Annotated in this window: 58 protein-coding genes and 1 tRNA gene (1 of these 59 running past the window's edge); 29 read left to right on the forward strand and 30 right to left on the reverse strand. The window is 72.1% G+C overall.

Annotated features, from left to right (window positions below; all coding sequences use genetic code 11):
* Positions 1-104: 104 nt before the first annotated feature.
* Positions 105-482: a thioredoxin gene (gene trxA / locus ACPYO6_RS00230; RefSeq protein WP_425712869.1), complete on the reverse strand. Its 378-nt coding sequence runs from the start codon at positions 480-482 to the stop codon at positions 105-107.
* A 115-nt stretch (positions 483-597) separates the two neighbouring features.
* Here trxA and ACPYO6_RS00235 point away from each other — a divergent pair, with 115 nt between their 5' ends.
* The 8 genes from ACPYO6_RS00235 (at position 598) to ACPYO6_RS00270 (ending at position 6,321) form a co-directional block, all read left to right on the forward strand.
* On the forward strand, positions 598-1,902 hold the full coding sequence (locus ACPYO6_RS00235; protein WP_425712870.1) for a glutamate-5-semialdehyde dehydrogenase: 1,305 nt from the start codon (positions 598-600) through the stop codon (positions 1,900-1,902).
* A gap of 97 nt (positions 1,903-1,999) precedes the next feature.
* On the forward strand, positions 2,000-2,623 hold the full coding sequence (locus tag ACPYO6_RS00240) for a hypothetical protein (RefSeq protein ID WP_425712871.1): 624 nt from the start codon (positions 2,000-2,002) through the stop codon (positions 2,621-2,623).
* A complete protein-coding gene (locus tag ACPYO6_RS00245; RefSeq protein WP_425712872.1) occupies positions 2,623-3,339 on the forward strand; it encodes a PspA/IM30 family protein in 717 nt (238 codons plus the stop codon). Before ACPYO6_RS00240 ends, ACPYO6_RS00245 begins: the two co-directional genes overlap by 1 nt.
* 60 nt (positions 3,340-3,399) lie before the next feature.
* Entirely contained in the window at positions 3,400-3,555 is a 156-nt protein-coding gene (locus tag ACPYO6_RS00250) for a hypothetical protein (protein WP_425712873.1), read from the forward strand.
* A 1-nt stretch (position 3,556) separates the two neighbouring features.
* Positions 3,557-4,180, forward strand: coding sequence for a nicotinate-nucleotide adenylyltransferase (nadD, locus tag ACPYO6_RS00255; protein ID WP_425712874.1), 624 nt, complete (start codon positions 3,557-3,559; stop codon positions 4,178-4,180).
* A complete protein-coding gene (locus ACPYO6_RS00260) occupies positions 4,180-5,097 on the forward strand; it encodes a hypothetical protein (protein ID WP_425712875.1) in 918 nt (305 codons plus the stop codon). The genes nadD and ACPYO6_RS00260 overlap by 1 nt, the downstream gene beginning before the upstream one ends.
* 49 nt (positions 5,098-5,146) lie before the next feature.
* The gene (gene rsfS / locus ACPYO6_RS00265) at positions 5,147-5,584 is read left to right on the forward strand and encodes a ribosome silencing factor (protein ID WP_425712876.1); all 438 of its coding nucleotides are present in this window, start codon (positions 5,147-5,149) and stop codon (positions 5,582-5,584) included.
* Complete coding sequence (locus ACPYO6_RS00270) at positions 5,581-6,321, forward strand: histidine phosphatase family protein (protein ID WP_425712877.1); 741 nt, start codon at positions 5,581-5,583, stop codon at positions 6,319-6,321. The genes rsfS and ACPYO6_RS00270 overlap by 4 nt, the downstream gene beginning before the upstream one ends.
* A 57-nt stretch (positions 6,322-6,378) precedes the next feature.
* On the opposite strand, the gene ACPYO6_RS00275 is transcribed toward ACPYO6_RS00270, so the two are convergent.
* The gene (locus tag ACPYO6_RS00275) at positions 6,379-7,119 is read right to left on the reverse strand and encodes an SDR family NAD(P)-dependent oxidoreductase (protein ID WP_425712878.1); all 741 of its coding nucleotides are present in this window, start codon (positions 7,117-7,119) and stop codon (positions 6,379-6,381) included.
* Positions 7,120-7,323: 204 nt separating this feature from the next.
* On the opposite strand from ACPYO6_RS00275, the gene ACPYO6_RS00280 reads away from it, so the two are divergent.
* Both ACPYO6_RS00280 and ACPYO6_RS00285 read left to right on the forward strand, forming a co-directional pair.
* A tRNA-Ala gene (locus ACPYO6_RS00280) sits at positions 7,324-7,396 on the forward strand.
* Between the two features lie 217 nt (positions 7,397-7,613).
* Complete coding sequence (locus tag ACPYO6_RS00285) at positions 7,614-8,030, forward strand: RidA family protein (RefSeq protein WP_425712879.1); 417 nt, start codon at positions 7,614-7,616, stop codon at positions 8,028-8,030.
* 45 nt (positions 8,031-8,075) lie between these two features.
* Here the strand turns inward: ACPYO6_RS00285 and ACPYO6_RS00290 are convergent, their stop codons facing one another.
* From ACPYO6_RS00290 to ACPYO6_RS00300, 3 genes are all read right to left on the reverse strand, one after another.
* Positions 8,076-8,876 (reverse strand): alpha/beta fold hydrolase, encoded by an 801-nt coding sequence (locus ACPYO6_RS00290; protein ID WP_425712880.1) that lies wholly within the window; start codon positions 8,874-8,876, stop codon positions 8,076-8,078.
* The gene (locus ACPYO6_RS00295) at positions 8,873-9,334 is read right to left on the reverse strand and encodes a hypothetical protein (protein ID WP_425712881.1); all 462 of its coding nucleotides are present in this window, start codon (positions 9,332-9,334) and stop codon (positions 8,873-8,875) included. The genes ACPYO6_RS00290 and ACPYO6_RS00295 overlap by 4 nt, the downstream gene beginning before the upstream one ends.
* 98 nt (positions 9,335-9,432) lie before the next feature.
* Complete coding sequence (locus ACPYO6_RS00300; protein ID WP_425712882.1) at positions 9,433-9,981, reverse strand: HXXEE domain-containing protein; 549 nt, start codon at positions 9,979-9,981, stop codon at positions 9,433-9,435.
* 51 nt (positions 9,982-10,032) lie between these two features.
* On the opposite strand from ACPYO6_RS00300, the gene ACPYO6_RS00305 reads away from it, so the two are divergent.
* On the forward strand, positions 10,033-10,665 hold the full coding sequence (locus tag ACPYO6_RS00305; protein WP_425712883.1) for a TetR/AcrR family transcriptional regulator: 633 nt from the start codon (positions 10,033-10,035) through the stop codon (positions 10,663-10,665).
* Between the two features lie 128 nt (positions 10,666-10,793).
* Here the strand turns inward: ACPYO6_RS00305 and ACPYO6_RS00310 are convergent, their stop codons facing one another.
* From ACPYO6_RS00310 to ACPYO6_RS00320, 3 genes are all read right to left on the reverse strand, one after another.
* Positions 10,794-10,985, reverse strand: coding sequence for a hypothetical protein (locus tag ACPYO6_RS00310; RefSeq protein WP_425712884.1), 192 nt, complete (start codon positions 10,983-10,985; stop codon positions 10,794-10,796).
* A 110-nt stretch (positions 10,986-11,095) separates the two neighbouring features.
* Positions 11,096-11,473 carry a YchJ family protein gene (locus tag ACPYO6_RS00315; protein WP_425712885.1) on the reverse strand — a complete coding sequence of 126 codons (378 nt, stop codon included), beginning with the start codon at positions 11,471-11,473 and terminating at the stop codon, positions 11,096-11,098.
* A gap of 15 nt (positions 11,474-11,488) precedes the next feature.
* Positions 11,489-11,662: a hypothetical protein gene (locus ACPYO6_RS00320; RefSeq protein ID WP_425712886.1), complete on the reverse strand. Its 174-nt coding sequence runs from the start codon at positions 11,660-11,662 to the stop codon at positions 11,489-11,491.
* A 114-nt stretch (positions 11,663-11,776) separates the two neighbouring features.
* Here ACPYO6_RS00320 and ACPYO6_RS00325 point away from each other — a divergent pair, with 114 nt between their 5' ends.
* From ACPYO6_RS00325 to ACPYO6_RS00335, 3 genes are all read left to right on the forward strand, one after another.
* Complete coding sequence (locus ACPYO6_RS00325) at positions 11,777-12,616, forward strand: fructosamine kinase family protein (protein ID WP_425712887.1); 840 nt, start codon at positions 11,777-11,779, stop codon at positions 12,614-12,616.
* A gap of 86 nt (positions 12,617-12,702) precedes the next feature.
* Positions 12,703-12,963 (forward strand): hypothetical protein, encoded by a 261-nt coding sequence (locus ACPYO6_RS00330; RefSeq protein ID WP_425712888.1) that lies wholly within the window; start codon positions 12,703-12,705, stop codon positions 12,961-12,963.
* A gap of 169 nt (positions 12,964-13,132) precedes the next feature.
* Positions 13,133-14,587 (forward strand): FAD-dependent monooxygenase, encoded by a 1,455-nt coding sequence (locus tag ACPYO6_RS00335; RefSeq protein WP_425712889.1) that lies wholly within the window; start codon positions 13,133-13,135, stop codon positions 14,585-14,587.
* An 86-nt stretch (positions 14,588-14,673) separates the two neighbouring features.
* Here the strand turns inward: ACPYO6_RS00335 and ACPYO6_RS00340 are convergent, their stop codons facing one another.
* Positions 14,674-15,027 (reverse strand): hypothetical protein, encoded by a 354-nt coding sequence (locus tag ACPYO6_RS00340; RefSeq protein WP_425712890.1) that lies wholly within the window; start codon positions 15,025-15,027, stop codon positions 14,674-14,676.
* A 412-nt stretch (positions 15,028-15,439) separates the two neighbouring features.
* Positions 15,440-16,327, reverse strand: a complete 888-nt coding sequence (locus tag ACPYO6_RS00345; RefSeq protein ID WP_425712891.1) for an ATP-grasp domain-containing protein — start codon at positions 16,325-16,327, stop codon at positions 15,440-15,442.
* Between the two features lie 244 nt (positions 16,328-16,571).
* Here ACPYO6_RS00345 and ACPYO6_RS00350 point away from each other — a divergent pair, with 244 nt between their 5' ends.
* Together ACPYO6_RS00350 and ACPYO6_RS00355 are read left to right on the forward strand one after the other, a co-directional pair.
* Positions 16,572-17,042, forward strand: coding sequence for a hemerythrin domain-containing protein (locus tag ACPYO6_RS00350; protein WP_425712892.1), 471 nt, complete (start codon positions 16,572-16,574; stop codon positions 17,040-17,042).
* 209 nt (positions 17,043-17,251) lie between these two features.
* Positions 17,252-17,545: an antibiotic biosynthesis monooxygenase family protein gene (locus ACPYO6_RS00355; protein WP_425712893.1), complete on the forward strand. Its 294-nt coding sequence runs from the start codon at positions 17,252-17,254 to the stop codon at positions 17,543-17,545.
* A gap of 90 nt (positions 17,546-17,635) precedes the next feature.
* Here ACPYO6_RS00355 and ACPYO6_RS00360 read toward each other — a convergent pair whose 3' ends face one another.
* Positions 17,636-18,226 (reverse strand): hypothetical protein, encoded by a 591-nt coding sequence (locus ACPYO6_RS00360; protein ID WP_425712894.1) that lies wholly within the window; start codon positions 18,224-18,226, stop codon positions 17,636-17,638.
* 374 nt (positions 18,227-18,600) lie between these two features.
* On the opposite strand from ACPYO6_RS00360, the gene ACPYO6_RS00365 reads away from it, so the two are divergent.
* From ACPYO6_RS00365 to ACPYO6_RS00405, 9 genes are all read left to right on the forward strand, one after another.
* Positions 18,601-19,578, forward strand: a complete 978-nt coding sequence (locus ACPYO6_RS00365; RefSeq protein ID WP_425712895.1) for an ABC transporter substrate-binding protein — start codon at positions 18,601-18,603, stop codon at positions 19,576-19,578.
* Positions 19,575-20,411: an ABC transporter permease gene (locus ACPYO6_RS00370; RefSeq protein WP_425712896.1), complete on the forward strand. Its 837-nt coding sequence runs from the start codon at positions 19,575-19,577 to the stop codon at positions 20,409-20,411. Before ACPYO6_RS00365 ends, ACPYO6_RS00370 begins: the two co-directional genes overlap by 4 nt.
* A gap of 34 nt (positions 20,412-20,445) precedes the next feature.
* Positions 20,446-21,219, forward strand: coding sequence for an ABC transporter ATP-binding protein (locus ACPYO6_RS00375; protein WP_425712897.1), 774 nt, complete (start codon positions 20,446-20,448; stop codon positions 21,217-21,219).
* The gene (locus tag ACPYO6_RS00380; protein ID WP_425712898.1) at positions 21,216-22,022 is read left to right on the forward strand and encodes an ABC transporter permease; all 807 of its coding nucleotides are present in this window, start codon (positions 21,216-21,218) and stop codon (positions 22,020-22,022) included. Before ACPYO6_RS00375 ends, ACPYO6_RS00380 begins: the two co-directional genes overlap by 4 nt.
* Complete coding sequence (locus tag ACPYO6_RS00385; protein ID WP_425712899.1) at positions 22,010-23,587, forward strand: fumarylacetoacetate hydrolase family protein; 1,578 nt, start codon at positions 22,010-22,012, stop codon at positions 23,585-23,587. Before ACPYO6_RS00380 ends, ACPYO6_RS00385 begins: the two co-directional genes overlap by 13 nt.
* Positions 23,584-24,534 carry a 4-hydroxy-tetrahydrodipicolinate synthase gene (gene dapA, locus ACPYO6_RS00390; protein WP_425712900.1) on the forward strand — a complete coding sequence of 317 codons (951 nt, stop codon included), beginning with the start codon at positions 23,584-23,586 and terminating at the stop codon, positions 24,532-24,534. Before ACPYO6_RS00385 ends, dapA begins: the two co-directional genes overlap by 4 nt.
* Before the next feature lie 11 nt (positions 24,535-24,545).
* Entirely contained in the window at positions 24,546-26,069 is a 1,524-nt protein-coding gene (gene hpaE, locus ACPYO6_RS00395) for a 5-carboxymethyl-2-hydroxymuconate semialdehyde dehydrogenase (RefSeq protein WP_425712901.1), read from the forward strand.
* Between the two features lie 85 nt (positions 26,070-26,154).
* Positions 26,155-26,841, forward strand: a complete 687-nt coding sequence (locus ACPYO6_RS00400; protein ID WP_425712902.1) for a GntR family transcriptional regulator — start codon at positions 26,155-26,157, stop codon at positions 26,839-26,841.
* Positions 26,842-26,950: 109 nt separating this feature from the next.
* Positions 26,951-28,441, forward strand: a complete 1,491-nt coding sequence (locus ACPYO6_RS00405; RefSeq protein ID WP_425712903.1) for an NAD-dependent succinate-semialdehyde dehydrogenase — start codon at positions 26,951-26,953, stop codon at positions 28,439-28,441.
* 29 nt (positions 28,442-28,470) lie between these two features.
* On the opposite strand, the gene ACPYO6_RS00410 is transcribed toward ACPYO6_RS00405, so the two are convergent.
* The 10 genes from ACPYO6_RS00410 to ACPYO6_RS00455 form a co-directional block, all read right to left on the reverse strand.
* A complete protein-coding gene (locus tag ACPYO6_RS00410) occupies positions 28,471-29,055 on the reverse strand; it encodes a TIGR03086 family metal-binding protein (RefSeq protein WP_425712904.1) in 585 nt (194 codons plus the stop codon).
* Positions 29,056-29,164: 109 nt separating this feature from the next.
* On the reverse strand, positions 29,165-30,118 hold the full coding sequence (locus ACPYO6_RS00415; protein WP_425712905.1) for a LacI family DNA-binding transcriptional regulator: 954 nt from the start codon (positions 30,116-30,118) through the stop codon (positions 29,165-29,167).
* A gap of 55 nt (positions 30,119-30,173) precedes the next feature.
* Entirely contained in the window at positions 30,174-31,370 is a 1,197-nt protein-coding gene (locus tag ACPYO6_RS00420; RefSeq protein WP_425712906.1) for an N-acetylglucosamine-6-phosphate deacetylase, read from the reverse strand.
* Positions 31,360-32,097, reverse strand: coding sequence for a 6-phosphogluconolactonase (locus tag ACPYO6_RS00425; RefSeq protein WP_425712907.1), 738 nt, complete (start codon positions 32,095-32,097; stop codon positions 31,360-31,362). The genes ACPYO6_RS00420 and ACPYO6_RS00425 overlap by 11 nt, the downstream gene beginning before the upstream one ends.
* Before the next feature lie 19 nt (positions 32,098-32,116).
* The gene (locus ACPYO6_RS00430) at positions 32,117-32,863 is read right to left on the reverse strand and encodes a sugar isomerase domain-containing protein (protein ID WP_425712908.1); all 747 of its coding nucleotides are present in this window, start codon (positions 32,861-32,863) and stop codon (positions 32,117-32,119) included.
* Positions 32,864-32,933: 70 nt separating this feature from the next.
* Entirely contained in the window at positions 32,934-34,223 is a 1,290-nt protein-coding gene (locus ACPYO6_RS00435; protein ID WP_425712909.1) for a TRAP transporter large permease, read from the reverse strand.
* Positions 34,220-34,702, reverse strand: coding sequence for a TRAP transporter small permease (locus ACPYO6_RS00440; RefSeq protein ID WP_425712910.1), 483 nt, complete (start codon positions 34,700-34,702; stop codon positions 34,220-34,222). The genes ACPYO6_RS00435 and ACPYO6_RS00440 overlap by 4 nt, the downstream gene beginning before the upstream one ends.
* A gap of 134 nt (positions 34,703-34,836) precedes the next feature.
* The gene (locus ACPYO6_RS00445) at positions 34,837-35,748 is read right to left on the reverse strand and encodes a TRAP transporter substrate-binding protein (protein WP_425712911.1); all 912 of its coding nucleotides are present in this window, start codon (positions 35,746-35,748) and stop codon (positions 34,837-34,839) included.
* Positions 35,749-36,005: 257 nt separating this feature from the next.
* Entirely contained in the window at positions 36,006-36,419 is a 414-nt protein-coding gene (locus ACPYO6_RS00450) for a YccF domain-containing protein (protein WP_425712912.1), read from the reverse strand.
* A gap of 169 nt (positions 36,420-36,588) precedes the next feature.
* Positions 36,589-40,155: a hydantoinase B/oxoprolinase family protein gene (locus tag ACPYO6_RS00455; protein ID WP_425712913.1), complete on the reverse strand. Its 3,567-nt coding sequence runs from the start codon at positions 40,153-40,155 to the stop codon at positions 36,589-36,591.
* A gap of 126 nt (positions 40,156-40,281) precedes the next feature.
* On the opposite strand from ACPYO6_RS00455, the gene ACPYO6_RS00460 reads away from it, so the two are divergent.
* A complete protein-coding gene (locus ACPYO6_RS00460) occupies positions 40,282-40,986 on the forward strand; it encodes a hypothetical protein (protein ID WP_425712914.1) in 705 nt (234 codons plus the stop codon).
* Here ACPYO6_RS00460 and ACPYO6_RS00465 read toward each other — a convergent pair.
* The 3 genes from ACPYO6_RS00465 to ACPYO6_RS00475 form a co-directional block, all read right to left on the reverse strand.
* Positions 40,926-42,887, reverse strand: coding sequence for a heavy metal translocating P-type ATPase (locus ACPYO6_RS00465; RefSeq protein WP_425712915.1), 1,962 nt, complete (start codon positions 42,885-42,887; stop codon positions 40,926-40,928). The genes ACPYO6_RS00460 and ACPYO6_RS00465 overlap by 61 nt on opposite strands.
* A 35-nt stretch (positions 42,888-42,922) precedes the next feature.
* Entirely contained in the window at positions 42,923-43,162 is a 240-nt protein-coding gene (locus ACPYO6_RS00470) for a heavy-metal-associated domain-containing protein (RefSeq protein WP_425712916.1), read from the reverse strand.
* A gap of 193 nt (positions 43,163-43,355) precedes the next feature.
* Entirely contained in the window at positions 43,356-44,105 is a 750-nt protein-coding gene (locus ACPYO6_RS00475) for a Crp/Fnr family transcriptional regulator (RefSeq protein WP_425712917.1), read from the reverse strand.
* Positions 44,106-44,453: 348 nt separating this feature from the next.
* On the opposite strand from ACPYO6_RS00475, the gene ACPYO6_RS00480 reads away from it, so the two are divergent.
* On the forward strand, positions 44,454-45,026 hold the full coding sequence (locus ACPYO6_RS00480) for a hypothetical protein (protein WP_425712918.1): 573 nt from the start codon (positions 44,454-44,456) through the stop codon (positions 45,024-45,026).
* A gap of 271 nt (positions 45,027-45,297) precedes the next feature.
* Here ACPYO6_RS00480 and ACPYO6_RS00485 read toward each other — a convergent pair whose 3' ends face one another.
* The 5 genes from ACPYO6_RS00485 to ACPYO6_RS00505 all read right to left on the reverse strand — a co-directional run bounded on the left by ACPYO6_RS00485 (position 45,298) and on the right by ACPYO6_RS00505 (position 50,722).
* The gene (locus ACPYO6_RS00485; RefSeq protein ID WP_425712919.1) at positions 45,298-46,026 is read right to left on the reverse strand and encodes a DUF998 domain-containing protein; all 729 of its coding nucleotides are present in this window, start codon (positions 46,024-46,026) and stop codon (positions 45,298-45,300) included.
* Positions 46,027-46,173: 147 nt separating this feature from the next.
* Complete coding sequence (locus tag ACPYO6_RS00490) at positions 46,174-46,593, reverse strand: nucleotide pyrophosphohydrolase (RefSeq protein WP_425712920.1); 420 nt, start codon at positions 46,591-46,593, stop codon at positions 46,174-46,176.
* Between the two features lie 40 nt (positions 46,594-46,633).
* Complete coding sequence (locus ACPYO6_RS00495) at positions 46,634-47,593, reverse strand: TetR/AcrR family transcriptional regulator (protein WP_425712921.1); 960 nt, start codon at positions 47,591-47,593, stop codon at positions 46,634-46,636.
* Between the two features lie 50 nt (positions 47,594-47,643).
* Positions 47,644-48,360 (reverse strand): DeoD-type purine-nucleoside phosphorylase, encoded by a 717-nt coding sequence (locus ACPYO6_RS00500; protein WP_425712922.1) that lies wholly within the window; start codon positions 48,358-48,360, stop codon positions 47,644-47,646.
* Between the two features lie 160 nt (positions 48,361-48,520).
* On the reverse strand, positions 48,521-50,722 hold the full coding sequence (locus ACPYO6_RS00505) for an alkaline phosphatase (RefSeq protein WP_425712923.1): 2,202 nt from the start codon (positions 50,720-50,722) through the stop codon (positions 48,521-48,523).
* Between the two features lie 280 nt (positions 50,723-51,002).
* On the opposite strand from ACPYO6_RS00505, the gene ACPYO6_RS00510 reads away from it, so the two are divergent.
* Complete coding sequence (locus ACPYO6_RS00510; RefSeq protein ID WP_425712924.1) at positions 51,003-52,376, forward strand: phosphodiester glycosidase family protein; 1,374 nt, start codon at positions 51,003-51,005, stop codon at positions 52,374-52,376.
* A gap of 117 nt (positions 52,377-52,493) precedes the next feature.
* Here ACPYO6_RS00510 and ACPYO6_RS00515 read toward each other — a convergent pair whose 3' ends face one another.
* Complete coding sequence (locus ACPYO6_RS00515; protein ID WP_425712925.1) at positions 52,494-53,717, reverse strand: cobalamin-independent methionine synthase II family protein; 1,224 nt, start codon at positions 53,715-53,717, stop codon at positions 52,494-52,496.
* 198 nt (positions 53,718-53,915) lie between these two features.
* Between ACPYO6_RS00515 and ACPYO6_RS00520 the strand changes: the two genes are divergently transcribed.
* Positions 53,916-54,467 carry the 5' end (the start) of an AMP-binding protein gene (locus tag ACPYO6_RS00520; RefSeq protein ID WP_425712926.1) on the forward strand. The gene runs 1,176 nt beyond the window's last position, so 552 of the gene's 1,728 nt are visible here — the first part of the coding sequence; the start codon lies at positions 53,916-53,918; its stop codon lies beyond the right edge, outside the window.

A 54,467-nucleotide genomic window follows, 5' to 3' on the forward strand; every position in this document is an offset into this window, starting at 1 on the left:
TTTTTTTTTCCTTTCTTCCGTCTGCCTCTCTTTTTTCTCCCCTCCCTTTCCCCCCCCCCCCCCCCCCGCTCGTACGTCTGGCGCTGAGCTGTCGAGAGTGTGGATCAGGCGTTCTCGTGGCCCGCGTCGTGCTCGGCGATCTGCTTCTTGATCTCGTCCATGTCGAGCTCGCGGACGGCGGTGAGGATCTCCTCGAGGTTCTTGGCGGGGACGGCGCCCGGCTTGTTGTAGACGAGCACGCCGTCGCGGAAGGCCATGAGGGTGGGGATCGAGGTGATCTGGAGCTGGGCGGCGAGCTCCTGGTTCGCGTCGGTGTCGACCTTGGCGAAGGTGACGTCCGGGTTCGCCTCGGAGACCTTCTCGTAGACCGGGCCGAACTGCTTGCAGGGCCCGCACCAGTCGGCCCAGAAGTCGACGAGCGTGATGCCGTCGCCGGTGACCGTGCTCTGGAAGTCGTCCTGCGTGATCTGCGTGGTCGCCATATGGCGCTCCCTTCGTCCGTGGGCGTGCTCCGCGCGGGGCGGAGCACGTCTTCCACCTCGTCCAACCGAGGAGACCCCCGGGTCATTCCCCGGCGGTCGCGGGTAGTTTGCCCTCATGACCGCTACCCCCGACGCCGACATCCGCGCCGACGCCGACGTCCGCGAGGCCGTCCACGCCATCTGCGCCGAGGCCAAGGAGGCCGGGCGCGCGCTCGCGACCGCGACCCGCGCCACCAAGGACGCCGCCCTGGCCGCGATGGCCGACGCCCTCGTGGCCGGCTCCACCCGCATCGTCGCCGCCAACGCCGAGGACCTCGAGCGCGGCCGCACCACCGGCATGAGCCCGGGCCTCCTCGACCGCCTCGCCCTCGACGACGCGCGCATCGCCGCGATCGCCGACGCCCTGCGCGAGCTCGCCGCCCTGCCCGACCCGGTCGGCGAGGTCGTCCGCGGCTCCACGCTGCCCAACGGGCTGCGGCTGCGCCAGGTGCGGGTGCCGATGGGCGTCGTCGGCATGATCTACGAGGCGCGCCCCAACGTGACCGTCGACGCCGCGGGCCTCGCCGTGAAGTCCGGCAACGCCGTCGTCCTGCGCGGCGGCTCGGCCGCAGCGAGCTCGAACGAGGTAATCGTCGAGATCCTCGGCGAGGCACTGGCCTCCGTCGGCCTGCCCGCCGCGGCCGTCCGCTCGGTCGACGCCCACGGCCGCGCCGGCGCCGTCGAGCTCATGCGCGCCCGCGGCCTCGTCGACGTCCTCGTCCCACGCGGGGGAGCGGGCCTCATCCAGACGGTCGTCGCCGAGGCGTCGGTCCCCGTCATCGAGACCGGCGTCGGCAACGTCCACGTGTACGTCGACTCGAGCGCCGACCTCGCCCAGGCCGTCCCGATCATCCTCAACTCCAAGACCCAGCGCGTGGGAGTGTGCAATGCGGCGGAGTCCCTCCTCGTCCACCGCGACGTCGCCGACGAGCTGCTGCCCGCCCTCTACGCGGCCCTCGCCGAGAAGGACGTGACGATCCACGCCGACGACGACGCCTCCCGCGCGGCCGCCGCCTGCGGGATAGCGCACGTGCCCGCCACCGAGGAGGACTGGGGGACCGAGTACCTCTCGGCGGACCTCGCCGTGCGCGTCGTCGACTCCCTCGACGAGGCGCTCGACCACATCCGCCGCTGGTCCACCGGCCACACCGAGGTCATCCTCACGCGCGACACCACCTCGGCCCACCGGTTCACCACCGAGCTCGACGCGGCCGCGCTCATCGTCAACGCCTCCTCCCGTTTCACGGACGGTGGCGAGTTCGGGCTCGGCGCGGAGATCGGCATCTCCACGCAGAAGCTGCACGCTCGCGGGCCGATGGGCCTGGGCGAGCTGACGACGACCACGTGGATCGTCGAGGGCCAGGGTCAGATCCGGGAGTAGCTCGTCGTCGGCCCTGGGCGAATCCGACGGCCGGAGGCGCCGAGTTCCCCGTACCCTGGGGACACGCCCCACCCGCCCGCAACGTGCAGGAGCCGCCATGCCCGAGGTCGTCGAGGTCCTCCTGTGGATCACCGGCATCGGCGTGGCCACGACCGTGGTCGGCGTGGGCAGCGTCTGGTACGGCGTCCGCCGCCTCACGCGCAGCAAGGGCGTGCGCCGCCGTATCGAGCAGGGCGAGCTCAACGTCCGCGCACTCTCCTCGGACCCGACCGTGCGCGAGGTGGCCAAGCATCGGCTCGCCATGCGCCGCTCGACCGACGCGACCGAGCGCGCGCTGGCCGCCGCGAAGGAGGCCGGCCGGCCCGTCGGTGACCTCCCGCAGGTGGCGGCCGACCTCGACCGGGCCTACCGGGAGATCGACGACGACCTGCGCGTCGTCGAGAACGAGCCCGACGCCGCCATGCGGCACCGCCTGCTCACCGACCTGCTGCCGGACATCCGCACGCACGAGCGGCTCTCCGGCGACCTGCGACGCTCGCTCCTGCACTCGCGCTCGTCGTCGACCCCCGCGCTGCAGCGCGCGGCGGACGACCTCATGCTCGAGGCACAGGCGCTCGGCGCGCTCGGCGAGGGCGAGGACCGGGGGATCGAGCGCCGGTCCGACCGCGTGCGCGAGTCCGACCGCGTGCGCCGGTCGCGCCGCCGGGCCGAGGACGACTGATGGGCGTCGGCCGCCGGATCTTCGGCATCGGCCGTGCCGAGGGGAACGACCGTCGTCGTCGGCGTCGTGAGGCGAAGAACCCGCCGTCGGACCCGGCGACCGAGATCGCGGAGGCCGTCCGCCGCCAGCGGGCCGCCGTCGACGACGCCCGCCGGAGCGTCGGCGAGCTGACCGTCCAGCGGCGCCGCACCGAGCTCCTCCACGAGCGCGCCGCCCTCGAGGTCGAGGGGCACGAGCGTGCGGCGGCGATCGCCGTGGACCAGGGCGACGACGCCGCTGCGCGGGCCGCGCTCGGCCGCGCCCTCGAAGCGAGCCCCGCGCGGGACCGGCTGGCCGACCAGGTCGCCGAGCTGCGGCACAAGGAGGAGGACCTGCGCGCCGGCGTGGCCCGGCTCGAGGCCCGCGTCCAGGAGGTCGAGTCGCGTCGCCGCGCGCTCGTGGCCGACCGGGAGGCGGCCCGCGCGTCGGCCACCATCGCGCAGGCGATGCGTGCCGACGTGCCCGGGTCGACGGCGGAGGCCGTCCGCTCGGCCGAGCGCGAGGTCGCCGAGCTCGAGACACGTCAGGCCGCCTACGAGGAGCTGGCGTGGACCGACTCCGGCTCGCACCAGGTCCGCGACGAGTTCGCCCGCCTGAGCCGCGAGGCCGAGATCGAGTCCGAGCTGCGGCGGCTGCGCGGGGGAGAGCCGGGCCAGATCGGTGACGGCCGGCGCTGAGTCGCGCGGTGCCCCGCTCGTGCGACACTGGCCCCCGAACTCGACCGAAGGAGACCACCGATGGCCAGCTCGCTGGTGAACATGTCCGCCCACACCGCGGCGGAGCCGATGGCGACGGAGCTCAACGCCTACGTCGGCGGCGCGATCATGCTCGCGATCCTGCTCATGCTCCTGCTGCTCACCTGGGCGTTCCGATCCGTCAGGACGCGCCACTGACGTGAACGCCCGCTCCCACCGGGGACGCCGACGCCGCGTCGGCCTCATGGGCGGAACGTTCGACCCGATCCACCACGGCCACCTCGTCGCCGCATCGGAGGTCCAGCACCTCCTCGGCCTCGACGAGGTGCTCTTCGTGCCCACCGGCGTCCAGCCGTTCAAGAGGGACCGCAAGGTCACCGAGGCCGAGCACCGCTACCTCATGACCAACATCGCGACGGCGTCGAACCCGCGCTTCACGGTCTCGCGCGTGGACATCGACCGCGGCGGCGACACGTACACGATCGACACGCTGCGCGACATCCAGGCGCAGATGCCCGACGCCGAGCTGTTCTTCATCACCGGCGCCGACGCCCTGTCCCAGATCCTCGCCTGGAAGGACGCCGACGAGCTGTGGGACCTCGCCACGTTCGTCGGTGTCACCCGGCCCGGCCACGACCTCGTGGCCGAGGGCCTGCCCGAGGACCGGGTCAAGCTTCAGGAGGTTCCCGCCATGGCCATCAGCTCCACCGACTGCCGGCTGCGCGTGCAGGAGGGCAAGCCCGTCTGGTACCTCGTGCCGGACGGCGTGGTGCAGTACATCGCCAAGCACCGCCTGTACATCGACCCGGCGACGGTGGCGTGATGGGCGAGCAGCCGGTCACCCGACGGTCGCTTCGCGAGCAGGCGGCCCGTGACGCCGCCCGGATGGCCGACGACGCGCGCCGCGACGTCGCCGCCGAGCGCGGCGGCAGTCCGGAGGACCGCGCGCGGGCCGCGCTGGAGGGCACTCCGCCGCCCGCCCCCTCGGCGGGCGACGTGCGGCGGGCCGACGGCCCGCCCGCGGCAGGGGAGCCGATCGGCGCGGGCGAGCCAACCGACGCACGCAAGCCGTATGGCGCAGGGGAGCCGACCGTCGCAGGGGAGCCGACCGGCGTAGGCGACCCGTCAGTGGAGGACGCGGGCCTCGAGGACACGCGCGCGCACGAGGCCACCTGGGAGCCCGGGCAGGGCTCGGCGGCCGTGGCCGGTCCGGCCGCAGGGTCGCAGGTGAGCGAGGTCCGGCCGGCCGACAGCTCGAGCGCGACCGACCTGCCCGCGACGTCGGGACCCGAGGGCACCTCCGTGCGCCCCTTCGCCGCCGTGCCCGCCGCACCCCCGGGCCCGACCGACGACGACCGCGCGCCGTCCGGGCCGACGAGCGACGGCGCCGCACCCCCGCCGCCCGCACCCGAGGACGAGGAGGCCGCGACGGCGGTCCGTCCCGCGGCAGCCGGGGGCGGCACGCGTGACGCGGAGTCGGACGATCCCGCGCGGGACGCGGCGAACGACGACCAGCACGACGACGAAGGGACCCCGGTGGCCACGACGACCCAGCGCGGACGTGCGGCCGGCACCGGCCACCGCAACGCGAAGGCACCCTCGGGCCCGGCGGGCCGGAAGCCCGGCAAGCGCCCCACCCGGCCGGTCCGGTGGTGGCGCGGCCTGGCCATCGTCGTGCTGCTCGCGGCGATCTTCTTCGGAGTCGGCGCCGCGGTCGGGCTCTACCTCTTCGGCCGCTGATCGCCAGCCCGTAGGATCGGGGCCACCTGTTCCCGAACCGAGGAGTTCCGTGGCCGCCGACGAGCGATCCCGCCACCTGGCGAACGTGGCGGCGCGTGCCGCCGCAGCGAAGAAGGCGGAGGAGATCATCGCGCTCGACGTCTCCGAGCGCCTCGTCCTCACCGATGTCTTCCTCGTCGCGTCCGGCTCGAACGAGCGCCAGGTGCGCGCGATCGTCGACGCGATCGAGGAGGCCCTGGCCGCCGAGGGGGCGAAGCCGGTGCGGACCGAGGGCCTGACCGAGTCGCGCTGGGTGCTCGTCGACTACAACGACGTCATCGTGCACGTCCAGCACGCGGAGGACCGGCAGTTCTACGCGCTCGAGCGGCTGTGGGGCGACTGCCCGGTCGTCGCCGTCGACGTCGAGGACGTCGTCGTGGACGAGTCGGTGCCCGGCACCGAGGACGAGGCCCCGTACCGGGCGACCGGGCTGCAGGCCGACCTGTGACGGCACGCGCCCTCGTCCTCCTGCGGCACGGGCAGACCGACTACAACCACGCGATGCGGATGCAGGGCCAGATCGACATCCCGCTCAACGACACCGGCCGCGAGCAGGCCGAGCGGGCGTCGGAGGTCCTCGGCGGCACCGACCTCTCGCGGATCATCAGCTCCGACCTCTCCCGCGCGCACGAGACGGCGCGGATCCTCGGGAGCGTGGCCGAGCTCGAGGTCACCACCGACGAGCGGTTCCGCGAGCGCGGCTTCGGCCTGTGGGAGGGGCACACGCACGCCGAGCTCAAGGAGGGCTGGCCCGAGGAGTTCGCCGTGTGGCGTGCGGGCAAGGACCCGGACGGCATCGGGGTCGAGTCGCGGGCAGCGGCGGGGGAGCGGGTCGGCCGCGCGCTGCTCGACGTCGCCGAGGCGGCCGACGACGAGGAGATCGTCGCCGTCGTCGCGCACGGTGCCGCGATCACCCTCGGCATCGCCTACGTCCTCGGGATGGGTGCGCACTCGCACTGGCTCGGCGGGATGGGGAACTGCCACTGGTCGGTGCTCGGGCAGAACCCCGGGCGCGAGCCCGCGTGGCGGCTCAGCGTGCACAACATCGGGGTCGACCTCGTGCCCCGGCCCCACCGCACGATCCTCGACCGGGCCGCCGAGTCGACGGACCACGGCGACCAGCAGGTCACCGGCGCATCGGGGCGGCCCACGCAGGCCGACCAGACCGGGGTCCCCGAGCGCTGAACGACGACGGGCCCCGGCCGACGGGAGTCGACCGGGGCCCGACATCAGGGCCGGGCGTCAGCCGGCGGTGCGTGCCCCGTCGATGACCCAGAGCTGGCCCGACACGTGCGAGGCCTCCTCGCTCGCGAGGAACGCCGCGACGTTCGCCATCTCGGACGCCTCGCCGACCCGCCCCTGCGGGACCTGGGCCGCGAGCGTCGCGTTGAGCTCGTCACCCAGCCCGTCCAGCCACGGGGTGCGCGTGACGCCCGGGCCGATCGCGTTGACCCGGATGTTCTTGTCCGCGTACTCCAGCGCGGCGGTCTTCGTCATCATGACGATCGCGCCCTTGGACGTGATGTAGGCGGCGGCCGACGGGGTCGCGAGGACGCCGCCGATCGAGGCCGTGTTGACGATGGAGCCGCCGCCGCGCTCGAGCATGAGGCGCAGACCGACCTGCTGGACCCGGAAGAACTGCCGGACGTTGATGCGCAGGACGCGGTCGAAGTCCTCCATCGGGTACTCGTGCGAGAGCAGCGCGGGCCCGTTGACGCCGACGTTGTTGGCCAGGACGTCGATGCCGCCGTGCGTCTCGCGCAGGTAGCTCTCCAGCGCGTCGATCGCGGCGTCGTCGTCGACGTCGAGCTGGTAGGGGACCGCGAGGTCGCCGAGGCGCTCCGCGACCTCGTCCTGGCGCCCGCTGACGTCCGCCACGACGACCGAGGCGCCCTCCGCGACGAACTTCGTGGCGATCGCCTCGCCGATGCCGGAACCCGCGCCCGTGACGAGTGCCGTCCTGCCCTCGAGCCTGCCGTTCATGCCCTCTCTCCTCTCGTCGACCCCCTACGGGAACCGTATGACGCGGACGAGGCCGTCTCCTGGGCCGTCGGTCCCGGTCGGCGGGCGGAGTTCCGGCGGCCGGGCGGTGGCTGAGCGTGCTGGGAATCACGCGGGCGAGGGGCCGCTGAGATTGGCATGGTGAAGCGGAGGTGACGTAGAGTCGTCCTCGCCCTTCGGGGCAGCGGGGCTATGGCGCAGTTGGTAGCGCGCTTCCATGGCATGGAAGAGGTCCGGGGTTCGAATCCCCGTAGCTCCACCCCTGTGATGTCCCAGGACATCGTGAACGGCTGAACCCCCGGTGACGGGGGTTCAGCCGTTTTTTCGATGGTATGTGTACGGGCCGCGGATCTATCGGCCAGAGATGGTCAACGACGGCGCCGTGGTCGTCGAGCATCGGGCGTCGGGGCCTATCGTGTGGCCACGACCGGTGCAGACGGAGAACGAGGCTCGACAATGTGTAGGGGGTGGGGCGTATGCCACGGGACGACGACGAACAGCAAGACTCCTTGATCCGACCTCTTGAGCCGCCGAGGGATTTCGACTCGCCGCTCCACAGTCAGGGCGCACTGGTGCTCGGTGCCGGTCGCCTGGCGTTCGTGTCCGGGCAGGTCGGCGTCCGGCCCGATGCCACGATCGGAGCGGACCTGGCGGAGCAGACGTTCATCGCGTTCGAGAACGTCGCCCGGGTACTGGCCGAGGCGGATCTCGGCATGACCGACGTGGCGTCGCTGAGGATCTACCTCACCTCGCACGACGCGATCCCGACCTTCACGGAGACGGCGAGAGGGTGTCTCGGTGGGCACCGGCCGGCGTCGACGCTCCTCGTCGTCGAGCACCTGGCGAGTCCTGCGCTGCTGGTCCAGGTCGAGGCGGTCGCGGCCGGCCGTTGAGCGCCCACCGACCCGCCACACGCCCGTGCCGCTGGGCGTCGATCATCACCCATCCCCGGGGCCGGCCGGTCGCCCGACCTCGCGGACGGCGTCCGCGACGGCATCGAACTCCCGCCGCAGGATCCTGGCGTGGTTGGTGGGAACCGTCGCGCTGACGCGAATGTTCGGCCTGCGGTCGAGGACCGGCTCGAGCGTGGCTCGCACCTTCGCCATCTCCGCGTCGTCCGTGCCGAGGTGTCCGCCGGTCGCGACGACGTACCGGACGGGCGCCTCGATGCTGTCGAGCACGGACTCGAGCGTGCCCAGCAGCTCGTTGACCTCGATGTTGACCTCGGCGTGCTGTGCCGCACTCATGCGCGCGGCCAGACCCATCCGGCTCGCGACCGGGAGGATCCATCGCATGCGGTGGAACAGCCGACGGAGTCGGGCGCGCGCCTCGTCGTCGATCCAGTCGTAGGGCATGGCGCCGTCGACGGCGACCACCCCGAGGGTGCGGTCCGGGTGCCGACGGGCCCAGTGCACGGCCAGTGTCGCGCCGTAGGACCAGCCGGCTAGCACGGGGCGTTCCACGTCCGCCGCGTCGAGCACGACCTCGATGTCGCGCAGGCACGCCTCGAAGGAGTAGTCGACGGATCGCCGGGAGCGTCCTCGCGCCCGTTCGTCGAAGCGGACGTGCCGCCAGTCGGCGGTTCCGAGATCGGCGACCACGCTGTCCCAGTGCCGCAGGTCGGCGTATGCGCCGTTGAGGTAGACGACGGGTGTGCCGGGCCCGCCGGTGTCATTGGTGAACAGGGCGGTGTCGTCGACCGGGACCATGCCGGTCCAGGGACTGTGCAGGTGTGTCATGAGTGGTCCTCGTCGTTGGTGGATGTGTGGCGGCGCGTTGCGCGCGGCCCCGTCCGGAGCGCACGGAGGATCCCGTCGAGGCTGTCCCAGATCGCGACCACCGTGACGAGGAGCAGGAGCAGCTCGGTCAGGTCCGCTACGTCGGTGCGGGTCCCGGCCGTGGCTCCGGCCGGCACGGGGGAGAGGAGCGTGCCCTCCACCGCCAGCACGACGACCGACACGGCCCCGGCGCCGTTGGCGACGGTGTTGACGAGGGCCACCGGCATCGTCCACCGCCGTCGCGCCCAGGCCACCGCGCTGCAGACCAGGCTGACGGCGAGGGTGCCCACGAGGACGGCCTTCCCCGCCGGGTGAAGCCCCGGGTCGAGGACCTGGAGCTGCTGGCCGTCGTCGGCGACGCCGGCGAACTGCCACACGAGCACCGCGAGCAGGGCCATGCCGAAGACGATCGAAGTCACGAGGCCCGTCGGGCGCCGGTCGGTCCCGGGGCGGTGACGACTGCTCCCACTCGCCGACCTGCCGGGCTGCGCCGCAGGGTACTGGTTCGTCACCATGGTCACGCCACCCGCCCGACGAGCGCGGTGAGCACGGCCGCCAGGGCGAAGGCGCCGGCGGTGAGGCCGACGGCGGCCAGAGTCGCGAGCGTCACGGTCGACGACGTCCAGCGCACCGGAGGAAGCTCGCGGGACACGAGCGTCCCGAGCGGGAGCAGCAGGGCGACGCCGCTGACGAGGCCGGGCATCGGGCTCCAGGAGAGCAGGCTCAGCACGACGTGGCCGGCGCCGTTGACCATCAGCGCACAGGCGACGCACGCCAGCACGGTGGCGCTCCAGCGCGGCCGGGTGCCGACGGCGACGGCGGCGAGGCCGAGCACGGCGAGCGTGACGAGGGCGAGCACGAGCGCAAACTCGGCCGGATCACCGTGCAGGGAGCGTCCCGGCAGCCAGGGGTGCTCGGCGATCCAGCCCGTCATGTCCAGCAGGCACTCCTCGGTGTTGTGCAGGACGACGGCTAGAGCCGTTGCGCCCCACAGCTGTGACTGGCGGCGGTGCCCGGCCCCCGGCGGCTTGTCCGTTCGTGCGGGTGTTGTGACCATCAGTTCCATAGGGCGACCTTACGTTCGTATTGGAAGGTCGTGCGACTGTATTGTCTACCCATGGCAGATGCAAGGGACGGCAGGCACAGGCTGGCCGAGGCGCTCACCCGGGTGGTCGCTCGAGAGGGGATCACGGGGGTCAGCGTGCGAGCGGTGGCGGCGGAGGCCGGCGTCAGCGGTGGCGCCGTGCAGCACCACTTCCGTACTCGGGCCGAGATGATCCGGTTCGCGATGGAGTGGATCTCCGACGGGGTGGAGCACCGACTGTCACGGGTCGCCCGGTGGGGCGACGTGGAGGAGTGGACCCGGGAGATCCTCCTGGAGCTGCTACCGCTCGACGAGCAGAGACAGCGCGAGCACGCGGTGTGGCTGGCCTTTGTCGCACACGCCGCGACCGACCCCTCGCTGGCGGACCTGAGAAACCGCACGAACGAGAAGCTGCTCGAGATGTACGCCCGGATCGTCCGGGCGCGGCGCTCTCTCCCACCCACCTCCGCTGTCGAGGAGCCGGTTGTGACGACGATGGACGGTCAGGTCGATGACGTCGACGAGGACGCGATGCTCCTGCAGGCGCTGCTGGACGGGCTGTCGCTCCACCTGACCGAGATGCAGCCCGACGAGGCGCAGCGGCGCGGGCCGGCATTGCTCGATCGGTTCCTGGAGCTCGTGGTCGACATCTCGACGCCGGCCTGAGTCGACGGACATGGTCACGCGTTCTCGGTGACCTGTCGTCCGCGCGATCGGACCCGGCCGGTCGTGTGGCAAGGTGTCCGTCGTCGATGACGGTGTCGTCGTGCCGGCCGGATCGGGGCGATGGTCGCTCAGATCCGGTCGCGCGGTGCGTCGTCCGGCTCGTCCGGCTTTCCCAGGTAGCCGACCGAGATCCAGGCGATGGCGACGACCGCCCCACCGATGATGGCGTAGGTGCCGCGTGACTCCTCGAACACGATGAACCCGGCACCGAAGAGGATGCTGACGACGAGGGCGATGTAGGCCAGTGTCTTTCTGCTCATGACAGCAGCATGGCAGTGACCGACCTCTCCGATCGCTGACAGGTGTCACCGGCTGGTGGGTGCCTCTGTCAGCGGCCGTCATGCCCCCGGCCCGGCCCGGCCCGGCCCGGTCACGTCGTCGTCGGCCGCTCCGGCCCGAGGTAGGTCCAGCGGCCCTCCTCGCGGACGAACCGCGACCGCTCGTGCTGGACGCCCACCCCGCCGCCGGGCTCGCGGTAGGTGGCCCGGAACTCGACGACGCCCTCGGTGTCGTCGCGACCGCCCGCCACCCTGTCGACGATCTGGAGCCCGCGCCACGCCGGGTTGTCGTCGAGGGGGAGGGACGCCGGCCGGGTCGAGTGGTGCCACGAGGCGAGCAGCCAGGCGGCGTCCGCGTCGCGGAACGCGGCGAAGCGCGAGCGCATGAGGGCCTCCGCCGTCTCGGGCCAGGGGTGCTCGGCGTCGTCGGAGATCGAACCCTCGCCGTGGATCGACCCGTCGTCGGTCATGGTCGCCTCGGCCAGTCAGGTCGACGTGCCGCCGCGGCCCTCGTCGTCGGGCTCGGCACGCAGCTGGTCCGCGATCTCCTCCTCGGGGCGTGGCGCGAGGTCCTGGTCGGACTCGACGACCGGCACGCTCGGCTCACCCGTCGCGGACAGGTGCTCGTGGGGGTGGTTCGGGTGCGCTGGGGATGACATGTCTGCTCCTCCTGGGGGCGAGCCGTCCACGCTACTCCGCCGTTCGTGCGGACGCCTCGACGGCCTGACCGGTCACGGGATGACCGCGCAGGCAGTGTCGGGTGACGATGGAGCATGGCGATCTTCCCCAAGACCGACGAACCCGGCACCCTCGCGTTCGAGACCGCCGGCCTGCGCTGGCTCGCGGAGGCGCAGCCCGAGGGTGGGGCGCCCGTCGTCGAGATCGTCGCCGAGGGGAAGGGGTGGGTCGACCTCGTCCTGCTCGAGCATGCCCCCGCCACCGCGGAGGCTGCGGCGGCCTTCGGACGCGGGCTCGCCCGGACCCACGCCGCCGGCGCGCCGTCGCTCGGCTGCGCCCCGCCCGGCTGGACCGGTCAGCCGCCCCGCAGCTCCGGACCGATGCCGCTGCACGACCACGACGCCGACCCCGTGTTCGCCACGTGGGGCGAGTTCTACGCGGAGTACCAGGTCAGGCCGTACGCGCGGCGGGCGGTCGCGCAGGGATCGATCGACGACGACGGGGCGCGCGTGCTCGAGCGCCTCTCCGACCGGCTCGCGGACGGGCGGTTCGACGCCGACCAGCCCGCGCTCGTCGGCGGGGGAGTCGCGCGGCTGCACGGTGACCTGTGGGGCGGCAACGTCGTGTGGGCGGCGAGCCCGGCGGACGGCGAGGGGGCGCGTGCGGAGGCTGACCCCGCGAGCGGCGTGCAGGGTGTCCTCATCGACCCGACCTCGCACGGCGGCCACGCGGAGACCGATCTCGCGGCGCTGGACGTCTTCGGTGTCGACCGGCTCGACGACATCCTCGCCGGGTACCAGGAGGTCTCGCCGCTCGCCGACGGGTGGCGCGAGCGGGTCGGGCTCCACCAGGTGACGATGCTCGTCATGCACGCGGTGATCTTCGGCGGGCACTACGGCCCGGCGACGGTCGAGGTGGCCCGCAGGTACCTCTGACGCGTCCCGGGGGCGTCGCCGCGCCGCGCGCTGCGTGCTGCTCAGTCGGAGGTCGGCTCCGACTCCCCGGCCGGTACGGTCGACGCGTGGGTAGCACGAACGGCGGGAAGCGCCCCGGGTGGGCGGCTCGCATCCGCCGTCACCCCGTCGTCGTCCGTATCGGTGTCTTCGGTGAGGTCCTCACGGTCCTTGGGTATCTGCTGCTCGTCGTCGCACTCGTCTGGTGGCTCGTCAGTCTGACCGGCGTCGTCGGTGCCGGCGGTGCTCTCGCGGTCGCGGTCCTCGGGGGCGTGCTGTGGGCCGTCGGCGGCACCCTTGCTTCGGTCACGGGGGTCTCGGACAGCTGAGCCGGTCGCAGGGCCCGGCACGCAGCCTCGTCCGCCGGCGAATCCTCCGCGTCCAGGACAGTGCCGCGCGGTCCGCGCCGTTGTGCCCACGGTAGCGAGGCCCAGGGGGCTTGCCGCAAGAGCCCCCCTGTGTGCCATGCTCCGCGCTTTCCGACAGAGGGGGACGAGCATGAACAGGCGCGATGTGGTGATCGTCGGATGCGGGCCGACGGGCATGATGCTGGCGGCGGAGCTTCGGCTCGCCGGGATCGATCCGTTGGTCGTCGAGCGGCGTGAGACGCAGGATCTGGCGGGCTCGCGCGGCGGCGGCTTCCATGCGCGCACGATCGAGGTGCTCGACCAGCGGGGCGTCGCCGATCGGTTCCTCGCCGAGGGCACGCGCATCGAACGGGCGATGCTCGGGGCGACGTCGCTCGACCTCGGCGTGCTGCCCAGCCGGCACCCGTACACGCTCGCCCTGTTCCAGAACCACGTCGAACGGATCCTGGCCGGGTGGCTCGAGGAGCTGGGCGTCGCGATCCGGCGTGGGGTCGACGTCGAGGGCGTCTCCCAGGACGACGACGGCGCTGACGTCCGGCTCGCCTCGGGGGAGACCCTGCGGGCGGGGTACGTCGTGGGGGCCGACGGCGGTCGTAGCGTGGTCCGACGCTCGGTGGGCATCGAGCTGGCCGGTCCGGACGCCACCCGCAGCAGTCTCATCGCCGAGGTGCAGGCGACCGAGGAGCTGCCGACGGCGGGGAAGGTCGACGATCGCGGCGTCCACGGGCTGCACCGCATGGACGACGGCAGTGTGCGGGTGGTCGTCACCGAGGCCGAGATCGGGCCCTCCACGCCGCCCACGACGGACGAGCTGCGGCGTGCGCTGACCGAAGCGTTCGGCACCGATCTCGGGATCCACGACCCGACGTGGCTCTCGAGGTTCACCGATGCCACCCGTCAGGCGACCGCCTACCGCGACCGCCGGGTTCTGCTCGCCGGCGACGCTGCGCACGTGCACTCGCCGACGGGCGGCCAAGGCATCGGGCTCGGGATCCAGGACGCCGTCAACCTCGGCTGGAAGCTGGCCCGCGTGGTGCGCGGCGTCGCCGGTGACGGACTGCTCGACAGCTACCACGCCGAGCGGCACCCCGCCGGGGCCCGGGCGCTCGGCTACACGATGGCGCAGTCGCTGTTCCAGCGCGCCGACCCGCGGCAGGAGGCGATGCGCGACATCCTCGACGACCTGCTCGGCGTCAGGGAGGCCCACGCGCGGGCGGCGGCGCTCGTCGCGGGCCTCGACGTGGTGTACGACCTCGGTGACGGACATCCGCTGCTGGGGCGGCGGATGCCGGACATCGACCTCGATGCCGTGGACGGACCGGTGCGCGTGGCCGAGCTGCTGCGCGAGGCCCGGCCGCTGCTCCTCGAGCTCGGTGGTCCCGCACTCGGGGGCGCCGTGCCGCCGGCGGAGGCCGACGGTCTCCGACACGTCGCGGCGAAGTGCGACGGGCACTGGGAGCTGCCGGTGCTGGGCGAGGTCGCGGCGCCCAGCGCGGTGCTCGTGCGGCCCGACGGACACGTCGCGTGGGTGGGCGAGGGGTCCGACGTCGGGCTTGCGGAGGCGCTGCGCGCCTGGCGCGCGTGACCTGCCCCGTCTGCGCCGCGCGGGCGTCTGGCATCGTGAGCGCGAATCCGGCGTGGTGTGTCTCCGTCACGCCCCGCGGGTGACTGTCAGGACCCGTGCGTGCCGTCGGAACGTGCACGCTTGTCCGCGTTCTTCGGGGAGAAGCGCTGCTGGGCGCCCTGCTTCGTCAGGCCGTAGACGGCGCCGATCTTGGACCAGGACACGCCGGCCGCGCGGGCCGCGCGGACGGCGTCGGCCTCGATGGTCTCGGCGTTCTCGCGCAGGCGTCGGGCGCCGTCGAGCACAGTCAGCGGGTCGTCGCCGGAGGTCAGAGTCCTGAGGGCGGTGCGGGCCTGTTCGGTCTGTACCGGGTCGGGCGTGTCGGTGCCGGTCGTCGGCTCCGCGGCCGCGCTCGTCGCGTCGGCGGGCGCATCCGTCGTCGCCTCAGCTCGCTTGCCCATGGGCGCATCGTATCCAGCGGATGCGGGGAATTCCGGCGCATGTCGTCCCAGGCACGGTGGGCGTGCAGCGCCCGATCCGGCCTGTGCGCCGACCGCGGCTCGGGTGGGCGCGACACGCGGTCGTCAACCCTTGATTGACACGACGCGTCAACCGGTGGTTGACTCAGGTCAACAAGGAGTTGACAACTGAGGGAGGTGCACCATGGCCAAGAAGGCGTCGAAGAAGGACAAGAACGACAAGAAGAACAAGAAGTCGAAGAAGAACAAGAAGAAGTGACTCTCGGCTGACGACGGGGGCGGTGTGCCGATCTGGCACCCGCCCCCGAGTCGTCTCCGCGCCCGGGCACGGCGCGCGTCCGGGAGGAGGGCGGGCCCGGGAGGAGTGCGCCCGCGCCCAGGGGGCGCCAGGGGCTCAGCGCGTGAGCGCGCGGGCGAGCCGGTGCGTCGCCTCGCGGTCGGCCTGCGGCAGGAACAGCGACGGCTCGACCAGCTCGACCTCGAGGACCACGTCCTGGCCGTCGTCGTCCCGGACGAGGTCCACGCGTGCGTAGGTGGGCACGCCCCAGCGGCCGGACACGTGGTCGACGACCGCCCGCGCCAGGGCGGCCTGCTCGTGGGTGGCCTCGTGCGCAACGATGGTCTCGGCGGAGAACAGTGGGCCGCCCGTTCCTGTGCGGGCATCGGCCGGCGCGACGGGGACCGACCCCGGGATCACCACCCGCTTGCGTGCCGCGTGGCTGAGCTCGCCGTCGAGGAGGACGAGCGCCCGTTCGCCGTCGACGGCCACGGAGGTGAGCAGCGGCTGGACGAGGGCCGTCCGGCCGGCGGCGTGCAACCGGTCGACCTGCGTGGCGGCCTCCCGCTCGCGACCCGGGACGAAGGCGGCTACATCGCGGCTGCCGGCGCCCACGGACGGTTTGACGACGACCCCGCCCGGTGAGATCTCGGCGGCCGCCCCGGGCGGCACGACGGTCGTCGGGATCGTCGGGATGCCGGCCTCGGCCAGCTCGAGCAGGTAGCTCTTGTCGCTGCTCCACCGCACCAGGGCGAGCGGGTTGACCACCTCGGTGACGGCGTCGACCGACTCGAGCCATGCCATGAACTCGGGGAGGCGGCGGGTGTAGTCCCAGGTCGAGCGGAGCACCGCGCGGTCGAAGCGGGACCAGTCGACCGCGGGGTCGTCCCAGTCGACCACCTCGACCTCGACGCCGACGGAACGGAGCGCGGCCAGGGCGAGGGGTTCGTCGTCGTCGGTGCCCCGTGCGGCACGGGCGGTCACCCACGCCAGTTGTCCGATCACGCCGTCAGGGTAGGCCCGCCCCGCCCGTTCGCAGGTCCGCCGGCAGCGCGAGGTGCGTGCCGAGAAGGAGGATCTCCCAGGGGCGCCGCCCGGGTCGTGGCCGAGGGGCGGTCCCCTTCCATCGGCGCCGGTCGGCACGTAGCCTGCCCGGAGCGTCGCGTGCCGGTGGCAGGCAGTGTCAGGCATGGAGGCGCCGAACACCGAAGGAGACCGACGATGCACACGTCGTCACCTTCGCCCTCACGTGACTGAGGGCGAGACCACCAGGCTCGTCGCCTGGAGCCGCGAGCTACGAGCCGTCCATGACCGGCTGCGCGAGGCGCTGCGTGTCACCCGGGAGGCGCTCGCCGACGGGACCCCCGCCGAACCGGCTGCTCGCGAGCTGCTGCTGTTCTGCCACGGGTTCTGCTCGGCGCTGACCGGGCACCACGAGGGCGAGGACCGGGAGCTGTTCCCGGCGATCGTGGCCGAGCACCCCGAGCTGCGGGACACCCTGCGCTACCTCGAGCAGGACCACTCGATGATGGCGCACCTGATCTCGGGGCTGCTCGCCTCCGTCGACCGGGCCGCGCCGCCCGAGGCGCTCGAACGGCACCTCGAGGGGATCGCCGCGATCATGGAGAGTCACTTCCGGTACGAGGAGCGCGAGCTGCTCACCGTGCTCGAGACCCTGGCCCTCGACGCCGATCCGCGCGCCGTGCTCGGGCCGCTCTGATGTGGCGGGCGCGCCGCGGGCGGGGGGAACGACTCCGGCGTCGGGAGTGCTTCGGGCGGACGGCGCGTCCGCCGGCCGGCGGGTCCGGCGCTGCGAACGAGCCCGGGGCGGTGGGACCTTCGCCTCGGACTCCCTCGCCAGGTCGGATCTAGCCTGGGCGGGTCAGTCGTGTCGAGCCGGCGGGGCCACCCGTCGCCGAGGGAGATCGCATGCCGTTCGTCAACATCACCGCCCTGACCTTCCCCGCCGGGGCGGAGGCCGAGATCGAGCAGCGCTTCGCGGCCCGGAAGAAGGCGGTCGACGCCTCGCCCGGGTTCCTCGGCTTCGAGCTGCTCCGCCCCGTGGTGGGGGAGGGCCGGTACTTCGTCGTCACGCGCTGGGAGAGCCGCGACGACTACGAGGCGTGGTCGTCCGCGCGCCCCGCGGGCGGGCACGAGAACGACCAGAAGCGCGGGATGGACGTCCAGGTGCTCGGCTTCGAGGTGGTTCAGAGCGAGTCCTGACCGTCGACCGGGCGTCCCGGTCCGGGCGGTGGTCGTTCGTCGTCGTGCCGGGTGTCGAGGTGGTCGGTCGCGAACGCGGCACGAGTGGTGTCAGCGGCGGCGACTGACGAACGCGACGGTCGAGGCGAGGGCGAGCCCGCCGCCGAGCGCGAGACCGATGCCGAGCGCGCGTGCCTCGCCCGGCGACATCGGGAGGTCGACGCTGCTTCGACCCACACCCGCGGTCTGCGGCCCGGAACCGACGAACAGGTCGGGCAGGACCACCATGGCCACCCCGAGCACCGCGAGCAGGCCGAAGAAGGTGCCTACGGGGACGTGCGACCACCTCGTGGGCAGCAGGAAACCGGCGCCCAGGGCCACCATGAGGCACGCGATCAGCGTGAGGATGCCGAGGAGCGCCGCGGGCTCGTCGTGGAGCGAACCGGGCGCTGACACACGGAGCACCGTGAGGCCGGCGAGGACCCCGCCGACCAGGAGCGTGAGACCGGCGATCCAGTCCGCCGCGCTGCGGGGCGGGTCGCGGTCCGGGCCGGTCGGCCGCGCGTCCGCTCCCGTCCGACTCGCCTGCTCCGTCCGACGTCGCTCGGCGAGCTCGCGACGACCCGCGCGGTGCCGGGCGCGCGTTGCGCGGTCGTCGGCACCGGCTCGGGCGTCTGTACCGGCGCGGTCGTCGGGCGTCACCGCCTCACGGTAGGCCGGGGGCCTGCCGTCGTGTGCCGTGGTACGCGATCCCGGACTGTGAGTGAGGCGCCCCTGGGGACACGTTCCCGACGTCGTCGGACATGGCACGGAACGACCTTCTCGCACGCGAGGTGTGGGGGACGAGCATCGCGCCCACCGGCTGATCTGGTCGGCTGAACGAGCGAGGGCCGTGCGCGGTCCGATGCGCGCGCCCGTCTTGCTGGTACCGGCAGAACGCAGCGGATCCACGCGATCTTGCCATCGAAGGTTGACGCTGATCATGAATCGTATATGATCTCGTCTACAGTCAGTCCAGCGACACCGCCCGCCTCGTCACCGATGACCGCGGGAATACAACGAAGGAGTTGAATCGCATGGCCTCCTCACGCGTAGTCCAGGGTCTCGGCCTTCTGGCAGGAGCCTCTCTCGTCCTCACTGCGTGCGGCGGGGACGACTCGGAGACCGACTCCCAGACGATCACCCTGGGTTTCCCGGGCACGATCGGCCCCACCGACACCCCGATCATTGCGGCCCTCAACTCCCTTGGGGAGGAGGGCTGGGACGTCGAGTACATCGAGTTCGACTCGCCGGACGTGCAGACCCAGGCGCTGATGGGCGGCGACATCAACGTTGCCTCCATGGGTCCGGCGACCGTCATGGCCGCCGATGAGGGTGGCGCCGAGCTGACGATGGTCGGCAACAACAACATCCTCGACTACCTCATCGTCGGATCCGCGGACGTCGAGACCTGCGCGGACCTCGACGGACGGACGGTGGCCTACCACTCCGAGGGATCCACCAGCACGGCTCACCTGCGCCGCTACCTCGAGGAGTCGTGCCCCGAGGCCGAGCCCGAGTTCGTCGTCATCTCCGGGTCGAGCAACCGTGTGACCGCCCTTCTCGACGGTCAGATCGACGGGACGATCGTCCGAGTCGAGGACTGGATGAGCGTCGAGCCGGACGAGAGCGTCGCGCACGTCATCGACAACCTCGTTGAGACGCAGGCGGACCTGCTCACCCAGACCATCGTCGTCGACGGGGCCCAGGACGGGGGAGCGGCCGAGGCGGCTTCCGCCCTGCTCGCCGCCCTCGAGGAGCAGTTCGCGGCCGTGAACGAGGACCCCGCGGCCTTCGCGGAGACCGCGGCCGAGATCCTCGAGTCGGAGCCCGCCGAGGTGCAGACCGTCCTCGAGGCACTGGTGGAGAACGGGACGTTCCCCGAGACCCCTGAGCTGGATCCGGCAAGCGTGGACGCGACCATCGGCTTCTACCGCGAAGCCGAGGTGATCGGTGACGAGCTGAACGCCGACGCCGTGGCCGACTTCGAGGTGGCCGGAGGAGGTTCGCAGTGACGGCGGCTGCGCCGCACGCCGGGCACCGCACGCGGCGAGAGCTCGTCGACCTTCCCTCGACGCCGCGCGTCACGCTCCGCCAGAAGTTGAGCCGCGCCGAGTCCTGGGGCGTGCGGATCGCGACGATCGTCGTCTTCGCCGTGGTCTGGGAGGTCGGCGCACGGTGGACCGACTCGCTCCTGATGCCGACCTTCCTCGAGGCGATGGCGGCCCTGTGGGAGATCGCCTTCGTCACCGGTGAGATGTGGCCGGCTCTCGCGCGCTCGAACGTCGCCCTACTCATCGGGTATCCCGTCGCGGTCCTCATCGCGGTTCCCCTCGGACTGGCTATGGCGCGTTGGAAGTCCGTCGACCGCGCCTTCGGGCCGATCACCGCCGTCAGCCTCTCGCTGCCGATCGCGCCGCTCATCCCCGTCGTCCTCGTGGCCATGGGGCTCGGGCTCACGCCGCGAGTCTTCATCATCGTGCTCTTCAGCTGGGTCTTCATCACGACCAACGTCCGGGCGGGCGTCCGGGCGGTCGACCACACGCTCGTTGAGATGGCCGGCTCCTACGGCGCATCGGAGTCGCAGCTCTGGCGCCGTGTGCTCATCCCGGGCGCGTTCCCGGCGATCATGACCGGACTGCGAACCGGGCTCGGTCGCGCATTCGCCGGGATGATCATCGTCGAACTCATCATGCTCCCCATCGGCATCGGCTCCCTGATGCTCGACTATCGGGGCTTCTTCCAGGCAGACAAGCTCTACGCCCTCACCATCGCCGTTGCCGTCGAAGGCATCGTGCTCGCACTCGTCATGCAGGCGTTCGAACGCCGCGCCCAGCGCTGGAAGTAACGGCGCCCGAACGCTTCGAAGGATCGAGGAACCCATGATCACCATCGAGAACGTCAACCACCGCTATGTCAGCGAGGGCCGTGGAGAGACGGTCGCCCTCAAGGACGTCGACCTCACGATCAACGACAACGAGTTCATCACCGTCATCGGTCCGTCCGGCTGCGGGAAGACCACGCTCATGCGCGCGGTCGGCGGGCTCGTCATCCCCACCGAGGGTGACGTCGCCATCGACGGCGCGCGGGTCACCGGGCCCCATCAGAAGGCGGCCATCGTCTTCCAGAACTTCGCACTCCTGCCGTGGGAGACGGTCGAGAAGAACGTCGCCTTCGGTCTTGAGCTGTCCGGCCTGTCCAAGAACGAGCGTCTCGACAAGGCCCGCGCCTACATCTCCAAGGTAGGCCTTGACGGCTTCGAGCAGAAGTACCCCCGAGAGCTCTCGGGCGGAATGCAGCAGCGCGTCGGGCTTGCCCGGGCGCTCGCCGTCGAGAGCCCCATCCTCCTGATGGACGAGCCGTTCGGCGCGCTCGACCAGCAGACCCGCAGGTACATGCAGGAGGAGCTCCTCGACATCTGGCAGCAGGACCGCCGCACGGTCATCTTCGTCACGCACGACATGGAGGAAGCGGTCCTCCTCGGCGATCGGATCGTCCTCATGTCCGCGCGACCGGGGAAGATCGAGGAGGTCATCGACGTCGATCTTCCGCGCCCGCGTTCCGCCGAGACCGCGGAGAACAGCCCGGAGCTGGTACGACTCAAGGAATACCTCTGGAAGCGGCTGCGCGACATGCACGAGCAGGCTGCCGCATGACCGCCGTCGCCGACGCAACCGGGACGACCACCGGGACCGCCCGTTCGCCCCGGATCCCGCGCGCCGTCCGCAACGGGTTCTCCACCTGGTCCGGCATCCTCGTCATCGTCGCCCTCTGGGAGCTGATCGGCCGGATCTTTACCCTCCAGTGGCTCCCGCCGTTCACGGAGGTTGCCGTCCAGCTCGGGGAGCTCTTCGCCGACGGCGTCATCCAGCCGCACCTGGTCGCCAGCTTCCGATCGCTCGCGATCGGGTTCGCCATCTCATTGGTGGTCGGGCTCGGCGTCGGCGTCCTCATGGGGCTCTCCTCGCGCGTCTTCACGGCGCTGGACATCTACGTCAACGCGATGCTGTTCGTACCGGCACTCACCTTCGCCCCGATCCTCTTCGCGGCCTTCGGTCTCTCGGACACCACCCGCGTCGCCGTCGTCATCCTTTACGCGGTCTTCATCATCATCATCAATACCGCGGCCGGCATCCGTGACGTCGACGACCCGCTCATCGACATGGCGGCCTCCTTCGGCGCCTCCCGGTGGCAGACGGTCGTCAAGGTCATCATCCCGTCGGCCGTTCCGCTGATCCTCGCCGGCATCCGGCTCGGGACCGGCCGTGCCGTCAAGGGAATGATCAACGGCGAGATGTTCATCGCGCTCATCGGCCTCGGCGGACTCGCCGCCCGGTTCGGCGACGAGAGCGACTTCCCGTCGGTGTGGGCCATGGCGGTCTTCATCATGATCATCGCCGTCGCCCTCAACGAGATCGTCAGCTGGGCGGAGAAGAGGTTGACGTCGTGGTACGCCTGAGCACCGAGAACCTGCCCACGGACCCGATCACCGACACCCTGGGACACCGTCCAGGCAAGATCGTCGCGGTCCACGTCGCCTACGCCTCGCGGGCGGCCGAGCGGGGCCGCAGCCCCGAGCACCCGTCGTACTTCCTCAAGGCGGCCTCGTCACTCACCGGTCCAGGCGCGATCGGCCGACCGGCCGGCACCGAGCTGCTCAGCTTCGAGGGCGAGATCGCCCTGGTCATCGGCACCCCTGCGTTCCAGGTGAGCGTCGAGGACGCCTGGGCCCACGTCGGCTGGGTCACGGCGAGCAACGACCTCGGCCTGCAGGACCTCAAGTGGGCCGACCGCGGCTCCAACCTCCGGTCCAAGAGCTCGGACGGATTCACCCCGGTGGGTCCTGTCCTTCTCGCGGCCGCCGACCTGGACCCGGGGCGGCTCGCCGTCCGTACCTGGCTCGACGGCGAGCTCGTCCAAGAGGGCACGACGGACACTCTGCTGTTCTCCTTCGCCGAGCTCGTCGCCGACCTCAGCCGCACGATGACCCTCGATGTCGGGGACGTCATCCTCACCGGCACACCTGCCGGTGCCTCGGTGGCCGTCCCCGGCCAGCTGGTCGAGGTCGAGGTGCTGAGCAGCGACGACCCGGGCCGGACGACCGGACGGCTGGCGACCTCGGTCGTCGGGGCGCCCGCCGTGGCGGGGGGAGGGGCCCCACCGCGCCTCGACGATGCCACCGTCGCCGACGCCTGGGGATCCCGGCGTCCGGCGGTGACGGCTGGTTCGGGCGAGCATGCTGCCTCGGCCGCGGCGTCGGCAGGGACCGGTGCCGCGAGCGACGGCTCCTGGCTCGACGCTGACCGGCGCGAGCGGCTCGGCCAAGTGGCGGTGGCGACGATCTCCTCCCAACTGCGCCGCCTCGGCCACCCGGACGCCAGCATCGACGGCGTCCATCCGCTAGTGCCGGGCACGCGGATCGTCGGCACGGCCCGCACGCTGCGCTACGTACCGTTCCGGCCGGACCTGTTCGCCACCCACGGCGGTGGCTACAACGCGCAGAAGCGCGCGATCGACACCGTCGGTGAGGGAGAGGTCCTCGTCATGGACGCCCGCCGGGACACAACCGCGGGCACCCTCGGCGACATCCTCGCGCTGCGCGCCCTGACCCGAGGGGCCGCCGGGATCATCACCGACGGATCGGTCCGCGACGCCGTCGCCGTCGCCGAGACCGGGCTCCCGGTCCTCGCCGGCGGACGTCATCCCTCCGTCCTCGGTCGGAACCACGTGCCCTGGGAGACGGACGTGACCGTCGCCTGCGGTGGCACGACCGTGCAGGTCGGCGACGTCATCGTCGCCGACGACGACGGAGCCGTCGTCGTGCCGCCCCACCTCCTCGACGAGGTCCTCACCGCCTCCGAGGCTCAGGAGGAGCAGGAGACGTACATCGCGGAGCAGATCCGCGGCGGGCACCCCGTCGACGGCCTCTACCCCATGAACGAGACCTGGCGGGCGCGCTACGACGCCCACCGGACCGACATAACGAGCGCGGAGCAGTCCGCGGCAAGGAGAGCAGACCGATGAGCTTCCGCTCGAACCCGGCGTCGATCACGGGATCGATCGCCCCCGTCGTCACCCCGTTCACCGAGGACGGCGCCGTCGATCACGACAGCCTCCGTCGCCTCGTCGACTGGCAGATCGAGTCCGGCTCGACCGGCATCTCCATCGGCGGTTCAACCGGCGAACCGTCCGCGCAGACTCTCGATGAGCGTGCCGAGGCGATCCGCACGGTCTCCACGGCCATCGACGGCCGCGTCCCGTTCCTGCCGGGCACCGGCAGCGCGCGACTCGACGAGACCCTCGAGCTGACGTCGATCGCCCGGGACGCCGGGGCAGACCTCGCGCTCGTCATCACCCCCTACTACGCGCGCCCGACCCAGGAGGCGCTCTACCAGTGGTACGCGACGGTGTGCCGCGAGTTCCCCGACCTCCCGGTGGCGGCCTACAACGTGCCGGTCCGCACCGCCGTGGAACTGGCGCCCGAGACCATCGCACGTCTGTTCCGCGACTTCGACAGCTTCGTCGGTGTGAAGGAGACGACGAAGGACTTCGAGCACTTCTCGCGCGTTCGTCACGCCGCCGGGCCCGAGATCCTCATGTGGTCCGGCATCGAGCTGCTCTGCCTTCCGCTGCTGGCGCTCGGCGGTCAGGGATTCATATCTGCGCTCGCCAACATCGCCCCCGCCGCGGTCGCCGAGATGTACCGGGCGGCCGACGCCGGCGACTGGGACCGCGCACGCGAGATCCACTACGGCGTCCACCCGCTCGTCGACCTGCTCTTCGTAGAGACCAATCCAGCACCCGCGAAGTGGCTCATGGCCGAGCGCGGCCTCATCACCTCCTCGATGGTCCGGCCGCCGCTCGTCGGGCTCTCCGACTCCGGGCAGACGACGGTGCGATCGCTCGTCGACCAGGCCGGCCAGTACCTCACCCCCGTCCCGACCGCCACGACCGACCGCACCGCCGGTTGAGGGAGCACGAGATGACCACGCACGCCGATCCCAGCACCGACCTCCCGCACGCACGGCCCGCGAACCTCCCCGACCGGATCCGGCACCACATCGGTGGCGTCGACGTCGACTCCGTGTCCGGGGAGACCCTCGAGGTCATCGACCCGACGACGAACCGGCCGTACCTCACCGCCGCGGCCGGGGACAAGGCCGACATCGACAGGGCCGTCGCTGCCGCCAAGGACGCCTTCGAGAACGGACCTTGGCCCCGAATGAAGGCTCGGGAGCGTCATCGGATCCTCCACCGCATCGCCGACGCGGTGGAGTCCCGGGAACACGAGCTCGCCGCGATGGAGTCCTTCGACACCGGCCTGCCGATCGCCCAGGCCCGAGGGCAGGCGCGTCGGGCGGCAGAGAACTTCCGGTTCTTCGCTGACCTCGTCGTGGCTCAGCGTTCCGACGCCTACGAGGTGCCCGGAGCGCAGGTCAACTACGTCCATCGTCGACCCGTCGGGGTGGCGGGCTTGATCACGCCGTGGAACACGCCGTTCATGCTCGAGTCGTGGAAGCTCGGTCCGGCGCTCGCATCGGGCTGCACCGTGGTGCTCAAGCCCGCGGAGTTCACGCCACTGTCCGCGTCGTTGTGGGCGGGGATCATGAAGGACGCGGGCGTCCCGGACGGGGTGTTCAACCTCGTCGGTGGCTACGGCGAGACGGCGGGTGACGCGCTCGTCAAGCACCCCGACGTCAGCCTCATCTCGTTCACCGGCGAGTCGAGCACCGGACAGACGATCTTCCGGAACTGCGCCGACGGGCTCAAGGGCATGTCGATGGAGCTCGGCGGGAAGTCTCCGGCGATCGTGTTCGCCGACGCCGACCTCGAGGCCGCCCTCGACTCCACGCTGTTCGGCGTCTTCTCCCTCAACGGCGAGCGCTGCACCGCGGGGTCCCGGATCCTCGTCGAGCGACCGATCTACGACGAATTCGTCCGCCGGTACGCCGAGCGTGCCGACAACGTGGTCGTCGGGCACCCGTCCGACCCGGGCACCGAGGTGGGGGCGCTCGTCCACCCCGAGCACTTCGCCAAGGTCTGGAGCTACGTCGAGGCCGGCAAGTCCGAGGGGCGGCTCGTCGCCGGCGGCACCCGTCCCGAGGGCCTCGAGGAGGGCAACTACCTGCGGCCCACCGTGTTTGCCGACGTCCCCGCGACCGCGTCGATCTTCCAGGAGGAGATCTTCGGTCCCGTCGTCGCCATCACCCCGTTCGACACGGAGGAGGAGGCGCTGCGCCTGGCCAACGACGTGCGGTACGGACTGGCCGCGTACGTCTGGACCACCGACCTTGAGCGGGCCCACACGTTCGCCCAGGGGGTCGAGTCCGGCATGGTGTGGGTCAACTCGCACAACGTCCGGGACCTGCGCACCCCGTTCGGCGGGGTCAAGGCCTCCGGGCTCGGGCAGGAGGGTGGGTACCGCTCGCTCGACTTCTACACCGAGCAGCAGGCCGTCCACATCTCCCTCGCCCCGGTTCACACGTCGCGCTTCGGCGCACGGTGAGTGCGGTGGGCGCCTCCCCGACGGGCGTGAACTCGCTCGGGGAGGCGCCCGGCAACCTACGATCAAGTACCGGCTGGAGGGCAGAATGACGAGCGACTCGAGCGCGACACGACGGAAGACGACCCCGTCGAAGTCCGAGCGTGTCTACAGCGAGCTCTATCGTCGGATCGTCGACGGCACCTACACGCCCGGCTACCGGCTCGTGCTCAGTCAGGTCGCCGAGAGCTTTGGCACCAGCGCCCTTCCCGTGAGGGAGGCGGTCCGCCGGCTCGAGGCGGAGGGGCTGGTGACGTACCGGCGCAACATCGGCGCCGAGGTCGCCGGCATCGATCCGGTCGGTTACGCGGACGTCATGCAGTCGATGGCACTCCTGGAGGGGTACGCCACGGCGCTCGCCGCGGAGCACCTGACGGAACAGGACATCGCCACCGCCCGCGACATCAACGAGCAGCTGCGCCGCATGCGCGGTGAGGACTTCGACCCGGTCAGCTTCACCCGCCTCAACCAGGAGTTCCACACGGTGCTGTGCGGGCCGTGCCCCAACGCCCACCTCACCGAGATGCTCGCCCGCGAGCAGGAACGGATGGGCGCCATTCGACGGTCGAGCTTCAGCTACGTCCCGGGACGGGCGCGTACCTCCGTCGAGGAGCACGACGAGATCCTCGCGCTCGTCTCGGCAGCCACGATCGACGTCGATCAGCTCGAGCGTGTCGCCCGCGACCACAAGCTCCACACCCTCACGCAGTTCCTCGCCAAGACCGCGAGCGCCTGACCCCCAGGAATCCCCTGACACCCCGACGCGGACCCTGCCGGCCTCGCGCTGCGAGCGCGCCGTGCCGTGAGGCTTCGGTACGGCGCCGGACCAGACCAAGGAGACGACGATGACTGAGCAGCTGACCCATCCTCTGTCGGTGACCGATCTGGTGCGGTCGATCGACCCCGAGCACGGCGTCTGGATCGACGGTCGGGGGACTGCGGGATCGGCCGGTGCGACCTTCGAGGTCGCGGACCCGGCCACGACGACGACGATCGCCACGGTCGCGGACGGAACTGCGGACGACGCGCGGCGTGCGGTGGATTCGGCGGCGGGTGCGTTGTCGGCATGGGGGGCGACCTCTCCGCGTGCCCGGGCTGACGTCCTGCACCGTGCGTTCGGGCTGATGATCGAGCGGCGTGAGGTGCTGGCGGGGTTGATCGCGGCGGAGAACGGCAAGGCGATGGCCGATGCGCGGGCCGAAGTGTCCTACGCGGCGGAGTTCTTCCGCTGGTACGCCGAGGAGTGTGTGCGTGGGGCGGGGGAGTACTCGGTGGCCCCGGCGGGTGGTGTGCGCACGGTCGTCACCCACCGACCGATCGGTGTGGCTGCTCTTGTGACGCCGTGGAACTTCCCGGCGGCGATGGCGACCCGCAAGATCGCGCCGGCGCTCGGCGCCGGCTGCACGGTGCTGCTCAAGCCTGCCTCCGAGACGCCGCTGACGGCGCTGGCGATCGCCCAGATCCTCACCGAGGCGGGCGCGCCCGACGGCGTCGTGGGAGTCGTCCCGACGTCGTCGGCGTCATCGGTCGTCACGACGTGGCTCGAGGACGAGCGCGTCGCCAAGCTCTCCTTCACCGGCTCGACCGGGGTGGGAAAGATCCTGCTCGCGCAGGCGGCGAAGCGGGTCATCAGCTCGTCGATGGAGCTGGGCGGGAACGCTCCGCTCGTCGTCGCCGCGGATGCGGACGTCGACCGGGCGGTCGCGGGCGCGATGCTGGCCAAGTTCCGCAACGGAGGTCAGGCGTGCACTGCCGCCAACCGGCTCTACGTCCACGCCGACGTCGTGGAGGAGTTCACCGAGAAGTTCGGGGAGCGGGTCGCGGCACTTCGCGTGGGTCCGGCGCAGCAGGAGTCCACCGAGATCGGACCGCTCATCAGCGCCAAGGCGCTCACCGGGGTCACCGAGCTGGTTGACGCGGCAGTCGAGGCCGGTGCCCGTGTCACGCATCGCGCCGAGCTCCCCAGCGACCTTGAGGGGCACTTCTACGCACCCACCGTGCTGAGGGACGTGCATGCCGACTCTCCGCTCGTCCAGAACGAGATCTTCGGACCCGTGGCTCCCATCGTCACGTGGTCCGACGACGAGGAGATGCTGGCGCAGGTCAACGGCACCGAGCTGGGACTCTCGGCCTACTTGTTCTCGGACGATCTGGGCTGGGCGATGCGTATCGCCGAGCGGTTCGAGGCCGGCATGGTCGGTCTCAACCGCGGCCTCGTCTCCGACCCGGCCGCACCCTTCGGCGGCGTCAAGGAGTCCGGCCTCGGCCGCGAGGGCGGCCACGAGGGCATCCGGGAGTACCAGGAGGTCCAGTACCTCAGCGTCGACTGGAGCTGACCCGCCGAGCGTGGACGTGTCCCGAGTGTTCAGGCGCCGGGCGGGCTCCACCCCGGGTCGCGCCCGGCGCGCGCGAGCAGCCGCTCGAACGGCGACGTGTCGTCGTCGGCGTCGAGAGCCGGACCGAACATCCCGGGGGACCCGGCAGGGTCGAACTCCTCGACGAACACGGCCAGCGCCTCGATCTCGTCGTCCGCGGCGGTGTACTCCTGCCCGGTCGCGACCGCGAGGTCCCACCCGTGCAGGACGATCTCGTCGAGGGCGACGATCCCCGCGGACTCCCCGGGCATGTCGAGCCCGCCCGCGCGGGTGTCGCCCTCCCATGCCGCGGGGTCCCGCCAGGCGTCGGCGAGGCGGACGAGGGCGTGGTCGAGCGTCGGTTGCCACTCGGGCACCAGCTCGGGTGTCCTCGTGGGCCCGGCGTCCGTCGCGTCCCCGAGCTCCTTGCTGGCAGCCGCGCGGAACGCGTCGCTGAGGTAGATGACGTGGGCGAGGAGCTGGCCGACCGTCCACGGCGAGTCGGGCGTCGGGCTGTCGAGGTCGTCGTCGGAGATCCGGGCGGCGACGTCGGCCAGGCGCCGCGTCGCGGGGGTGAGGTCGATGGGGCGCGCCATGGTCGCAGTCTGTCCGGCGCGGTCCTCGCGGTACAGGTTTTTCGGCGAGTGGCGACGCCGATCTGTGCGGCTCCCGCCGCAGCGCAATGCGGGGCGGGGTGTGCGACGGCTAGGTTGTCTCGCCCTTGCGGAACGAGCCGCTGACGATGACCTGCCGCGCACCTGTGCCCGAGTCATCCGAGAGCAGCAGGTCCACTGCGGTGCGTGCGGCGGTGCGGGTGTCCAGGTGCACCGTGGAGAGCGCCGGCTGGGTGCTGATCGGGAGCGCGTCGTCGCACCCGACGACCCGGACGTCGTCCGGGCTGCGGAGTCCGCGGGCACCGAGCCCGTCGAGAACGGCATGAGCGACGATGTCGTCGAACGCCACCACGAGCTCGCCCTCACGGATGTCGACCTTGTCGACGAGGTGTCGCGCGGCGTCGTATGTCGGTTCGTCGAGCTCGAGGTGCCGGTAGGGCAGGGAGTGCCTGGCTGCCTCCGACCTGGCGCTCTCCTCTCGCTCCATGTTCGGCCACCACCGTTCCGCGCTGCCGATGTACGCCACGCTCGAAGCGCCGGTGGTTGCGCCGTCCTCCACGGCATCGGCGATGGCTTGGGCGGCGGAGACGAGCACCGAGGAGAGACCGTTGACCCGTGCGTTGATCAGCACGGTCGGAACTTGCTGCGCGATGCCGAGCACATGGGAGCGGGACATTCGCGGGGAGGCGAGGACGAGCCCTGCGACGTCGCGGCTGACGAGTGTTGCGAGCTGCTTCTCGCGAGCCACGCTGTGCTCGCTGCTGAGGATGTAGAGCGAGTATCCCTGCTCCTCCGCAGCCAGCTGAGCCGCATGTACAAGCGGGGGAAAGAACGGGTTGGACAGGTCGGGGACGATGAGGCCCAGCGCGGAGGAACGACCAGTGCTCAGTGCCTTCGCGTACCTGTTGTGGCGGAAGCCGAGGCGGTCCGCAGCAGCCTTCACGCGGGCTACCGTGTCCTCCCGCAGCAGGTGGGGGTGGTTGAACGCCCGGGAGGCCGTCGAGGTCGACACCTCGGCCGCCCGCGCGACGTCGGTGATCGTCACGGGGGTAGGCCGGGGTGCGCGTGGTCCCTGCGGCCTGTTCATGCCTCGATCCTGGTCATCCGTCGATCCTGCCCCCGCCGGGACCGATCGTCTCGATGATCGTGAGGTCGGAGTCCCACAGGACGAGGTGGGCCGGCGTTCCCGGGAGGATGGTCCCGACGGGGACGGCGCCTGTCGGGGAGATCTCGGTCCCCCGGGCCGCCGGAGCGCCGACCCGAGCGAGCTCGGCGAGAAGGCGTCCCGGGACCCGTGTGGCCATGTCGAACACCTCGGGCAGCGTGAGCTGCGTCCGCGTGGCCGCGAACCGGACGCAGTGCGCGAGGGGGACCGCGGAGCCGGCGAGCAACCGGTCGTCGGAGGCGAGGGCGAGCCGGCCGTCATCGGACAGCACCACGTCGCCGCCGACCGGCGTCGTGTATCGACCGGCGGGGGAACCTGCGAGCGCGACCGAGTCCGAGACCAGGTAGCAGCCCTGGGGGCCCTTGGCGCGCACGATGCTCTCCAGCACTGCTGCAGGTAGGTGGTGGCCGTCGCCGATGAGACCGGCCGACAGTGTCGTGTCAGCGATCTGCTCCCACAGCAGGTTGGGGTGGCGGGGGAGGTCGGCGCGCACCCCGTTGCCCAGGTGCGTCGACAGGGTCGCACCGGCGACGGACGCCGCGGCGACCTGTTCCTCGGTGGCGTGCGTGTGGCCGATCGCCACCGCGACGCCGAGCCTGCGGAGCGCAGAGATCTTCGCCGGCGCGTCCTTGCCGTGCGGCGAGACGGTGACGTACCCGATCGGGAACAGCTCTTGCCACCGACGGACCTCGTCCACGTCGATGTCCCGGACGAGGCTCCGGTCGTGCGCGCCACGCGGCCCGTCGAGGGGCGAGATGAACGGCCCCTCGATGTGCGCGCACGGCACGGATGCGGCCACGACCGGGTCGCTCGCCACCGCGTCGGCCAAGGTCGACAGCGCCTGTGCGATGCGGTCGTGACTCTGGGTGACGATCGTGGGCACCCAATGGCTCGTTCCCTGTGCGACGAGGCCTCGGGCGAGCCGTCCGACGTCGTCGACCGTCAGGTCGGCCGCATTGACGTCGATCCCGCCGAATCCGTTGACCTGCAGGTCCACCAGACCGTGGCTGAGCCAGGGAAGCGCGGTGGACGTGTCGAGCAGCTCGACCTCGTCGACGACCCCCGCGCGAACGACCACGCGCACGGGCCGGCCGGTGAGGACGTCGCGGCCCTCATGGTGCTCACGCGACACGGCTCAGCGCCTCCAGGTCGGCCAGCACCGTGACGTCGGGGTGGTTCTTCAGCGCTGTCGCGGGGACCTCGTTGGTCACCGCGGACTCGAGCATCGACCGCATCGCCTCGGCCTTCGCGGTCCCGAGGACGGAACACACGATCGTGCGTGCGGCCAGCATGCGGGGCACGGTGATGGTGATGGCGTGCCGGGGAACCGCGGTGAGGTCGGGGAACAGTCCCTCGTCGACCTGCTGTGTCCGGGACGCCTCCGCAAGCTCGATGAGACGTACCGGATCCGGGTCGGAGAAGTCCGTGCCGGGGTCGTTGAAGGCGAGGTGCCCGTTGACACCGATCCCGCACAGGACGAGGTCGAAGTCTGCGGCAGGCAGCCGATCCGCGTAGTCCATCGCGGCAGCCGACGGTTCGCCCGCCGTGTCGATCCGCTCGAACGCATACGGACTCCCGTCCGGGAGGAGAGCGAAGTAGTTGTCCTCCAGCCACCGGCCGAAGGCCTGGGGTGCGTCCGTGGGGAGGCCTACGTACTCGTCCATGTGGAAGTAGCGCACGGGGCTGGAATGACAATCTGCCTTCGCCAGCGACTCGAGGACAGGAATCTGGCTGGGTGCGGCAGCCAGCAGCACGGTGGCCTCACGTCCCTCGTCGTGCGCCCGGGTGATGGCGCGTGCCGCGAGCCTCGCGCCGTCGTTGCCGAGCTCGGCGAGGGTGTGGTTCTGGATGAGCTCCATCTGTCGTGACCTCCGTGGCTCAGAGCAGCTTGATGCGGTCGGTGAACCGATCGACGAGGCGAGCGTTCGCCTCGTCGCCGCCCGGTGCGTTCCCGCTCGTCCAGACGGCTGGCCGACCCCCCTCCGCGAGGACGCGCTCGATGGTGAGGATCTGGATGGCGTTCATGAGGAAGGCGTTCGCGTAGGTCGAGACCGCCCCGGCGTTGGGGACGTCGGCGTCGAACGAGACGACGGCATCCCCGACCGGCACCTGCGAGTCCAGAAAGAGGTCGGCCAGGTCATGCAGGTTCTGCTTGGAAGGGTGCCGCGCCGGATGCTCCGGCCCGATCGTCTCGGCGTGCGTGCGTGAGCTGACGCCGACGACCGTCGCCCCCAGCTCCTTCGCCCGCTGCGTGGAGTCGATGACTGCAGAATTCATCCCGTACGAGTTGACGATGATGATGAGGTCGCCGTCGCCGAGCCCCGAGTGGTCAATCACGACACGGCCGTAACCCGGAGTGCGCTCCATCGCCATCGAACGCCTTGCGCCGCTGGACAGCAGCGTGCCCTCGTCGAGGATGGCCGCGATGTTCATCAGACCGCCGGCGCGGAAGAAGGCCTCCTGGGTCGCGAGGTTCGCGTGTCCGCCAGGCCCGTAGACGTAGATGAGCCGGTCCTCCGTCACCCGCCGTGCCGTCTCGTCGATCACGCGAGGGAGAACTTCTGCGTTCGACTCGACGACCCGTCCCAGCATGCCTGTGACGTAGTCGAGGTAGCTCTCGAGCACTGGATGTCCTTTCGTCGGTGCGGAGCCGCGGGACGGCCTCCGCGTCTGTGCGGGTGGAGCAGGTGGAGGGTCAGAACAGCAGACCGGGCAGAGCGGTCGTCAGCGCCGGTACGAGCGTCGTGAGGAGCACGACCGCGAGGTAGACGGCGATGAACGGCGCGGTCTCCTTGACCAGGGGAAGGAACGAGACGCGGGCGAGCTTCGTCGTGACGAAGAGCAGTGCGCCGACCGGCGGAGTGATGAGACCGACCATGAGGTTGACGACGATCATCGCGGAGTAGTGGATCGGGTCGATGCCGAGTTCGATGGCGCTGGGCAGCAGGACCGGCACGAAGATGAGGATCGCCGGAATCGCGTCCATGACCATGCCCAGGACGAGGAAGAACAGCATCGTCAGCAGGAGGAACGAGAACGACCCGAGGCCCGCATCTACCACGAGCTGGTCGATCCTGCTGCCCAGCCGGGTGAGCGCGACGATGTAGGTGAACCCGGCGACGGCGGCGAAGATCATCATGATGGTCGACGCGAACTGTGCCGTCTGGGTGAAGACGTCGAACAACGACCGGAGATTGAGCGACCGGTAGGCGAGGCCGAGCAGCAGCACGTAGGCGGATGCGAGGATCGAGATCTCCGTGACGGTCGCGAACCCCCCGATGACACCGGCGATGATGAGCACCGGGGTGAGAAGTGCGGGCACCGCGCGCAACGTGACGGTGAGCAGGCCGTCCTTCCGGTAGGGGTTGACCGCCTCCGTGTCGGGGATCCGCTCGGTGCCGCGGCTGCGCACGGCCACGACGACGATGAGGCCGACGATGAGAAGGATGCCCGGGCCGATGCCGGCGATGAACAGCTGCCCGACGGACAGAGAGGTCACGAGTGCCACGAACACCATCGGGACGCTCGGCGGGATCACGGGGCCGAGAATGGCGGAGGACGCGACGACCGCCGCTGAGAACTCCTGTCGGTACCCGGACCGTCGCATCATCGGCAACATGGCGGAGCCGATCATCGACGCCGCAGCCGGGGCGGACCCGCTGACCGACGAGGCGAAGGCGCTCGAACCGATGACCGTGTGTGCGAGCCCTCCCTTGATGCCGCCGATGAAGTACATGAGGAAGGCGACGATCCGCTCGGTCAACCCTGCCTGCGACATGAGTGAGCCCATGAGGACGAAGAACGGGATGGCGAGCAGCTCATAGGAGTCGACACCGGCCGCCACCTGCGTCGGAAGCACGGTGGCCGAGCCGAGGTCGCCGGCGAAGAGAGTGACGAGGACCGCCGCGAGCATGGCGATGAAGATGGGGGCGCCCAGCGCCATGAGCGCGAACATCGTGACGAAGAGGATGGCGATCTCGGTCATGACGTCTCACCGGCTTCGGGTTCTGCGATCGCCGGCCCTTCCGCGGCATGGAGGCTCCGGAGGAGGCCGAACAGCACGAGGAAGAGACCGAGCACCGGGACGGCGAGGTACGCCCACCCGGTCGGGATGCCCAGCTGGATGTACTGGATGCTCATGCGGTCGAGCGCCACGATCGCCCCTGAGACCAGCAGGACGACACCGATGAGGAGCTCGATCACGCGTGTCAGGTAGGCGCAGGCAGTACGTAACGCCGCAGGAACGCGGTCGACGACGAAGTCGACGACGAGGTGCTCACGCAGCCCGATGGCGGCGGACGCACCGATCATGATCACCCAGGTGATGAGCAGCCTGCTGAGGTCGTTGACCCAGATCCAGCCACCCATGACGGGCCGTGCGCCGATCTGGACCACGTTGATGACGAACAGGGAGAGCAGCAGGCCGCCCGAGATCGCAGCCAGGCCGTGGGATACCCGTCGCACGAGTGCGTCGCGCCTCGTCGGACGGTGCCTCGGTGATGCCGATGGGTCGGAGTCCATCGCCTCTCCTTCGAATCAGTGTTCGTGCAAGCGCTTGCACATGGGGCGGGCGTTCTTCGCCCGCCCCTCCCGGTGCCTCAGGCGGCGTCGGCGTGCTCGGCCGCCAGCTCCTCGACCATGTCGAGAGTGCCCTCGGGCCACAGGTCGCCGTCGAACTGGTCGAACTCGCCGTCCAGCTCCTCGCGGAAGGCGTCGACGTCGACGTCGACGACGGTCATGTTCTCCTCGATGACCTCCATGGCGGACTCGAGCTCGGCACGCGTGGACTCGGTGACGTCCTCGCCCGCCTGCTCCATCTCCTCCTCGAGGATGGTGCGGTGCTCCTCGCACATGCCCTGCCACAGGTCGTCGTTGAGGTACCAGGCGCGCACGTCCCGGATGTAGTCCGTCGGCATGTAGTAGTCCTGGACCTCGTAGATGCTGTTGTTGACGACGGCAATGGATCCGGTCTCCTGGGCGTCGACCACGCCTTGGCGAAGAGAGAAGTACAGGTCGGACAAGGCGATGACCTGAGGTTCGGCCCCGAGAGCCACGGCGAATGCCTGAGGGATCGGTGCGTCCGCGATTCGGATTCTGAGCCCCTCCATCTGGTCGGGGGTCTCGATCGCGCGATTCGCGGTCAGGGCTCGGGGCTCGTTGTCCCCTGACGCATCGACGACTCGAACGCCGGTGGCCTCCGCCGCCTCGTCGAAGAGCTCGGCGAACTCCTCCGTCTCCAGGACCGCCTCGAACTGCTCGTAGCTGTCCCACAGGAACGGCACGGTGAGCGCCGTGAACGCCTCGGCACCCTCGAGGGTCGAGTACGTCGAGATCGTCTCGTAGTAGGCGTCGATCTCCCCGCTCGCGACGCCGGCGTAGGCGTCGTTCATGTCTCCGAGTTGACTGTCCGGATAGATCTGGACGTCGACGTCACCGTCCGTGCGCTCGGAGACGCGCTCAGACAGCTCCTCGGCTGCGATCGTCCCTGGGTCGTTGGCAGTTCGAATCATGGCGACTCGCAGCGTGGTCGGCTCGCACTCGCCGCCGCCCGCCCCTGAGTCCCCGCCGCCGTCGTCGCCGGTGAGGAAGCCGCAGCCTCCCAGGGCCAGTGCCCCGCCTGTCGCCACTGTCAGAACTCGTAGTCGTCGCATGGTGTCCCTACCTCCTTGTCGGGTGGTGGGAACTTTGCATGCAAGCGCTTGCACGTCAAGGTCTCAGGGCGAGGTTCTTGGTGTGTCGCAGATGTGCCGGGCCGGTCGGGGCGCAGTCAGCGCCCCGGCGCCGCGGCGAACGGGTCCTCGGCCCGGCTGCGCACCGGCACGATGTGCGTGCCGAACGGGAGGAAGGCGAGCGGCACCATCTTCCAGCACGCGATCCCGAACGGGATGCCGACGATCGTCAGGCAGAGCAGCGCCCCGGCGAACAGGTGGACGATCGCCAGCTCCCAGCCGAGGAGGACGATCCAGATGATGTTGGCGACGACGTGCAGGATGCCGAAGTCCCGTCGGAACTCCGCGCGGCGACCGAACGGCCAGACGACGTAGCCGGCGAGCCGGAACGACGCGATGCCGAACGGGATCGTGATGATGAGGAGGCAGGCGATGATCCCCGCGATCACGTAGAACAGGAAGAGCCAGAACCCGGCCAGGACGAACCACAGGATGTTGCCGAGGATGCGCATGGCACCACGGTAGGTGCGGGTCGCCCGGCGGTGTCGGCCGACGACGACGAGCGACATGCACGACGCCGAACTGCACGCCCGACCATCGCGGCCCTGAGCCGCACTCTCGACCAGTCATGGCTCCCAACCGCAATCTCGACGAGCACCAACCGCAGTCTCGGTGAACGGGCTAGGGGCGGCCGAACCCGCCGCCCCCGGGGGTCTCGACGACGAGTACGTCGCCGGGTCCCACCTCGACCGTCGCGACGCCGCCGAGCTCGACCAGCTCGCCGTCCGCGCGCTCGACCCGGTTCCGCCCCGGCGCACCCGGGGACCCGCCGGCCGCACCGAACGGGGCCACGCGCCGGTTGCCGGTGAGCAGGCTGACGGTGGTCGGCTCGAGGAAGCGGATCCGCCGGACGCCGCCGTCCCCGCCGCGCCAGCGCCCCGCGCCGCCGCTCCCGTGCCGCACCGCGTAGGACTCCAGCAGCACCGGCAGGCGCCACTCGAGGACCTCGGGGTCGGTGAGCCGCGAGTTCGTCATGTGGGTCTGGACCGTGTCGGTGCCGTCGAACCCGTCGCCCGCGCCGGAGCCGGACGCGAGGGTCTCGTAGTACTGGAACCGCTCGTTGCCGAACGTCACGTTGTTCATCGTCCCCGCGCCCTCCGCGAGCACCCCGAGGGCGCCGTACAGCGCGCTCGTCACCGCCTGCGACGTCTCGACGTTGCCGCCGACCACCGCTGCGGGGTGCTCCGGCGCGAGCATCGACCCCTCCGGCACGACGATCCGCAGCGGCCGCAGGCACCCGTCGTTGAGCGGGATGTCCGCCTCGACGAGGGTGCGGAACACGTACAGCACCGCGGCCCAGGTCACCGCCGTCGGGGCGTTGAGGTTGGTGCCCAGCTGGGCGGAGGTGCCGGTGAGGTCGATCGTCGCCTCGCGCGCCTGGCGGTCGACCTCGATGCGGACCCGGATGTGCGCGCCCGCGTCGGTCTCGTAGTCCCACGTCCCGCCGCTCAGGCGGGCGACGGCGCGGCGCACCGACTCCTCGGCGTTGTCCTGGACGTGCCCCATGTAGGCCTGGACGACCTCGAGCCCGTAGCGCTGGACGAGCGCCCGCACCTCGCTCACGCCGGTCGCGTTCGCGGCGACCTGGGCACGCAGGTCGGCGAGGTTCGTCGCCGGGTCGCGCGAGGGGTAGGGCCCCGAGGTGAGCAGCTCCTCGGTCGCGGCCTCGCGGAAGCGCTCGTCGTCGACGAGCAGCCAGTCGTCGAACAGGATCCCCTCCTCGTCCACCGTCGTCGACGTCGCGGGCATCGAGCCCGGCGTGAGCCCACCGATCTCCGCGTGGTGGCCGCGCGAGGCCACGAGGAACAGCAGCTCGGTCCCGTCGTCGTCGAAGACCGGGGTGACCACGGTGACGTCGGGCAGGTGCGTGCCCCCGTGGTACGGGTCGTTGACGGCGACGACCTGCCCGGGACGCAGCCGGTCCCCCCGGCGCCGCAGGACCTCCTGGACGGTGGCGCCCATCGACCCGAGGTGGACCGGGATGTGCGGGGCGTTGGCCACGAGGTGCCCCGTCGGGTCGAACAGGGCGCACGAGAAGTCGAGCCGCTCCTTGATGTTGACCGACTGCGCGGTCGCCTCGAGCCGCGCGCCCATCTGCTCGGCCACCGACATGAACAGGCTGTTGAACACCTCGAGCATGACCGGGTCCGCGACCGTGCCCGCGGTCGGGGCCTCGCGCGGGCTCGACCGCTCGAGCAGCAGCGCGCCGTCCTCGAGCACGCGGGCCCGCCACCCGGGCTCGACGACGGTCGTGGAGTCCGGGTCGGCGACGATCGCCGGTCCCTCGAGCGGGTCGGCGCCGATCCCCGCCCGACGCCGCAGCGGCACCTCGCGGGTCGTCCCGCCCACGTGCATGGTCACCTCGGCGGTGCCGCCGCCTGCGGCGTCGTCGGCGGCGATCGTCGGCCGGGGCGAGCGGACGACGGCCTCGACGGACACGGCCTCGACGACGAGCGGGCGGTCGAGGAGGAAGGAGTACGTGCGCCGGTGCTCCTCCTCGAACGCGGCACGCATCTGCGCGGGCGGGCCGAGCGGGACCTGCACGGCCGTGTCGGTGCGTTCGTAGCGCAGGTGCGCCCGCGCGGAGACCGCGACCTCGCCCGACGCCTCACCGGCCACCGCGCCGCGCGCCTGACCGGCCAGCTCCTCGGCGACGGCGCTCAGCGAGGGGGCGGCGTCGTCGTCGAGGACGGTCTCGACCGAGGTCTCGCGGATCGCCGTGACGTCGGCGAGTCCCATCCCGAGCGCGGACAGGACGCCGGCCATCGGCGGGACGAGGACCGTGGAGATGCCCAGCGCGTCCGCGACCCGGCAGGCGTGCTGGCCGCCGGCGCCGCCGAAGGTCGTCAGAGCGTGGTCGGTGACGTCGTGGCCGCGCCGGACGGAGACGTGCTTGATGGCGCCGGCCATCGTCGTGACGGCGACGTCGAGGAACCCCTCCGCCACCTCCTCGGGGGTGCGACGGTGGCCGGTCTCCTCGGCGAGCCGCTCGGCCAGCTCGGTGAACAGCCGGTCGACGACCTCGCGGTCGAGCGGCTCGTCCCCGCCGGGGCCGAAGACGTGCGGGAAGGAGTCCGGGTCGATCCGGCCGAGCTGGACGTTGGCGTCGGTGAGCGTGAGCGGGCCGCCGCGGCGGTAGCAGGCGGGCCCGGGGTCGGCGCCGGCCGAGTCCGGGCCGACCGTCAGCCGGCCGTCCGTCACGTGGAGGATCGATCCGCCCCCGGCGGCGACGGTGTGGATCGCGAGCATCGGCGCCCGCAGGCGGACGCCCGCGACCTCGGTGTGGAAGTCGCGCTCGAGCTCCCCGGCGTGGTGGGAGACGTCGGTGGAGGTGCCACCCATGTCGAAGCCGACGACCCGGTCGAGCCCGGAGCGCGCCGAGAGCTCGGCCATGCCGACGATGCCGCCGGCGGGGCCGGACAGGATCGCGTCCTTGCCGCGGAAGGTGTGGGCCTCGGTGAGGCCGCCGGAGGACTGCATGAACAGCAGCCGCACGCCGGGCAGCTCGGCGGCGACCTGGTCGACGTACCGGGCGAGGACGGGGGAGAGGTAGGCGTCGACGACCGTGGTGTCGCCGCGCGGGACCACCCGCATGAGTGGGCTGACCTCGCTGGAGATCGAGACCTGCCCGAACCCGAGGCGGCGCGCGAGGTCGCCGATCGCCCGCTCGTGCTCGGGGTGGAGGTGGCTGTGCAGGCACAGGACGGCGACGGCGTCGATGCCGTCGGCCCGGGCGCGGGCCAGCTCGGGCTCGAGGCCGGCCAGGTCGGGCGGCGTGAGCACCTCGCCGTGGGCGGTGATCCGCTCGTCGACCTCGATGACGCGGTCGTAGAGCATCTCGGCGAGCTCGATGCGTCGCTCGAAGATGTGCGGCCGCTCCTGGAAGCCGATCCGGAGCGCGTCGGCGAACCCGCGCGTGACGACGAGGGCGGTGGGCTCGCCCGTCCGCTCGAGCAGGGCGTTGGTGGCGACCGTGGTGCCCATGCGGACGACCTCGACGTCGTCGGCGGGCACGGGCGTCCCGGGCGCGAGGCCGAGCACGTGCCGGATGCCGGCGACGGCGGCGTCCGCGTAGCGGTCCGGGTCGTGGGAGAGCAGCTTGTGCGAGGCGAGCGATCCGTCCGGGCGGCGGGCCACCACGTCCGTGAACGTCCCGCCGCGGTCGATCCAGAACTGCCATCCCGTCATGGCGCGAGCCTAGGCGGGCGATGCGCCGGCACATGCCCGCCTCGGGCCGGGCGTCGCGCTCGGTCGTGCCACCTACCCTGGTGGGAGACCCGCGCGAGCGCACGGGAGCCGATGCGGAGAGGTGACATGTCGACGACGACGAGGACCGGTGCCCTGGCACTCGGGACGGCCGGGCTGCTCGCCGCCGCCGGGTGCGGGGCCGGCGCGGAGGAGGCGGTGCCTGCGACCGACGCCGACGGCCTCGCGACCCAGGCCTGCGCCCTGGCGATCGAGGCGAGCGCGACCCCGGTCGACCAGTGGCAGGGATTCATCGGCGACGAGACGCAGGCGGAGGTGCTCATGGTCGCCGGTGCCTCCGGCATGCTCGGCGCCACCACCCAGGCCCCGCTCCCGGGGTACGAGGACCTGCTCGAGGATGCGACCTCGGTGCACCAGGGGATCTCGCGGATCGACACCGAGATGATGACCGAGGGCCTCGACGGCCTGGTGGCCGCCTGTGAGGAGCGCGGCCTGCCCGACGGCGAGGTCGACGTCGCGGAGGAGTCCCGCGTCGCCTACGCGTGCGCCCTCGTGACGGCCGTGAGCGACGACGGTCGGTCCGCCGAGGAGTGGTTGACGATCGGTCCGGACGCGCCGGACGAGGACGCCGTCGTCATGGCACAGGTGGGGGGCTTCTCCGGAGTCATGGGCGGGATGAACGGCCACATGGTGCCGGGGCACGACGAGCTGTCGCGGGCGGCCGAGGGTGCGGTGCGCGGGCTCATGACGATTCACACCGAGGAGCTGGACGAGTCGGTCGACGCCGGCGCCGCGTACTGCGCGACCCTCTGACCCGACGCCGCCGGGGCGTCCGTGTCGGAGCCCGCCGCCCGCCGCAGGCGCAGCAGCCGCATGGCGTTGACGATGACGACGAGCACCGAGGCCTCGTGCACGAGCATCCCGATCGCCATCGTCACGCCTCCGGCGAAGACGCCGGCGAGCAGAGCGGCGACGGTGATCAGCGCGATCGCGATGTTCTGCCGCATGACGGACACCGTGCGCCTGGCCAGCCCGATCGCCTCGGGAAGCCGCAGGAGGTTGTCGCCCATGAGGGCGATGTCCGCGGTCTCGACGGCGACGGCCGAACCGGCCGCCCCCATGGCCACCCCGATGTCGGCGGTGGCCAGGGCGGGGGCGTCGTTGACGCCGTCGCCGACCATCGCGACCGTGTGCCCCTGCTCCTGCAGGTCGCGCACGGCGTCGAGCTTGTCCTCCGGCAGCAGGCCGGCGCGGACCTCGTCGACGCCGGTGGCCCGCCCGATCGCCTCGGCCACGAGCGGGGCGTCGCCGGTGAGCATGACGACCGTCTTCACGCCCGCCTCGTGCAGCTCGCGCACCATGCGGGCGGCGTCGGTGCGGACGCGGTCCGCGACGGCGACGACCCCGACGACGGCGTCGTCGACCGCGACGATCATCGGCGTGCGGCCGGCCGACGCGAGGCGGTCGGCCTCGGCCGCGGCCCCGACGGCGTCGGGGACGTGGAACTGCTCGAGCAGGGCGGCGTTGCCGATGAGCACCCGGCGGCCGCCGGTCCGTGCGGCGATGCCCTTGCCCGGGACGGGTTCGGTCGACTCGGGCAGGCCCGGGGTGCCGAGGTCCTGCTCCCGGGCGGCGTCGAGGATCGGCCGGGCGAGCGGGTGCTCGGAGCCGGCCTCGCCGCGGGCGGCCCAGGCGAGGATGTCGTCCTCGGACCAGTCCGGGTCCAGGGAGACGACGTCGGTCAGGTGCGGGGTGCCCTCGGTGAGGGTGCCGGTCTTGTCCACGGCGACGGCGTCGATCCGTGCGGAGGTCTCGAGGTACTCGCCGCCCTTGATGAGGATGCCGTCCCGGGCGGCGCGGCCGATGCCGGCGACGATGGCCACCGGGATCGAGATGACGAGAGCGCCCGGGCAGCCGATGACGAGCAGGGTCAGCGCGAGCACGACGTCGCCCGTGACGAGGCCGGCGAGCAGGGCGAGCACCATGATGCCCGGGGTGTACCAGCGGGAGAACCGGTCGATGAACGCGGCGGTCCGGGCCCGGGCGTCCTGGGCCTCCTCGACGCGGTGGATGATCCGGGCGAGCGTGGTGCCCGCGCCCACTCCGGTGGCCTCGACCTGGAGGAACCCGCTGCGCGAGATCGTGCCGGCGAAGACCTGGTCCCCCTCGGTCTTCTCGGCGGGGATCGACTCGCCGGTGATGGAGGCCTCGTCGAGCGCCCCGGTCCCGCCGACGACGATGCCGTCGACGGGCACCCTGGCGCCGTTCTTCACGAGCACGGTCTCGCCCGTGGCGACGGCGGCGGCCGGGACCTCGACCTGCTCGCCGTCGCGCAGGACGACGGCGACGTCGGGGGCCACGGCGACGAGCTCGGCCAGTGCCGAACGCGTCTTGTTCATCGTCCTCGCCTCGAGGGCGTGGCCGAGCGCGAACAGGAACGTCACCGCGGCCGCCTCCCAGACCTGACCGATGACCAGCGCGCCGGCGGCGGCGACGGTGACGAGCAGGTCGATGCCGATGGTGCGCACCATGAGGGCGCGGAGCGCCTTGACGGCGATCGGTGCGCCGGCTACGACCGCCGCGGCCGCCATGAGGATCCGGCCGGCGAGCAGCGAGCCGAGCGCGTACTCGGCGACGAAGGCGGTGGCGATGAGGACGCCGGCGGCGACAGGGACGCCCCAGGGGCCCCGCCACCGGCTGCGCATCGTGCTCATGTGAGTGTTCTCCTCCCCAGCGGTGCCGGGCGCCGTCAGAACGCCGAGAGCGTGGCCGTGTAGCCCGCCCTGGCGATCGCCGCGACGACGTCGTCGGTGGAGGTGAGCGCGGGGTCGTGGTCGACGACGACGCGTGCGGAGGTGAAGTGCACCGTCACGTTGTGAACGCCGGGCAGGCGGCCGACCTGCTTCTCGATCTTCGCCACGCACGAGGGGCACGAGAACCCCTCGGCGCGGAAGGTGGAACGGGTGGTGGGGGTGGTCGTCGTGGTCATGACTCGTGCCCTTCTCGTCGGTGCGGGTGCTGATGTCCCTCACCGTAGGAAGGCGCGCCCGAGGGCAACATGACGCGCGTCAATCAACCGCGAACGGCCCTTCCGGGCGGGGGAGACCGGTCGCCCACCCGGTCACGACCCGCTGCCGTGCGGGTCCTGGCCGCGGCCGCGGGATCGACGCCGGGCGCGCGGGTCAGGCGGCGTCGCGGACGGCGGCGAGCCGGTCGATGTCCGCCAGGGCGACCCAGCGGCGGCCCGACTCGACGAGGCCGTCCCGTCGCCAGCGGCTGAGCAGCCTGCTGACGGACTCGGTCGCCGAGCCGGTGAGCGCCGCGAGGTCCTCGCGGCCGAGCGGGGCCTGCAGGAGCGTCATCCCCTCCCAGGGTTCGCCGATCTTCTCGGCGAGGACGAGCAGGGCCGCGGCGAGCCGCTGCTCCAGCGGCGCCCCGGAGAGCAGGTGGACAGACTCGTGCGCCTCGGCGAGCCGCTGCCCGATCCGGTGGAGCGCGGCGACGGCGACTCGGGGGAGCTCGTCGACGAGCGCGGCGAACTGCTCGCTGCTCACGTGCAGGAGGCAGGTGAAGGTCAGCGCGCGGGCGTCGTCCGGGTAGGTGCCGACGCCGAGCGACGGCAGTGCCCCGAACGACTCGCCGGGTCCGTGCAGCCCGAGCAGGGTCTCGCGGCCGTCGATCGCGGTACGCGAGACGCGGCTGAGGCCGGCGGCGGGGATGAAGAGACGGTCGGCGGGATCGCCCGAGTGATAGATCGGCTCGCCCGCCGCGTAGTGCCGTGCGCGGAAGTGGGTGTCGACGGCGGCGAGCTCGGCGGGAGGGAGGCCGGTGAACAGCGGGTCGCGCCCGAGCACCGCGAGGCGGAGCTGCGGGGTGCAGGCGTGCGGGTCGATGACCGGCTCGGTGAGCGGGGTGTGTCGCCGCTCGGTCATGGCTCCTGCCCTTCGTGTCCGTCCCGGTGCCGTCCGCTCCGGTGGGCCCGTGGCCAGGATAGGAGCCCGATCAGGAGTTCTGGGCTCGTTGTCCCCGTGGTCCCGTCCGGATCCTCGGCTCTCGGCCCCACGCATCCCGACCCCCGGTCCTCGCTGCCGCGACCCCGCAGCTCTCGGCACCCCGCGGCCGGCGGTCTCCCTGCCGGGAGGCGCCTCTCACGGAGATGACAGGTCGCTCACGACGGTGTCCTCGGTGCCACAGATCGGGTCGGCACAGTAGAGGTCATCAAGGAGGACGGCCACAGGGCCCGTCCCGGGACCGGCCGCAGGGCCACGAGAGGACAGACCATGAGCAAGAAGATGTGGATCACCACCGGCACGCTGGCCGCGGCCGCGATCGTCGCCGGCAGCTCGGTGGCCATCGCCGACGGCGAGTCCGCGTCGGAGTCGGCCTCCGGCGGCGCGACCACGAGCGCGGACGGCCGCGAGCTGCGCGTGCTCCCGCAGCTCTCGACGCCGCTGCTCTCGGCCCCCTCGGCCGTGGACCCCGCGGACCCGCGGAGCAACACCTCCGCCGTCACCGCCCACTCGGCCGACCGCACCCCGAGCGCGCCGTCGACCGCCTCCCCGGTCTCGGCCCAGTCGCCGGTCTCCGCGCAGTCCCCGGTCTCGGCCCCGAGCCCCGTCTCGGCGCCCTCCCCGGTCTCGCCGGTCAGCCCGGTCTCCGCCCCGTCCGCGCCGAGCCCCGCTCCGGCGCCGCGCCAGCAGGCCCCCGCCCCCGCGCCGGCCCCCGCGCCCGTCCCGGCTCCCGCGCCGGCCCCGGCGCCCGTCCCCGCGCCGAACTACTCGGCCGACTCGGGCGTCTCGGCGGCCTCCGGGTGGTCCGCGGAGTCGGGGTGGTCGGCGGACTCCGGCGACTGACCGCGGCACCGACGGGCCGCCGGGGCTGAGCGAGCGCTCGGACCGACGACCCTCGGTGATCCCCACGGATCGGCGGCGACGTACCGGTTCGCTCCCCCCGGGCGAACCGCGAGGGCCCGTCCGGACCGACCATCAGGTCGATCCTGACGGGCCCTCGTCGTCGTGGCGTCCACGTGCAGACCGGCACACGGAGGAACGTCCGGAAGGACGGTCGAGGCTGACGACCTGGTGCCGACGCGCAGGCCCTCGACGGTCGGCCGTGCTCGTCCAGTCAGGCGTACTCGTGCGACCCGGCCCCGTGCGCGAGAGGTGCGTCCGGGCGCGACGCGCGCCTCCGGCGTCGGGCCTCGAGGAGAAGCGTGATCCCGAGGATCGACGCCCACAGCGGCAGCGGCCACAGGGTGAGGCGCTCGGGGATCGACCAGTTCCGGTCCATCGAGACGAGGGTGACCGTGACGATCGCGGAGCCGAGGCAGAACACCCCGATCCCGACCCCGAGCCCGCCGACCGTGCGCAGCACCCCGCTCTCACGGGCGAGCTGGAACGCCAGCAGGGTCGCGGCGGCCGGGGCGAAGAAGAAGATCGGCACGGAGACGAGCGAGTGCAGGTCGATGATCGTGTTGATCGGGACGAGCGCCGTGCCGATCGCGCTGAGCCCCGCGCAGACGAACAGCGCCCGGGTGACGGCGCGCAGCCGGGACGGCGGGAGCGCGGTGCTGACGAGCCACGCGCCGGTCGCGAGCAGGATGCCGAACGCGGCGAACGCGCCGTTCATCAGCGGGTGCCACGGCGAGCAGACCTCGACCCAGCCCCACCGGTAGGGGATCCACGCGCAGGCCGACGCGCCCAGGTCGGAGATCGTGTGGGTGAGGAAGGAGAACGGGGCGGTCACCCGCGAGGCGACGACGATCTCCACCAGCCAGTACAGCGGGAGGATCGTCCACAGGGCGGCGCCGAGCAGGGCGGCCCTGGGGATCGGTCGGGTGGGGGCGCCGGGCACCTGGTCTCCTCGTGCTCTCGCGCCGGACGGTGGTCGGCGACTCGTGGCGAATGCGAATGCGGTTGTCGGGACGGATGACGCCCGCGGCCGTGCTCGGTCCAGGTTCGTCGGCCCGCGGGTCGTGGTCAAACGACGGTCGCGGGAAGTTCAGCCCTGCTCGTCCGGCGTCGTGCTCGTCGTCGTGCCCGTTTCTGCGGTCGGGCCGTCCGGCCCCGGCAGGTAGGCGGTGTACTTCGCGTTCGACCCACGGGCGAGCTCGGCCGGGTACTTCGCGGCGTTCGCCTCGATCTTGGCCTCCCACGCCGCACCGAGGTCGAGCCCGAGGCTGTCGGCGGCCTGCACGAGGTAGGACAGGACGTCGGCGAGCTCGTCCCCGAGGGCGCGTGCGCCGTCGGGGGTCGCGGCGAGCGCGTGCAGCTCGTCGTCCGTGCGCCACTGCGTGAGCTCGGCCAGCTCGCCGACCTCGCCGACGAGGGCGAGGACGAGGTTGCGGGGGGAGTGGAACTGCGCCCAGTCCCGCTCGTCGGCGAAGGTCCGCAGGGAGTCGCGTACGTGCTCGAGGTCCATGAGGCCGTTCTACCGTGCCGGGCTGGTGCGGGGGTGGCGGCTACTCGAGCCCGTTCGCCCGCCGCGCCATGTGCTCGCGGATGCCGCGCAGGTGCCGGTCGACCATGCGTTCGATGCGCTCGTGGAGGTCGGAGGCCCCCGGCAGCGCGGCGGGGTGCGCGACGAAGGCCAGGTACATGGCGGTGCCCTCGACCGAGGCGATGAGGTCGGTCGCGTCCTCCTCCGTCGGCTGGTGCTCGCCCTCGGCCCGCTCGAGCAGCGTGACCGTCAGGTCGCGGATGCTCGCCCCGATCGTCTCCTGCCAGATCGTGTCGAAGACGTCGGGGTAGATCCGCGCCTCGATGTTGAGCCGGTAGAGCGCGGGTCCGAACGTGCCGCCGTACTGGGAGATCCGCCGGTTGGCGGCGAAGATCAGCAGGTCGCGCACGGTCGGGGCGTCGGCACCGTCCGCGTCCGGCGCGACGACCGTCACGTCGACGTGCTTGAGGGCGTCGATGAGGAGCGCCTGCTTGTCCGTCCACCGCAGGTAGATCGAGGACTTGCCCAGGCCCGCCTCCGCGGCCACGGCATCGAGCGAGAGTCCGGCCCAGCCGCGCTGGCCGAACAGCTCGAGCACCGCGGCGAACGCCTTGCGCTCGGCGTCGGCGTTGCGCGGCCGCCCGGGTCCGCGGCGCGGGGCCACGACGGGGGTCCGCCGCGCCATCCGCGCACGACCCGCGCGGGCCTCGCTCGGGTCGAAGTGGTACCCGCCGGGTGGCGGCAGGCGGTCGCCCGCGGCGAGCCACGGCTCGAACGGGCGGCCGGAGATCGTCGCCCGGCGTCGCGAGGGGCGGTTGTCCTCCGGGTGCGGGTCGAGCTCGGTCGGGGAGAGCGGCTCGCGCGTGGTCGGACGCGGAGGAGCAGAGGCGGCGGGTGGCGCCGGGGGAGGCTGCGTGGCGGGCGCGGTCGTGCGCGTCCACGGCAGGGGCCGGCGTCCGGGGGGAGTGCTCTGGTCGTCCATCGGGATCCTCGTTCTGCGCGGTCCCTCGGTCCGTCGGGGGCGCGCCTCGGTCAGGAGTGGGCCGCCGCCAACGCGAGCGTGAGGGCGAGGGTGAAGCGGGTCTCACGGTCCTCGGGCGACATGTCCCCCGAGTGGTCGAGCAGGTGGTCGGAGACCGTGAGGACGGCGAGGGCCTCGCGGCCGTGCTCGGCGGCCACGCCGTACAGGCCGGCGGCCTCCATCTCGACCGCCAGCGTGCCGTAGGACGCGAGCGCCTCGTTGAGCTCGGGGGCGTTGCCGTAGAAGTGGTCGCGGGAGACGATCGGAGCGACGTGCACCGGGGTGTCGCCGGCGTGCTCCTTCGAGGCCTCGACGGCGGCGGCGACGAGGTTGAAGCTCGCGATCGCGGAGAAGTGCAGGCCGGGCAGGCGAGGCACGTTGATGGCGGAGTCGGTGTGCGCGCCGAGGGCGACGACGACGTCCCCGACCTTCACGTGCCGGGCGAGGCCGCCGGCGGTGCCGACGCGGATGATCCGCTGGACGCCGAAGTGCTCGAACAGCTCGTTGGCGTACAGGACGGTCGAGGCCATGCCCATGCCCGAGGCCATGACCGAGAGCGGCTTGCCGTCGACCTCGCCGGTGAAGACCTTGTTCGCCCGCACGTCGGAGACCACGCGGGCCTCCGGCATGAGGAGCTCGGCGATGCGCGCGGCGCGGCGCGGGTCTCCGGGCAGAAGGACGGCGGGGGCGATGTCGCCGGGCTCGGCGGCGATGTGGGGCGTAGCCATGGGGGGAATCCTGACGTCGACGTCGACGCCGCAGGTGACGACGTCGTGTGAATGATCCCACGGATCGTCCCGTGCGTGGGTCGGTCGGACGCACGAACGCTCCCCCACCCGCGGGTGGGGGAGCGTTCGTCGTGCGTCTCTGACGCGTGAGGCGGGTCGGTCAGCGGCGGACGCCGAGGGTGTCGGAGCCGTCGCCGTCCCAGTCGCCGACGACGACCTCGTCGCCGGAGCGGCCGTAGTTCTGCTCGATGTCGGCCCAGCCGGACTCGAGCGAGTTGGAGACCAGGTAGAGGTTGCCGCGGCGCGTGGCGAACGTGTCCGCCCCGTCCCCGTCCCAGTCGCCGACGAGGACCTCGTCGGAGTCCCGGCCGTAGTCGAGCTCGGCATCCGCCCAGCCGGTCGTCAGGCTGTCGGAGACGAAGTAGCTGTTCCCGCGGCGCACGGCGAAGGTGTCCACGCCGTCGGCGTCGTAGTCGCCGACCAGCACCTGGTCGTCCGCGCGCCCGTAGTCGAGCTCGGCGTCCGCCCAGCCGGTCTCGTGGGAGTTCGTCAGGAAGTAGGAGTTCCCGCGGCGCACGGCGAAGGAGTCCGCCCCGTCGCCGTCCCAGTCGCCCACGAGCACGGTGTCGTTCGCGCGGCCGTAGCTCAGCTCGACCTCGGCGTTGCCGCCGTACAGGGAGTTCGACAGGTAGTAGGCGTTGCCCCGCCGCACGGCCAGGGTGTCGACGCCGTCGCCGTCCCAGTCGCCCGCGAGGACCGTGTCGCCCGGGCGGCCGAAGGAGAACTCGTGCTCGGCGCGGCCGTCCCACCCGTTGTTGAGGTAGAAGCCGCGGCCCGGGGTCGGGGGCGTCGGCTCACCCGGCTCCTCGGGCTCCTCCGGCTCCTCGGACTCGGCCCACAGCTCGTCGAGCAGGACCTGGCCGATGTCCGTGTTGTCGAGGTAGCTGCCGCGGACCGGGTCCTCGCCGGTGGCGCGGGCGTCGAACGCCTCGGAGCCGGCGCCGCGCGCGTAGAAGGGGACGAGCTGGTTCGAGTGACCCTCGCGGTGCCACTCGTGGTCCGGCATCTCGCCGGCGCCGTTGGAGAGCAGCGGCGTCCAGGTCTCGCCGGCGCCGGGACCGGTGATGTAGCCGGCCTCGTGATCGGCGGTGACGATCACCATCGTGTCGTCCCAGGAGCTGTTCTCGTCGACCCAGGTGGAGATGGCCTCGACGGTCTCGTTGAGGGTGATGGTCTCCTCGATGGCCCGGGCGGGCGCGTTGAGCTCGGAGGACCAGTCGATCGCGCCGCTCTCGACGGCGAGGAAGAAGCCCTCGTCGGAGGAGCTGTCGAGCACGTTGAGCGCGCCGAGCGTCATCTCGGACAGCGTCGGGACCGACTCGAGGAAGGGGTCGGTGAAGGGCGCGTCGCTGTCGCCGTCGCCGCGGGCCTCCTGGGTGGTGGTCCAGGCCTGGGCGAAGCCGACCACGTGGGTCGGCGGGGCGTCGGTCTCGGCGAGCTCCTGGAAGTCGGCGCGCTCCTCGATGAGCTGGAACGGGGTCTCGCCGTTCGCGAGGCGCGTCCAGGTCTCCTCGCTGATGTAGTTGTAGTCGGGGGCGTCGTAACGGTCACCGTTGTCGTCGTACCAAGGGTGGCCCGAGCCCATGACCACGTTGAGGCCGCTCTCGTCGACCAGCAGGTCGGAGACGGCGAGGTAGTCGAGGCGGCTCTCGTTGTGGACCGCGAACGACGCCGTCGTCGGGTGGGGGACGACCACGTTGGTGACGACGCCCGTGGCGCGCCCCTGGGCCTGGGCCCGCTCGACCACGTTCTCGATCGGCTGCCCCTCGGGGTCGATGCCGACGGCCTGGTTGGTCGTCTTGACGCCGGTCGCCATCGCGGTGGCGGCGGCGGCCGAGTCGGTGGACGCGGCGGCGACGGACTCCTCGAGGCTGCCCCACATGATGTCGGGGTCGTAGGAACCACCGTCGGAGTAGGTGCTCATGCCGTGCTGGACGGGCCAGCTCTCGTAGACCTGGGTGGGGGTGTCGCCGTCGACGTCCTCGACGGTGCCCGTGGCCGGGTCGACCGCCACCTGGTAGCGGCTCTGGTCGGCCTCGAACATCGAGGCCATGTCGATGTGGTTGTAGCCCATGCCGTCCCCGACGACGACGATGACGTTCTCGGGAGCGCCGTCCGCCCCGCCGCCGATCGTGGTGACGTCGGGGGCCGCCGGGGCCCCGCCGGCGGTCTCGTCGGTCGACGGCGTCCCGTCGGCCGGCTCGTCAGCGACCGCGGGGGTGGCGAGGGCCGAGAGGACGACGGCGCCGGCGGCCGCGAGCCCGAGGCCGGAGAGCCGTCGTCGGCTCCGAAGCGTGTGCATGCGTGATCTCCTTCGAGGGGACAGGTGTGTGACGCCGTCCACTGGGTTGGGGAACGAGGGGGCCGGACGGCGCGGCGACGGTACGGAGGGGAACCGTCCGCGGGGCGATGAGCGGGCGAACAGCAGCCGTCGGGGCAGTGAATGGGCAGGTCCCACATGTGAGCGGAGTGCACGGGTCGCGAGGTGTTCGGTCGAGGGACGCGCGAGGGACGCGTGCCGGACACATGGGCTTCCTAGCGTCCGGCGCGTCCGAAACCAGCCAGACGAAGGGGACGTCTCCATGGCTACCACCACCCACCGCACCGATCTTTCGCTCGCCGGACGGCGCGCACGGGCGCTCGCCGCCCTCGCCGTCGCCACCACGGCGGCCGGAGCCGTCGTCGCGCTCCCGTCCGCCGCGGACGAGCCGACGGTACCCGCGGACGAGCCGACGGCCGCCGGCTCCTCGAACACCCCGGGAGCTGCCACCGACGGCCCGACCGCGGACTCCGAGCAGGTCGAGATCGAGCGGACGGCGGCGAGCGAGCTCGCCGACGGTGTCCGGCAGGAGACCTTCCGCGTGACGACCCCGGAGGGCGCGTCGACCGCCACCCTCCTGGCCGTCGACCTCGACGAGGCGGAGACGGACCTGCTCACCGGCCCGACGATCACCACGCCCCAGCGGCTCGACGACATGGCCGGGGCCGCGGGAGCGATCGCCGCCGTCAACGGCGACTTCTTCCAGAACACGGTCGACGCCACCCACGGCGACATCTCCGCCACGTTCGCGGCGGTCGGCGTCGAGATCCGAGACGGCGAGATCCGCCAGTCCGCGGTCCCGTACGCGCAGCGCCACGGCGAGGGGCTCGACCGGGAGTGGAACGACGGCGACGAGGTCGTCGGGGTCACGCGCTCGGGCCACGGGGTCGTCACCGACGTCTCGCTCGACGCCTTCGTCACCGCCCGCGGGCAGGGCCGGATCGACGTCGACGGGCTCAACCAGTACGGGATGGCCACGGACGAGATCACGATCTTCGACGCGCGCTGGGGCGACACGTGGGGCGACGACACCCGCGCACGCGCCGCGTGCGGCGACGAGGTCGACCGTGGCTCGCTGTGCACGGACGACGTCCTCGAGGTCCTCGTCGAGGACGGTCGCGTGGTTGAGCTCTCCGACGAGGCCGGCGGCACCGGGGCCCTCGGCGACGGCCAGCAGGTCCTGCTCGGCCGCGAGGACGGCGCCGACGAGCTGCGCGCCCTCGAGGTCGGGGACCGCGTCAACACGCACGTGCGCTCGCGCTCGGACGCCCCGGGCCGCCTCGACTGGGCGATCGGGGGCGCCGTCGTTGTCCGCGACGGCGTCGTCGGCGAGATCCCCGAGCGTCCCCTCAACCCGCGCACCCTCGCGGGTGTCTCGCGGGACGGCGGGACGCTCCACCTCGTCTCCGTCGACGGTCGGAACCCCGACAGCGTCGGCATCTCCACCCGCGACGCCGCCGTGCTGATGGACGAGCTCGGCTCCGACGACGCGGTCCTGCTCGACGGCGGCGGGTCGACGACCATGATCGGCCGCCCCGACCTCGACTCCGAGTTCTCCCTGCTCAGCCGCAGCCGCGAGGCCGGCATCGAGGTCCTGCGCGAGGTGCCCAACGGCATCGGCGTCTTCCCGGGCTGACCGGGCCGGGGACGCCACGACGGCGGGTGCGCCGGACCTCGGTCCGGCGCACCCGCCGTCGTCGTCGTGCCTGGTCCTTTGATCGTTCGGGCTCGCCCCCTCGGGGGCGACGGCAGCTCAGGCGGCCGAGCCCCGCGCGAGCCGCTCGTTCGCGATCCGCGTGCCCGCCACCAGCGAGTCGAGCTTGGCCCACGCGATCTCCTCGTGGACGCGCCCGCCGAGCCCGCAGTCCGTCGACGCCCACACGCGCTCGGGCCCGACGAGTCGCGCGAACCGCTCGACCCGGTCCGCCACGAGCTCGGGGTGCTCGAGCACGTTGGTCGCGTGGGAGACGATCCCGGGCACGAGGACCTTGTCCTCGGGCAGCGTGAGGTCCTCCCACACGCGCCACTCGTGCTCGTGGCGCACGTTGGCGGCCTCGAACGAGTAGGCGGCGGCGTTCACCGTCAGCATCGTCGGCGCGATGTCCGCGAGCGGCAGGTCGGTCGCGTGCGGGCCGTGCCAGGAGCCCCAGCACAGGTGGAAGCGCACGCGCTCGGTCGGCAGGCCCTCGAGGGCGCGGTTGAGCGCCGCGACGCGCTTCTCGGTGAAGGCCACGTAGTCGCCCACCGCGGGCTCGGGGGTGATCTGGTCGAAGTTCTCCGCCACCGACGGGTCGTCGATCTGGAGCCACAGCCCGGCGTCGAGGATCGCCTTGTACTCCTCGTGCAGGACGCGCGCCCAGGCGTCGAGGTAGGCGTCCTCGTCGCCGTAGTGCCGGTCGGTGATGCGGCTGGCCGAGCCGGGGGAGAGGGCCGTGACGAACCCGGTCTCCGGTCCGCGGCCGGCGGCGGCGAGCGCGGCCACGAGATGGTCGGCGTCGGCGCGCACCGCGTCGGCGCCCTCGTACGTGAGGTCCCCGGTGACGACCGGGAAGGGCCGCGGCTTGTCCCCGCCCGTCCAGATCCCCGAGGTGGGGTCGGAGTACGCGCCGGCGAACAGCGCGCGGTCGCGGCGGTGGAGGAACCCGGTGAGGCGGACGTCGCCGGGGGAGGAGAGGTGGCTGTCGACGGCCCACGACTGATCGTCCGGGTCGATGCTCAGGCCGCCGGTGCGCCCGAACGAGTAGGACCACCACGCCCCGTAGTCGACCGACTCGGTCATGAGCTTGCCGTACTCGCCGTCGTTCACGAGGTCGAGCCCCGCCTCGGCCTGGCGCGCGACGACCCCGGCCACCTCGGTCTCCAGCAGCTGCGTGAGCTCGTCCTGGCCGATCCGCTCCTCGGCCCGCGCGGCGTTGGCCTCGATGAGCGCCGGGGTGCGGGGCAGGGAGCCGGCGTGGGTGGTGCGGACCTTCGACATGGTGGCCTCTCGGTTCGGGGACGGCGTGGACAGGGAGACGAGCGCACGACGACGACGCGCGGACCGCTCCCGGCGACCACTGTGGCACCGCGCCCGCGGCCCTCGCGCGCCGCCCCGGCGCGGTCCACATCGCGGGACACGAGCGGCCGGGTGTGCGACCAGGACGTGCCCGCGCCCGCCCGTCACTACGCTGACCGCGTGAGCGACGAGCAGCCAGGGACCTCCGTGGCGGTGGGCGAGTACCGCCCGCTGTGGCACGCGCTGCGCGAGCGGCGCAACTCGGACGCCGCCGCGCTCGTCCTCGACGATCCGGGCCTGCGCCGGCGAGTGACGTGGCGGGAGCTGGCGGACGACGTCGAGATGCTGGCCCTGGGCCTGAGCGACGTCGGCGTGCGGCCGGGCCAGCGGGTCGGCGTCTCCGTCCCGCCCGGGATCGAGCTCACCCTCAGCCTGTTCGCGGTCCTGCGGGTCGGCGCCGTCGCCGTCCTCGCCGACCCGAGGCTCGGAGCCCGCGGCCTCGACCGGGCGCTGCGCGGGGCCGAGCTCGACCACCTGCTCGGCACGCCGGTGGCGGCGCGCGCGGCGCGGGTGCGTGGGTGGACCGCCAACCGGTACCTCGTGCGCACCCCGTTCGAGCGGGTGATCACCGCCAACGAGCGCCGCCTCCTCGGCCTGCGCGGCGTGTTCCTCGAGATCCTCGACCACGGGCGCGAGCTCGTCGCCGGCGGGGTCGCCCTGCCGGCCGAGCCC

The organism is Georgenia sp. Z1344, assembly GCF_049856295.1.
GTDB lineage: Bacteria > Actinomycetota > Actinomycetes > Actinomycetales > Actinomycetaceae > JB111.

Excerpts from the sequence above, each read along its gene's own strand:
- ACPYO6_RS00285 (WP_425712879.1), top strand. The coding sequence starts at position 7,614 with ATGCCACGGGACGACGACGAACAGCAAGACTCCTTGATCCGACCTCTT.
- ACPYO6_RS00325 (WP_425712887.1), top strand. The coding sequence starts at position 11,777 with ATGGCGATCTTCCCCAAGACCGACGAACCCGGCACCCTCGCGTTCGAG.
- ACPYO6_RS00465 (WP_425712915.1), bottom strand. The coding sequence starts at position 42,887 with ATGAGCACGATGCGCAGCCGGTGGCGGGGCCCCTGGGGCGTCCCTGTC.
- ACPYO6_RS00470 (WP_425712916.1), bottom strand. The coding sequence starts at position 43,162 with ATGACCACGACGACCACCCCCACCACCCGTTCCACCTTCCGCGCCGAG.
- ACPYO6_RS00380 (WP_425712898.1), top strand. The coding sequence starts at position 21,216 with ATGACCGCCGTCGCCGACGCAACCGGGACGACCACCGGGACCGCCCGT.
- ACPYO6_RS00305 (WP_425712883.1), top strand. The coding sequence starts at position 10,033 with ATGGCAGATGCAAGGGACGGCAGGCACAGGCTGGCCGAGGCGCTCACC.
- ACPYO6_RS00515 (WP_425712925.1), bottom strand. The coding sequence starts at position 53,717 with ATGTCGAAGGTCCGCACCACCCACGCCGGCTCCCTGCCCCGCACCCCG.
- ACPYO6_RS00375 (WP_425712897.1), top strand. The coding sequence starts at position 20,446 with ATGATCACCATCGAGAACGTCAACCACCGCTATGTCAGCGAGGGCCGT.
- ACPYO6_RS00320 (WP_425712886.1), bottom strand. The coding sequence starts at position 11,662 with ATGTCATCCCCAGCGCACCCGAACCACCCCCACGAGCACCTGTCCGCG.
- ACPYO6_RS00365 (WP_425712895.1), top strand. The coding sequence starts at position 18,601 with ATGGCCTCCTCACGCGTAGTCCAGGGTCTCGGCCTTCTGGCAGGAGCC.
- ACPYO6_RS00235 (WP_425712870.1), top strand. The coding sequence starts at position 598 with ATGACCGCTACCCCCGACGCCGACATCCGCGCCGACGCCGACGTCCGC.
- ACPYO6_RS00260 (WP_425712875.1), top strand. The coding sequence starts at position 4,180 with ATGGGCGAGCAGCCGGTCACCCGACGGTCGCTTCGCGAGCAGGCGGCC.
- ACPYO6_RS00505 (WP_425712923.1), bottom strand. The coding sequence starts at position 50,722 with ATGCACACGCTTCGGAGCCGACGACGGCTCTCCGGCCTCGGGCTCGCG.
- ACPYO6_RS00500 (WP_425712922.1), bottom strand. The coding sequence starts at position 48,360 with ATGGCTACGCCCCACATCGCCGCCGAGCCCGGCGACATCGCCCCCGCC.
- ACPYO6_RS00410 (WP_425712904.1), bottom strand. The coding sequence starts at position 29,055 with ATGGCGCGCCCCATCGACCTCACCCCCGCGACGCGGCGCCTGGCCGAC.
- ACPYO6_RS00335 (WP_425712889.1), top strand. The coding sequence starts at position 13,133 with ATGAACAGGCGCGATGTGGTGATCGTCGGATGCGGGCCGACGGGCATG.
- ACPYO6_RS00290 (WP_425712880.1), bottom strand. The coding sequence starts at position 8,876 with ATGACACACCTGCACAGTCCCTGGACCGGCATGGTCCCGGTCGACGAC.
- trxA (WP_425712869.1), bottom strand. The coding sequence starts at position 482 with ATGGCGACCACGCAGATCACGCAGGACGACTTCCAGAGCACGGTCACC.
- ACPYO6_RS00405 (WP_425712903.1), top strand. The coding sequence starts at position 26,951 with ATGACTGAGCAGCTGACCCATCCTCTGTCGGTGACCGATCTGGTGCGG.
- ACPYO6_RS00400 (WP_425712902.1), top strand. The coding sequence starts at position 26,155 with ATGACGAGCGACTCGAGCGCGACACGACGGAAGACGACCCCGTCGAAG.
- ACPYO6_RS00510 (WP_425712924.1), top strand. The coding sequence starts at position 51,003 with ATGGCTACCACCACCCACCGCACCGATCTTTCGCTCGCCGGACGGCGC.
- ACPYO6_RS00450 (WP_425712912.1), bottom strand. The coding sequence starts at position 36,419 with ATGCGCATCCTCGGCAACATCCTGTGGTTCGTCCTGGCCGGGTTCTGG.
- ACPYO6_RS00480 (WP_425712918.1), top strand. The coding sequence starts at position 44,454 with ATGAGCAAGAAGATGTGGATCACCACCGGCACGCTGGCCGCGGCCGCG.
- ACPYO6_RS00340 (WP_425712890.1), bottom strand. The coding sequence starts at position 15,027 with ATGGGCAAGCGAGCTGAGGCGACGACGGATGCGCCCGCCGACGCGACG.
- ACPYO6_RS00495 (WP_425712921.1), bottom strand. The coding sequence starts at position 47,593 with ATGGACGACCAGAGCACTCCCCCCGGACGCCGGCCCCTGCCGTGGACG.
- ACPYO6_RS00460 (WP_425712914.1), top strand. The coding sequence starts at position 40,282 with ATGTCGACGACGACGAGGACCGGTGCCCTGGCACTCGGGACGGCCGGG.
- ACPYO6_RS00355 (WP_425712893.1), top strand. The coding sequence starts at position 17,252 with ATGCCGTTCGTCAACATCACCGCCCTGACCTTCCCCGCCGGGGCGGAG.
- ACPYO6_RS00245 (WP_425712872.1), top strand. The coding sequence starts at position 2,623 with ATGGGCGTCGGCCGCCGGATCTTCGGCATCGGCCGTGCCGAGGGGAAC.
- ACPYO6_RS00310 (WP_425712884.1), bottom strand. The coding sequence starts at position 10,985 with ATGAGCAGAAAGACACTGGCCTACATCGCCCTCGTCGTCAGCATCCTC.
- ACPYO6_RS00315 (WP_425712885.1), bottom strand. The coding sequence starts at position 11,473 with ATGACCGACGACGGGTCGATCCACGGCGAGGGTTCGATCTCCGACGAC.
- hpaE (WP_425712901.1), top strand. The coding sequence starts at position 24,546 with ATGACCACGCACGCCGATCCCAGCACCGACCTCCCGCACGCACGGCCC.
- ACPYO6_RS00300 (WP_425712882.1), bottom strand. The coding sequence starts at position 9,981 with ATGGAACTGATGGTCACAACACCCGCACGAACGGACAAGCCGCCGGGG.
- ACPYO6_RS00445 (WP_425712911.1), bottom strand. The coding sequence starts at position 35,748 with ATGATTCGAACTGCCAACGACCCAGGGACGATCGCAGCCGAGGAGCTG.
- ACPYO6_RS00275 (WP_425712878.1), bottom strand. The coding sequence starts at position 7,119 with ATGAACGGCAGGCTCGAGGGCAGGACGGCACTCGTCACGGGCGCGGGT.
- dapA (WP_425712900.1), top strand. The coding sequence starts at position 23,584 with ATGAGCTTCCGCTCGAACCCGGCGTCGATCACGGGATCGATCGCCCCC.
- ACPYO6_RS00475 (WP_425712917.1), bottom strand. The coding sequence starts at position 44,105 with ATGACCGAGCGGCGACACACCCCGCTCACCGAGCCGGTCATCGACCCG.
- ACPYO6_RS00425 (WP_425712907.1), bottom strand. The coding sequence starts at position 32,097 with ATGGAGCTCATCCAGAACCACACCCTCGCCGAGCTCGGCAACGACGGC.
- ACPYO6_RS00240 (WP_425712871.1), top strand. The coding sequence starts at position 2,000 with ATGCCCGAGGTCGTCGAGGTCCTCCTGTGGATCACCGGCATCGGCGTG.
- ACPYO6_RS00435 (WP_425712909.1), bottom strand. The coding sequence starts at position 34,223 with ATGACCGAGATCGCCATCCTCTTCGTCACGATGTTCGCGCTCATGGCG.
- ACPYO6_RS00250 (WP_425712873.1), top strand. The coding sequence starts at position 3,400 with ATGGCCAGCTCGCTGGTGAACATGTCCGCCCACACCGCGGCGGAGCCG.
- ACPYO6_RS00490 (WP_425712920.1), bottom strand. The coding sequence starts at position 46,593 with ATGGACCTCGAGCACGTACGCGACTCCCTGCGGACCTTCGCCGACGAG.
- ACPYO6_RS00455 (WP_425712913.1), bottom strand. The coding sequence starts at position 40,155 with ATGACGGGATGGCAGTTCTGGATCGACCGCGGCGGGACGTTCACGGAC.